The sequence below is a fragment of the Streptomyces odontomachi genome, from assembly GCF_024435355.1.
Lineage (GTDB): Bacteria > Actinomycetota > Actinomycetes > Streptomycetales > Streptomycetaceae > Streptomyces > Streptomyces odontomachi.
In genome coordinates, this window is the sequence record NZ_JAMJWG010000023.1 from 110719 (window position 1) to 163688 (window position 52970).

Sequence of the window (52970 nt, forward strand, 5' to 3'; positions counted from 1 at the left end):
GAGATGAAGCGGAGTTTGGCCGGATGGCGCCGGCAGAGCATTGGCCCAAGTGTGACGCCGGGCAATGGTCAGGGACATCTCGGACGGCGGCGCGCGGTAGTGTTCGGCGGCTGTTCGCCGTGCGAGTTCGTCCGCCATTCACATAAGCATGAGCACGGGTGCAGGGTGGATTTTCGGTAAGGAATGCGGGCTGGCCCGGTTGAATTGATCAACCCTGCCCGTGATCAATTCTCGATTCGCTTCGCAGATGACGTCGATGGCCGAACGAAGTAGCGGAAGTCACCGCCCAGGAACCCGACAAAACGGGATGTTCCGCCGCTTGGATCAACCCGTCGGTGTGATCGGCGTGCCCGTTTCTTACTCCCAGTACAGCGGCTCCGACCTGCGAATTCCCGGTTGCGTGACCGTAGCCCAGCACGTCACCGACGCTGTTGTCAACCCCTGAGATATGCCCTGACCTGCGAAAACGCCATTCAGAAGACGCCGTTCTCGTGTTACCCTGGATAGCCACGGAAGGGGTACCTGTCACATGACGTTCAAGGTTGGCGACACCGTGGTCTATCCCCATCACGGGGCCGCGCTGATCGAGGCCATCGAAACTCGCCAGATCAAAGGCGTGGACAAGACCTACTTGGTGCTGAAGGTCGCCCAGGGCGACCTGACGGTGCGTGTGCCAGCGGACAATGCGGAGTTCGTCGGCGTGCGTGATGTGGTCGGTCAGGACGGGCTGGACCGGGTCTTCGAAGTTCTGCGTGCGCCGTACGCGGAGGAACCCACGAACTGGTCCCGTCGATACAAGGCAAATCTCGAGAAGCTCGCCTCGGGCGATGTCATCAAGGTCGCGGAAGTCGTGCGTGACCTGTGGCGTCGTGAGCGTGAGCGTGGACTCTCCGCAGGTGAGAAGCGGATGCTGGCCAAGGCCCGGCAGATCCTGGTCAGCGAGCTGGCCCTCGCGGAGAACACGAACGAGGACAAGGCCGAGGCCCTGCTCGACGAGGTTCTCGCGTCCTGACGGTATGCAGGCGTCCTGACGTGTGCAGTGCCGCAGTGCCCGACGACATGCCTGGGGAATGTCTCCCAGACTCATGAGCACTGCCCCGGGCTCTTCGCAGCTCCGGGGGAGGTCGCCGGGCGCTGCGGCATGTTCGAGCATGTTCGTGAACCTGAACCCTCACCGGTTTCCGCCTGCGCCCATGAAGGCGCTCCTGGCCTGGCCTCCTGCGCTCCCTGCCGGTCGCGCTTCGCGCCGGTCGTTCCACGGGACGCGGCAGACCGCTTCCAGGTCGCCCTTCCGCCGGGCAGGCGGGCAGGCCGCGCCTCGCGGCCTCCGACACGGATCCCCATGCTGCGGCACACGATGTGTGGAATGCCCTGAGTACCCGTCGATCACGCCTGTCAGGTCTGTCACGTCCGTCACATGCGAGCACACACGCGCACCCGTCACCACGTGCCAAGGGACGACGACTGGCGCGACGGCCGGTCCACAGGCTGGGACGGCCGGCCCGTGGCACGGCTGGGCCCGGCCGGCAGCCACGTCATCGGGGCTGGCCGGGAACGCAAAGCCTCGTCCGAGCGGTGCGGGCCGTCGGACGCACAGGTGCGCCTGCTCAGGCGTGAGGGACCGAGCAGGCTGTGCATGGTGTCGGTCGTGCCAGGCGCTGACCCTCCGGCACCGCCCGAGCCCGAAAGCGCCGGGTGCGCCGTACGGAACGCGTACGCCCTACGGGAAGCGCCCTCCCGACAGTGCCGCGGAACGCGCCTCCCAGATGTGTGCCGGGCCCGGGCAGCCGATCGACCGGTGTCACGGAAGGGTCCGGTCAAGACGTCGCGCCCGGCACTTACCCAAGCTCGACTTTCACGACCTCGGGGGTTACCCCCAAGGCCATACCCACTCCGCCCGAGCGTACAAACCTGAACGGAACCGATGACTGACGATTCCCGCCCGGTGCCGGGCGACGGCCGATCCACGGCCGCCGATTCCGCCACGCCCACCGGCACTCCGGACCCGCTCACCAGCACCTCCCCCACCGAGGCGCCGCCCGCCGGAGCCGGGGGATCCCGGCCGCCGCGGACCGCCGCTGTGATCCCCGCCGCAGGACGCGGGGTCCGCCTCGGCCCCGGCGCCCCGAAAGCGCTGCGGGCGCTCAGCGGCATCCCGATGCTGGTGCACGCCGTACGCGCGCTGGCCGCCTCCCGCGCCGTCACGCTGATCGTCGTGGTGGCCCCGCCGGATGGCGCCGCCGAGGTCAAGAGCCTGCTGGACGCGCACGCCCTGCCGGAGCGCACCGACGTACTCGTGGTGCCCGGCGGCGACACCCGGCAGGAGTCCGTCCGGCTCGGCCTCGACGGGCTGCCCCCGGACGTCGGCATCGTCCTCGTGCATGACGCGGCGCGCCCGCTGGTCCCCGTGGAGACGGTCGACGCGGTCATCGACGCCGTACGCGACGGAGCCCCCGCCGTGGTGCCCGCGCTGCCGCTCTCCGACACCGTCAAGGAGGTCGAGCCGCACGCTGCCGGCGAGCCGGAGCCCGTCGTGGCGACCCCCGACCGCTCCCGGCTGCGTGCCGTGCAGACCCCGCAGGGCTTCGATCGCGCCACCCTCCTGCGCGCCCACGAGACCGTCGCCGTCGTCGGTGACGGCGCCACCGACGACGCCGGCATGGTGGAGCGGCTCGGCGAGCCGGTGGTGCTCGTGCCCGGGCACGAGGAGGCGTTCAAGGTGACCCGCCCGCTCGACCTGGTGTTGGCCGAGGCGGTACTCGCACGGAGGAGGGCCAAGGATGGCTTCTGAGGCGGATGCGACGACGACGCCGGCGCGCGGGGGCGATACGGCCGGGCAGCACGCCGGCACGCACACGCGCCTCGCCGGGCTGCCGCTCGTGGGGATCGGTACCGATGTGCACGCCTTCGAGCAGGGCCGTGAGCTGTGGTGCGCGGGACTGCTGTGGGACGCGCGGGACAGTGACGGCTACGGGCTCGCCGGCCACTCCGACGGGGACGTGGCCGCGCACGCCGCCTGTGACGCGCTGTTCTCCGCCGCCGGCGTCGGGGACCTCGGTGCCCACTTCGGCACCGGGCGGCCCGAGTGGTCCGGCGCGTCCGGCGTGACCCTGCTGGCCGAGGCGGCCCGCATCGTGCGCGCCGCAGGATTCGAGATCGGCAACATCGCGGTCCAGGTCGTCGGCGTACGGCCCAAGATCGGCAAGCGTCGCGACGAGGCCCGGAAAGCGCTCAGCGCCGCCGCGGGCGCCCCGGTCGCCGTCTCCGGCACCACCTCGGACGGCCTCGGCCTCACCGGTCGCGGCGAAGGCCTGGCCGCGATCGCCACGGCCTTGGTGATCCCGATGCCGTCGGAACGCTGACGGCTCCCGGATCCCGATCGGGCCGCACGTCAGCGTCCGGACGTCCTGTACGCGTCCGGACGCCCGTACGCCGGCGGTTCCGGATCCAGGACCGGCGGCGGCTCCGGATCAGCGCCGGCGGCGGATCCGCAGCCGCCGGGCCGGGCCAGGGTCGTACGGGTCGTACGCCCGCTCTTCGACGCGCCGGCCCGTCCGGCGACACGTATCGGTCGGGCGCCGTCGCGCCGTGCCGCCGGCGAACCGCCGCGGCAATAGCGTTATAAATCGGGCATATCTCTTCTTTTTGCAGGTCCGAGGGTGTCTGTTGCTGGGTGCCGGTGCGTGCCGCCGCCATATGCCGTCCGGCGCAATGCCGTCGTGCCGGCACCGTCCGGATAATGCTGTGGCACAAGGGACTCGGGGCATTGCCTTGGGCCGACTACCCTGGAGTGGTGACTATTCGCCTGTACGACACCAGCGCCCGGCAGATCCGTGACTTCTCCCCGCTCGTGCCGGGCTGTGTCTCGATCTACCTGTGTGGCGCGACCGTACAGGCCGCCCCGCACATCGGGCACATCCGCTCGGGCCTGAACTTCGACATCATGCGGCGCTGGTTCGGCTACCGCGGTTACGACGTCACCTTCATCAGGAACGTCACCGACATCGATGACAAGATCATCAGGAAGTCGGCGGAGCAGAACCGCCCTTGGTGGTCCATCGGTTACGAGAACGAGCGTGCGTTCAACGCCGGTTACGAGATGCTGGGCTGCCTGCCGCCCTCGTACGAGCCCCGCGCCACCGGCCACATCACCGAGATGGTCGAGATGATGCAGACCCTCATCGCGCGCGGCCACGCCTACGAGGCCGACGGGAACGTCTACTTCGACGTCCGCTCGTTCGACGACTACCTCAGCCTGTCCAACCAGGACCTGGACGATCTGCGCCAGCCCTCGGGCGAGGGCGAGACCGGCAAGCGCGACCCGCGGGACTTCGCCCTGTGGAAGGCGGTCAAGCCGGGCGAGCCCAGCTGGGAGACGCCATGGGGCCGCGGTCGGCCCGGCTGGCACCTGGAGTGCTCGGCCATGGCCCACAGGTACCTGGGCCGTGCCTTCGACATCCACGGCGGCGGCATCGACCTCATCTTCCCCCACCACGAGAACGAGATCGCCCAGGCCAAGGCCTACGGCGACGAGTTCGCCCAGTACTGGGTGCACAACTCGTGGGTCACCATGAGGGGCGAGAAGATGTCGAAGTCGCTGGGGAACTCGGTGCTGATCTCCGAGATGGTCAAGCACTGGCGCCCCATCGTGCTGCGCTACTACCTCGGCACCCCGCACTACCGCTCGACCATCGAGTACAGCGAGGAGGCGCTGCGCGAGGCCGAGTCCGGCTTCGCGCGGATCGAGGGCTTCGTGCAGCGGGTCACCGAGAAGACCGGCGAGGTGATTCCCCCCGCCGACGAGGTCCCGCCGTCCTTCGCCGAGGCCATGGACGAGGACTTCAGCGTCCCGCAGGCCCTCGCCGTCGTGCACACCGCCGTCCGGCAGGGCAACAGCGCCCTGGCGGCCGACGACAAGGAAGCGGCAGTGGCCCGGTTCGCCGAGGTCAGGGCGATGCTCGGCGTCCTCGGCCTGGACCCGCTGGACCCGCACTGGTCGGAGGAGAACGACCGCGGCGAGGACCTGCACGGCGTCGTCGACACCCTCGTCCGGCTCGTGCTCCAGCAGCGCGAGGCGGCCCGTGCCCGCAAGGACTGGCCCACCGCGGACGCCATCCGCGACCAGCTCAACCAGTCCGGACTGATCATCGAGGACAGCCCGCAGGGCCCGCGCTGGGCCCTCGGCCCCCGCTGACCGCGCACCCGGGCCCGTCGCCGATCACCGACCGGCGACGGGCTCCGGCGTGCCGTCCCCGGCCGCACGGACCTGAAATCACCCGTACGCTCGTACCTGTGGACACCCCCTTGGGGGCGTCCCCCACAGGAGCCGAGCACCCCGCTCGGATCGGCCCGAGCATCGGGCCGCTCGAAACAGCCCGGGCGTCCGGCTCCAACCGACCGCACGATTCAGACAGACAGACAGACAGACAGGCAGGTCTCCACACTCATGGCCGCACACAACCGCCGCATGTCCGGCAAGAAGGGCGCGCAGGTCGGCAGCGGCGGGCAGCGGCGCCGTGGCCTTGAGGGCAAGGGCCCCACGCCGCCCGCCGAAATGCGCAAGGGACACGTCAAGAACCGCATCGCGAAGGCCAAGACCAAGCAGACGACAACCCGCCCCCGGCAGGCGCGCGGTGCCAGGTCGAGCAGCGAATACGTGGTGGGTCGCAACCCCGTCGTCGAGGCGCTGCGCGAGGGAGTGCCGGCGTCGACGCTCTACGTCCAGCAGTTCATCGACAACGACGACCGGGTGCGCGAGGCGCTCAAGCTCGCCTCCGAGCGCACCGGGCTGCACCTCATGGAGGCCCCCCGGGCCGAGCTGGACCGGATGACCGGTGGCATCAACCACCAGGGCCTGGTCCTCCAGATCCCGCCGTACGACTACGCGCACCCCGAGGACCTCGCCGCCGCCGCGGTCGACGAGGGCGAGGACCCGCTCATCGTGGCCCTCGACGGTGTCACCGACCCGCGCAACCTGGGCGCCGTCATCCGTTCCGTCACCGCCTTCGGCGGCCACGGCGTCGTCGTGCCCGAGCGGCGTGCCGCCGGTATGACCGCGGGCGCGTGGAAGACCTCCGCGGGCACCGCCGCGCGTACGCCGGTGGCGCGCGCCACCAACCTCACGCGGGCGCTCACGGAGTACAAGAAGGCGGGCCTCATGGTGGTCGGCCTCGCGGCGGACGGCGACGTCGACGTCGACGAACTCGATGTGCTGGACGGCCCCGTCGTCATCGTCGTCGGCAGCGAGGGCAAGGGGCTCTCCCGTCTCGTCGGCGAGACCTGTGACGTGCTGGCCCGGGTCCCCATGCCGGGCGGCGCCGAGTCCCTGAACGCCGGGGTGGCCACCGGGATCGTGCTGTACGAGGCGGCTCGGCGCCGGAAGTGAGGCAGCGGGCGGCGCGTTCGGCGGCGCGCGCGCCACGGGTGCGCGGCTCGTGAGCGTGGTGCCGCCGGTAGCCGTGGTACGGCGGGGCGTGCCCCGGGGAGTGGCGCCGGGGGAGTGTCTTCTGGACACGTCACTCGGTTAGATGAGCGTGGACACCAGAACACCCCGCACGCCCACGGGGGACCGATCGTCCGGACCCGACGAAGCCACCGCGCTGAGCATGGTGAAGGTGCCGAGCGACCCGGCGCAGATCACCGCCAACCACGCCGTCTTCCGCGTGCAGTTCCGCACCCCACCACAGGCCAGGTCACCGCGGGTCGCGCGGTACGTCACCGCCGCACGGGCGTGGGACGCGCCCCCGACGGCCGGGGACGTGCGCCGGGTACGCGGCGCCGGTCCGGCCGCGGCCGTCGACGGTGCGGCCGTGCTGGCCGGCGGGGGTGGCGCGGGCAGGGCATCGGGTGCTCTTGTCGCACGCCGGCGCGCCCCCGTCGTCTGGAGCGGGAAGTCCGCACCCGGCGACCCGGGCGCCACCGGGCTCCTCCAGGCCGTACGGTCCACCGGCCTGACACCGGCCGACGCCCCGCACGGCCCGTCCCGGGGCCGCGATGGTGCGCGCTCCGGCGCCGCCCCCCAGGACGCGGGTGCCACCCAGCTCCTCCCGCCCACCGTCGACGACGCCGACGCGACCGTCGCGATCCCCGTGGTCGGCGCCCCACGCGGCCCCGTCGACCCGGGCACCCGCTCCTTCACGCGCCCCGGCCGCGGCGCACGACGCGGTACTGACCCGTACGACGGCACCGGTGACGAGGACGGATGGGACGGCGCCGGCAGGGCCGGCCGTGACCCGTATGACACGGACCCGACGGACCCGACGGACCCGACGGACCCGTACGACTACGCCGAGGGCCGGTACGACAAGGCCGGCCGTGACTCGTACGACGTGCAGGGCCGTGACCGGGACGGCGGCTCCGGACGGCGCGACGGAACCGGCACGCTCGACCCCTACGCAACCGAGGCCGCCACCGCCACCGATGTCGATGCCGCGGACTACGCCGACCACGGCGAGTACGCCGAGTACGACGACCAAGGCGAGTACGGCGAGTACGACGCCGCCGACGACGACATGGCGGCCCAGCGGCGCGGTACGGCCGTCGGGCGCCGGCGTGGTGCCGAGGCCGTCCGGCACGCGTACTACCCGGGCCGGCGGATGAACCTCGGCCTCGTCCTGCTCCCCCTGCGGCTCTTCCTCGGCCTGCTCTCCGCGTACGCCGGCATGAGCAAGCTCTGCGACCCCGCGTACTTCGACGGTGGCGCGCGCGGCTCGCTGGCCAGGTCGCTGCGGGGGATGCACCCGTGGGCGCTCGCCGAACCGTTGCGCGACGCGGCACTCCAGCACCCGGTCGGCGCCGGGCTCACCTTGGCGTTCCTCCAGGTCATCGTCGGTGTGCTCACCGTGTTCGGACTCTGGCAGCGGTTGGCGGCCTCGGTCGGAGCGCTGCTGGCCGCCGCGCTCGTCATCACCGTCAGCTGGCAGCGGGTCCCCGGTTACGACGCGCCCGACATCATCTACCTCGCCGCCTGGTCCCCGCTGGTCATCGCGGGTGCGCCGGTGTACTCCGTCGACGGCAGGTTGATCTCCGAGGCCTGGCGCACCCTCGGGCCGCGTGCCGAACTGTGGGAGCTGCGCCGCCGGGTGCTGCGCCGTGGTGCCCTGGTCGCCGCCCTCGTCACCGGGGTCACGTTCCTGCTCGGCGCGCTGCTCGGCGGTGCCGTACGGGACGCCGACCGGGTCCGCGTGCCCGGACCCGGCGACGTTCCGCGCAACGTCCTGCCCGGCTCCCCGCTCCCCGGCTCGCCGAGCGCTGACGAGTCGCGCAGCCAGGACCCGGCCGCGTCCGGTGAGCGGGGCCGTGACGCGTCCACCGACCCGTCCGAGTCGGCGACGGCCGGAGCGGATCCGGCACGGGACACCGCGGGTTCGCAGGGCCCGAGCCAGACGCAGGGCATGGGGATGGGTGGTACCCGTACCCAGCCGCAGCGTCCGCAGACCCCGGCGACCAGCGCGGGACCGTCGTCGTCCGGGGGCGCGGGTTCGGCGTCCACGTCAGGCACCACCTCAGGCACGACGAACCGCTCCGGCGGCGGTTCGGGGAGCCTGGTGGGCGGGTTGCTGGGGTGACGGTGCCGGCCGGGGCGGGCGGGGTGCGCGAGCGCTCGGTCCGCCCCGGGTGGCGGCCCTGGCGTACGCCGGGCGCCCGGGCGTCACCGTCGTGATGCGGCCAGTTCCTCCGCCGCCTGGGTCAGGTCCTTGGCGGTGTCGATCGCCCGCCAGTACGCGCCCTGCGGGATCGGGAAGCCGGCCAGCCGCTTGGCGCGGGCGAGCCCGGGGAACGTGGTGCGCTCGTGGTCACCGCGATCCGGCAGCGCAGCGGCGAACTCGGCCGCGAAGACGTACACCCCCGCGTTGATCAGGTACGGCGACGGGGGCGCCTCGATGAAGTCCGTGATGTGACCGAACGCGTCGGTCTCCACGGCACCCCACGGAATGCGCGGCCTGGCCAGCGCAAGCGTCGCCGTGGCGGCACGTTCGGTGTGGAAGGCGGCCATCTCGCGCAGCGAGAAACGGGTCCAGATGTCGCCGTTGGTGGCGTACCAGGGCCGGTCCGGGTGGGGCAGGTGGGCCGCCGCGTACTTCAGCCCACCGCCGCGGCCGAGCGGTTCGCGCTCGACCACCGTGGTGACCCGCAGCGGCAGTTCGGCCTTGGCCAGCCAGTCCTGGAGCACCTCGGCGAGATGACCGCAGGAGACCACCGCGTCCGTGACGCCCTCGTCGGCGAGCCAGGACAGCTGATGGCCGATGATCGGCATCCCGGTGCCCGGGATCTCGACCATCGGCTTGGGGCGGTCATCGGTATAGGGGCGCAGCCGCGATCCCTGACCGCCTGCCAGGACGACGGCCTGGGTGGGCGGTGGGGTGGCACTCGGATCGGTCATGACCGAACTGTACGGAAGGCTGCGGGGCGCACGGTCGGGAGACGACCGTGAGCCGGTGTGGCGCGGACGCCCGGCGGGCGCCCGGCGCACGGCTCCGGAGGTCGGCTCCGGAGGACGGTCAGCCGCGCTGCGTGGCCACTCCGGTCGCGAAGGACGTGTCGCAGACCGGGCGGGCGTACGACTGGGCGCGGGCACGGCCGTACACCTGCACGGCGGCCTGGCCGAGGGCACGGGCGAGGGCCGCGCAGTGCCGGGCGAGCGACGGCTTGCGGTCCACCTCGCGCTGGAGGTGGGTGAGGGCCACGCCCGGGTTCTTCCGCCGGACGTCGAGCAGGAGTTGGTCGCGCAGGGCGTCCTGCGGGGTGCGCGCCGCGGTGCGTGCGGAGACGCTCTCGGAAGAGGCGGTCAGCACCGAGTCGGATGCGGTGCCGGACCAGCTGACGCGGGTGACCGCGAGGGTCCCGGACAGCACCAGGACAACGGGCAGGACGAGGGCGAGGGTGCGGCCGATCCGGTGCGCGGGGCCGCGCCGCGGCAGCGGCTTGTCGAAGTGCGTCACGCGAGCGAGCGTAGCGGTCAGTGATGATTTGGCGACATTTCGTCACCCTCCAGAGGGATCGGCGGCCACGAAATATTCGGAGGCTGTTGACGTGCATGGGATGAATTGACCGTTACGTCACTTATTCAACGCATCTGGTGCGGGGTGAGCCTCTGCGGTCACCGGGGTCACTGGGGTCACCGAGGTCACCGGGGTCACCGAGGTCCACGATCAGCTTGGCCAACCGGCCGTCACGGACCCGGACGACCGGGGCGCGGTCGACCGGTCGACACAGACGAGGGAGCCCCCCGCTTGCAGCGAGAGGCTCCCTGACGTGCGTGTCGTCTGGCGCGTGCAGACGCGTGCTGCCGTGCTCAGCCGGGCTGACGCGTGCTGCCGTGCTCAGTCGCTGAGGCGCTCGCCCGTCGACGTCGAGAAGACGTGGGTCTCACCCGGGCGCGGCACGACGTGCAGCTTGCTGCCCTTCTCCGGAACCTGGCGGCCGTTGACGCGGACGACCAGGTCCTTGGTCTCGCCGCCGACCTTCGCGGCACCGTAGACGTAGCCGTCGGCGCCGAGCTCCTCGACCACGTTCACGCTGACTTCGAGACCCGCCGGGGCGGACTCGGTGTCCTTGGAGAGGGTCTTCGCGGCCTCGCCGTCGAGCTCGACGACGTCGAAGTGCTCGGGCCGGACGCCGACCGTGACGGTGGTGTCGCCCTTGTCCGCGGCGGCCTTGAGGGCGTCACGGTTGACCGGCACCACGGAGTTGCCGAACTTCACGCCGCCGTCGGTGATCGGGACCTCGACCAGGTTCATGGCCGGGGAGCCGATGAAGCCGGCGACGAAGAGGTTGGCGGGCTTGTCGTACATGGCGCGCGGCGAGTCGACCTGCTGGAGCAGACCGTCCTTGAGGACGGCCACCCGGTCGCCCATCGTCATGGCCTCGACCTGGTCGTGGGTGACGTAGACGGTGGTGATGCCGAGGCGGCGCTGGAGGGAGGCGATCTGCGTACGCGTCGAGACACGGAGCTTGGCGTCCAGGTTGGACAGCGGCTCGTCCATGAGGAACACCTGCGGTTCACGCACGATGGCCCGGCCCATCGCGACACGCTGCCGCTGACCACCGGAGAGCGCCTTCGGCTTGCGGCCCAGGTACTCGGTGAGGTCCAGGATCTTCGCGGCGTCCTCGACCTTCTTGCGGATCTCCGCCTTCGGCACGCCGGCGATCTTGAGGGCGAAGCCCATGTTGTCGGCGACGGTCATGTGCGGGTACAGCGCGTAGTTCTGGAACACCATGGCGATGTCCCGGTCCTTCGGCGGCAGGTGCGTGACGTCGCGGTCACCGATGCGGATGACACCGGAGTTCACGTCTTCCAGACCCGCGAGCATGCGCAGGGAGGTGGACTTTCCACAGCCGGACGGGCCGACCAGAACGAGGAACTCGCCGTCCTCGATCTCGATGTCGAGACCGTCGACGGCGGGCTTGTCGCCACCCGGGTAGATCCGGGTCGCTTTGTCGAACGAGACAGTTGCCATGGCTGATGTACCCCTTCACCGGCAGGAACGTGCCGGACGATCCGAGTAAAGGAAGCGCGGGCCGAACGCGGAGGCACTCCGTCGTGGCCACGCAGATGACACAGTCTCTGCGGTCACCAGGGGGGCGACCACAGGGTCCGTCCGTGCGCAGTGGTGTAGTCCACCAGTGCGAACGTGAACCGGACGTTACCTCCTGGTCATGCCTTCTGTCAGCACTTTGCACCCCGTGAACTTCGCCGAAATTTTCGACCGGCGCACCCCGTGACCTGGGTACACTGCACGCGTCGCCTCCTTAGCTCAGCTGGCCAGAGCAACGCACTTGTAATGCGTAGGTCGTCGGTTCGACTCCGACAGGAGGCTCTGGAAAAGGCCAGGTCGGATGTCTTCTGACCTGGCCTTTCGGGTGCGTGTCTCAGTTCGGGGTGGGTTCTTCGGCCGCTGCGGCGTCGGTGACTTCGACGGTCGTGGTGATCCGTGCGACGGCGGGCTTCCGGGGCGTCGAGCCGAACCCGAAACGCACGGCGGGCGCGACGGGTGCCATGGTGCCCAGGTCGGCGCCGTCGAAGGAGGCCGAGACCGCGACGATCGGACGCAGATCCCGTGCGCCGTACCACTGGCGGCGACGGATTTCGCCCGGGCGTGCGCCCCGGTTCTGGTGGGTCTGTGCGCCGACCGTGCCGCGGGTCCGTACGCCGGTCAGCAGGAGGCGGGCGGGTAGGGCCGTCAGCGTGGCCCAGGCGGGGCGGGCGGCGAGCGTGCCGGGTACGGCATGCAGGAGGTGTCCCAGGGGTCCTCGGCGTCCGGTGGTGAGGCGGAGGCGTAGCGGGCCGGCGGTGACGGTCCAGGTGTTCTTCTCGATGTGCGCGTCGACGGGCACGACGCGCACCGTGTCGAAGGCGTAGGCGGAGCCGACGAAGTCGGCCGTCTGGGGGGTGGGCGCCAGCAGTAGCCGTTGCCCGTCCGCGCGCTCCAGCATGACGTCGGTGAACGTCCCGAACGGTGAACGGTCCCAGCGGCCCAGCACGATGCGGGTACCGGAGGAGGTTCCGGTGCCGGCGATCCACCCGTCGAAGCGCAGGCGCACATGGTCTGGTGCTGCCACGGGGGACGGGTCTCCGTGCACGGGAGGCGGAAACATCCCTGCCGGCTGCCGGCTGTGGCGCCCGGTCGGGGGTGGGGAGCAGGGACGCGGGAAAGCAGGAAACCCCGGCTGGACGGGGGAGAACCAGCCGGGGTCGTTGAGCGTGACCTACGGAAGGGCGGTCGCCTCTCGGCGAAAGGCTCCATGGGGCTTCAGCCGAACGATCTTCCCCATGGGCTATAGGTGAGGCCCGGGGACACTGTCCCCTTCCGCGGTCACACTGGGGTCAACGGAGTACCGCCTTGCGTTGTTCCGGGTGATTCTCAATCTTTTCTGTGATCTGCGGCATATCGGCTCGGGGTCACCGGCGGCGGCCGAGCGGCCGTCGCGGTGCCGGTCGTGGCGGTGCCGGTCGTGGCGGTGCCGGTCGTCGCGTCAGCGGCCCGACCGGGCGTACCAGCGGCCGTCGTGACGGGCGATCTGGATCGGGCGTCCGAAGCAGGACGTCATGTTGTCGGGCGTGAGCACGCGGTCGGCCGGTCCGGAGGCCAGTTCCCTGCCTTCCTTGAGCAGGAAGGTGTGCGTGGTGCTGGGCGGCAGTTCCTCCACGTGGTGGGTGACCGTGAGGGTGACGAGGTCGGGCCGGTCGGCCGCCAGGCGGTGCAGTGCGTCCACGAGGTCTTCGCGGGACGGCAGGTCGAGGGCGTTGAACGGCTCGTCGAGCAGGAGCAGCGCCGGGTCGGCCATCAGGGCGCGGCTGATGAGGATCCGGGCGCGCTGACCGCCCGAGCAGTCGCCGAACCGGCGGTCGGCGAGCTCCTTGCACCCCAGTTCGGCGAGGAGGGCGTGGGCGTGCTCGCGGGTCGCGTCGTCGTACTTCCGCCACAACGGCTGCACGGTGCCGGTCGCTCCGGTGAGGACGACGGTGTGGACGGCGGCGTCCAGCGGGACCTTCTGGGCGGCGGACACCAGGCCGATCCGTGCCCGCAGTTCGCGCATGTCGACGCGGCCGAGTCGGTTGCCGAGGACCTCGACGGTGCCGGAGGTGGGGTACATGGTGGCGCCGATGAGGCGGAGCAGGGTGGTCTTGCCCGCTCCGTTGGTGCCGAGCAACGCCCAGTGCTCGCCGGCCCGGACGGTCCAGTCGATGCCGTCGAGGATGATCTCCTGCCCGCTGGTGCGACGGTGCACCGCCACGCCCTTCAGGGCGACGACGGCGTGCGGTTCACGGGCTTCGGCGGCCTGGGCTGGGATCATTTCGCCAGCGTAGTGCCGGGTCGGTCGACGTCTCCGGGGGGTTTCGTTCGTCTTGTCCTGGGGGCGTGCGTCTTCTCCTGGGGGCGTGCGTTTCCTCCCGGAGGGCGTGCGTCTCACCGGGCGCGGGTGAGGCGCACCGCGATGCTCTCCGGGTAGCGCAGCTCCAGTTCGTTCTGCGACTTCCGGGTGATGGTCTCGGGCACGCCGTTCGGGCAGCCGATGCCACGCGGTGTCGTGGCGTCGAGTTCCAGGGGGCTCATGGTGATGGTGTCCTTGTTGACCGACACCAGCTCCGCGCTGCCGTTGCAGCGCCAGTCGATCGACCACCCGGTGTACGTGCCGACCTTCGTCCCCACGGCACCCTGCTTGATGGTCAGGGTGCCCTGGATCTCGGACTTCCAGGTACCGAGGAACGCGGCGGGGACGGGTTCGCTGCTGTCGGCCGTCACGGGCCTCAGATCGGCCGTCGTCTCGCCCATCGACCAACTGACCCTGTCGTCCGACGACGTGAGGGTGCTCGACCGTGTCAGGTCGCACGCACCTTTGGCCGCCGACTCGGGAACGGCCTTGACCACCTTGAAGGAGGCGAACTTCATCGTGTGCCGACTCTTCGACCCCAGCGTCGACTCCACCTTGCAGTAGGTGTCCTTGCCGAGGTACAGGAAGTCGGCCGCCTTCTCGCCGGGCCTGGCGTTCCCGTCGACGTCGATCCGCAGGTACTCGTGCTCGTCCGAGATCGAGCTGTCCGTGCGCTGGACGAGCCCTTCCCAGGCGCCGCCGAAGCTGTCCGCCGGCTGGCCCCCGGAGCCGCCGCCGTCCCTGTCGCCGGGGCGTGTGCTTGCGCCCGCCTGCTGATCGTCGCCCGACTTCCGCTCGGAGAGCTGGTTGACCACGACGACGGTGGCTGCCGTGACGACGATGACCGCCGCCGCTGCGAGCCATGCGGCGCGGGAACGGGGACGGGACTGCTGGGTCAGGCCCTGGCCCGCCACCGCCCGCCCCGGTCCGCGACCGGACCCCCGGCCCGCCCCGTTGCCTGATCTGCGGCCGCCCGGTCCCTGGGCCGGTCCCTCGCCGGGTTCGGGTCCGTGCGGCGCGTTCTGGTTCTGCGGCGGTGCGATCTGGACGGTCAGGGGGTGCGGGGGCGTGTGCGCGGGGGCGTCCGCGTCGAGGAGTCGGGCCGCGTGCCGGCCGAGTTGGGCGAGCAGCGGGCCGGGCAGCCAGGGGTGCCCGTTCTCGATGTCCGCGTCGGAGGTCCACGCCAGCAGGTGCTCCGGCGTGGGCCGTTGGGCCGGGTCCTTCGTCAGGCAGACCCGCACCAGGTCGACGACCCCCGTCGGGACGCCGTCGAGGTCCGGCTCCGCCTCGGCGATCCGGAACATGAGGGCGTGCACGCCGCTGTCCGCCGTGCCGAACGGCATCTGCCCGGTTGCCGCGTACGCCAGGACGGAACCGAGGCAGAACACGTCGGATGCCGGTGTGAGCCGGTGCCCGCGCACCTGCTCGGGCGACATGAATCCCGGTGAGCCGATGACGGCCCCGGTGTGGGTCCTGACCCCGTCGGCCACGCTGTCCAGGGCCCGTGCGATGCCGAAGTCGATGACGCGCGGCCCGTCGATGGTGAGCAGGACGTTCGACGGCTTCAGGTCGCGGTGGACGAGAGCGGCGCCGTGAATCGCCTGCAAGGCGTGGGCGAGACCGTTCGCCAGGGCACGCACCGAGTACGCGGGCAGCGGACCGTGCTCCTTGGTGACCACGCTGTGCAGGTCCGGGCCGGCCACATAGCCGGTGGCGACCCACGGGGTGGCCGCGTCGGTGTCGGCGTCCAGGAAAGGCGCCGTCCATCTGTCGCCGACCCGCCGCGCGGCAGCCACCTCACTCGCGAACCGGGCGCGGAACTCGGGATCTTGGGCAAGCTCGGCCTGCACCACCTTCACGGCGACCGTACGCCCGCCCTCAGAGCGCGCGAGATACACGCGGCCCATGCCACCCGTACCGAGGTGCGCAAGCAGTCGATAGGGGCCTATGCGGGGCGGATCTTCACTTGCCAACGCGTCCACCGTGTCAACACTAGACCAGGCGACGGAACGGGGCCGTGGGCACGGGGGCGGGCGCAGCAGGGCCGACCCCCCGCCGGTTCGAGGACAACCCCCCGGCCGAATCGGGGGATTTCCCCATGGCTGCGTCGCCGGCGGAGCACGTAGCGTCGCACCTCGTAGGGGCCATGAAGAACCTGGTCGGAGACTCTCCGACGCTCCACGGGTCCTGGTCAGAGACCCGCCCGAGAGACCCGCCCAAGAGACCCATTCAAGACACCCATTCAAGAGACCCACCTATGGGGGACATCGGATGTACACACGCATGCGCGTACTGGGGGCCGCGCTGGCCCTGGCCATCGGTATCGCTTCGTACGGCGCTCTGGTCGAGCCGCGCGCCTCAGCCGCGGCCACGGGCGAGGCCGTGGTCCAGCCGGTGCTGGACCGGTTGACCAGCGACGACGGCGCGCCCGGCGCTCTCGCCGAGGTGCGGAACGGAACCGGTGCCACCGTGCTGACCAGCGGCGTCGCCGACCTGGGCACGGATGCGCCGATGCGCGGCGACAGCAGCTTCCGCATCGGCAGCATGACCAAGCCGTTCACGGCGACGGTCGTGCTGCAACTCGTCGGCGAGCACCGCATCGCGCTCGACGCACCGGTCGAGCGCTACCTGCCCGGCGTCGTGCGCGGGAGCGGCAACGACGGCCGGCACATCACCGTACGCGACCTTCTCCAGCACACCAGCCGGCTGCCCGACTACCTGACGTACTACACGCCGCAGGACGCCCTGGCCGACCGGTACGCCCATCACGACCCCGTCGACCTGCTCCGGATCGCGCTGGCGCACCCGCCGGTGACACCGACGACGGACAGCGGCTGGAGCTACTCCAACACCAACTACCTGCTGGCCGCGATGCTGATCGAGAAGGTCACCGGCCATTCCTACGGCACGGAGGTCCGGCAGCGCATCCTGACGCCGCTCGGCCTGCACGAGACGTCTGCGCCCGGTGACGCGACCGGCATACCGGGGCCGCACCCGCGTGGCTATGTGCGGCCGGCCGCCGACGCCGACCCGATCGACGTGACCGAGTTCAACCCGTCGGTCGCCTTCGGCGGCGGCAACATGATCTCCAGCGCCTCTGACATGTCGCGGTTCTTCGACGCGCTCCTGCACGGTCGGCTGCTGCGTCCGGCGGAGCTGGCCGAGATGCAGCACGTGGTGTCGACCGGGCACGAGGACGGCAGCGCGTACGGTCTGGGCCTCCAGCGGTGGTCCCTGCCCTGCGGTGGCGTCTTCTGGGGGCACATGGGCGACATCTTCGGCTTCCAGACGATGAGCGGCAGCACGACGGACGGCCGCCAGGCCACGGTCATGGCGAACCTCGACCCGGGCGGCACGGACGCCCAGGACGCCGACGTGAAGGCGGCGGTGACGACGGCCCTGTGCGCCTAGCCGCCCCCGACCGGTCAGGAGCCGGCCGGGTCTGGTCGGGCGTCGGCGGACGGCGACTCCTCGGCGAAGACCTCCAGGGCGATCTGGTACGTCTCGAAGGCCCGGGCCGCTCCCGCGTAGACCGACAGGTGGATGAAGAGGTCGACCACTTCGTCCTTGGTCACGCCGCTGTTGAGCGCGATGCGCAGCTGCCCGCGCAGCGGCTCGAAGGCCCCGAGCGTCGCGGCGATGGCGACCGAGACCAGCGCACGGTCGTGCTGCGAGAGGGCGGTGCGCGTCCACGAGTCACCGAAGGTGTGGGCGACGGCGATCTTGCGGAAGTCGGCTCCTGAGGGCGGCTCACCCGGGCGCTGGGGGAGTTCCAGCCGCTGTCCGAGGAGTTTCTCGGTGGCCTTCAGACCACGCTCGTAGGCGTCGTCGATACCCATGTCCTCACCTGTCCTCGCCTGTCCTCCCCCGTGTCCGAGCCCCACGATGGGGTGGGTACCACCCTTCGGTCGGCCGGCAGGCCTTCCCCGGACCTCATGGGGCCGTCCGGGGGATCGGCTGCGCCCGATCGCCGCCTGCGGCACGTCACGTGCGGAGGAAATCCCCGGAGGCCGACCTGGTGTACTCCGGCCTCCATGCCTCGCAGTATCCGGTGTCGTCGGCGAACGGCAGCGCCATGGCCCGTACCGCCCGGCACGGCCATTCTTCGGCGGAGTGGAGCGAGTGGGGCGGGATCCGGGAGCAGCTGGTGCAGCCGGTGAACCGCAACGCGCGTTGCTCCGCGCGGCCGCCGGCCGTCTCGATGTAAGGAGCCGGCATCGTCCTGGGCTCATGGGCGACGAGGCGCTCGAAGCCGGCCTCGTCAAGCCGCATCAGGAGGAAGCCGAGCAATTCTTCGATCCACGGTGCGTGACGGGCCATCGGTCGATGATCCGATCTTCTCCGCCCTGCGACAACGGCCAGGCCGTGTTCGGCCGGACCGCGCCGAAAATCACCGCGCGGGTCGGCCCCGCCTTGCTACGGTCACCGGCATGAAGCGCGCTGCTGAGACGACGACGCCGGAGAGTGTCCCGGCGCGCTGACCGATGTCTTCAGTCCAAGCCCCGGGGCGGGTGCCCCGGGGCTTCGCCTTGCGGTCACTTCCCCCGGACCCTGACGTCCGCAAGGAGACCGCGATGAACGAGATGAACGAGATGAACGCGAGGAGTGCCCAGAGCGCTGGGGGTGCCCAGAGCTCTGAGAGTGCCCACCGCGCCCACAGCGCCGAGAACCACCGCAAACTCGGCCGTGAGCTGGGCCTGTTCGACACCGACCCGCTGATCGGTGCGGGACTGCCGTACTGGCTGCCCGACGGTGCGGCCCTACGGCACACCCTGGAGGAGTACATCCGGGGCGAGGAGCGGCGGGCCGGCTACCGGCACGTGTACTCGCCGGTGCTCGGCAAGCGTGAGCTGTACGAGATCTCCGGGCACTGGTCGCACTACAGCGACGACATGTTCCCCCCGATGGACCTCGGCGGTGAGCAGGTCGTCCTGCGGCCCAGCCTGTGTCCCCACCACGCGGTGATCTACCGTTCCCGTTCCCACAGCTACCGCGAGCTGCCGCTGCGCATGGCCGAGCTGGGCGGCATGTACCGCTCCGAGCTGTCGGGCGTGCTCGGCGGCCTCACCCGGGTGCGGGCGATCCAGCTCAACGACGCGCACATCTTCTGCACCCTGGACCAGGTCGCCGAGGAGGCCGGGGGAGCCCTGGACATGATCCGTGCGGCCTACCGGGCGCTCGACATCACCCCGGCGCGCTACCGGCTGTCGCTGCCGGGCCCCGGCGGGAAGTACGTCGCCGCGCCCGAGCTGTGGCAGCGGTCGACCGCGCTGCTGACCGAGGTCCTCGACCGCTCCGGGCTGGCCTACGAGCCCGCCGAGGGGGAGGCCGCCTTCTACGGCCCCAAGATCGACGTCCAGGTCGCCGACCACGCCGGCCGGGAGTCCACCCTCTCCACCGTCCAGGTCGACTTCCACCAACCCGAGCGGTTCGACCTGCACTACATCGGCGCCGACGGGGCCAAGCACCGTCCGGTCATGGTGCACCGCAGCATCATCGGCAGCGTCGAGCGGGCCGTCGCCCATCTCGTCGAGCGACACGGCGGCGCCTTCCCCGCCTGGCTGGCACCCACCCAACTGGTCGTCCTCCCGGTCTCCGACGCCGAGCTGCCCTATGCGGCCGCCATCGCCCGCCGCTGCACCCGACTCGGTCTGCGCACCGAGGTGACCGCCGCGGAACACGGCAGCCTCGGCGCCCGCATCCGCCAGTCCCGGCTCGTCCCGTACCAGGCCGTCGTCGGTGCCGAGGAGGCGGCCGGCGAACTGCTCGCCCTACGCCTGCGGGACGGCCGACGGCTCCCCGCACAGCCTGTCGCCGACGTCGTCCACCGCATCGGCACCCTCGTCGCCGCGCACAGCCCTGACCTGTGGGACGGGGAAGCGGCATGACGGGGCAACCGGGCCGGTCCTGACGCGAAGTCGGCTTCCGGCTCGCACCGCGCTGCCGGCGCCGGGTCAGGTGAGGCTGGCGGCCTGCTCCGTGGTGTTCCGGGGGGCGGTCTCGTGGCGGGGCAGCAGCAGCGGGGTGGCGAGGAGGAGGACCCCGGCGGCCGCGATCGCGATGCGGGGGCTGGTGGCGGCGGCCAGCACGCCCCACGCGGCGGTCAGGGCCGCGATGCTGGCGTTGCTGCTGATCGACCATGCGGACAGGGTGCGGGCGACCCGGTCGGGGGCGGTGTGGTCGAGTTGGTAGGTGGCCAGTACGGGGCTGTACACGCCCATGCAGGTCACCAGGCCGAGTTGGACGGCGATGATGAGGACGAGACCCGGGACTCCGGGTTGGACGAACGCAAGTCCGAGCGGCCAGCACGCCCGCAGTCCCCCTGAGACGAGCATCACCCTGTGCTGCCCGTACCGTGCCACGAGCCGGCGTGCGAGACGGGAGCCGACGAGTCCGCCGACGCAGGGGGCCGCGAACGCGAGGCCGTACTGCCAGGGTGCGAACCCGAGCCGGCCCAGCAGGAGTACGGCGAGCAGCGGCTCGCTCGCCATGATCAGGCCGTTGACGGAGATCGTGTTGAGGAACAGGGAACGCAGCGCGGGGTGGCCGAGGATGTGGCGCCAGCCTTCGAGCAGATCGCCCGGGCGCAGCCGCGCCGCCCCGTTCCGTGCGGGGTGGGGTTCCGTGCCGCCGATGGCGCGGATGCCCAGCGCCGACAGCAGGTAGCTGACCGCATCGGCGATCACCGTCGTCACCGGCCCGAACATGCCGATCGCGGCCCCGCCGAGCGGCGGCCCGACCACCGTCGCGGTCCACGTCGTCGACTCGAACCGGCTGTTCGCGACGAGCAGGTCGGCCGGCGGCACGAGCGTCTTCAGGAACGCGCCGCTGGCCGCCCTGAAGGCGATGTTGGCCGCGGCGACGACGACGGAGACCACCAGCAGTTGCACGAAGGTGAGCCAGCCGAGCGCGAAAGCGGCGGGGATGCTCAGCATCGCCGCGCACCGGGCCAGGTCCATCGCGACCATGACCGGCCGCTTGCGGCGGAACTCCACCCACGGCCCGAGCGGCACCGCCAGCACGGCACCCACGGCCCGTCCCGCGGCGGCCAGCGCCGCCACCTGGGTCGGCCCGGAGTGCAACACGAGGATCGCGATCAGGGGAAAGGCGCCGAACCCGAACATGGTGCCGTACGAGCTGACGGCATAAGCCGCCCACAACCACCCGAACCGCCGCCCCAGCGCCACCCGCCTGCCCGCCATACCCCATGCACCTCTCGTCCACCCGAAACCACCCGCACAACCACACGCTGACCACCGGCATCCAAGCGAGGAGTAGACGGCGAGATCAAACAACCGACCTCTGAGGGAAGCACAACCGTCGGTTGTGCCGACCTGCCGGTCGATCAGGATCACGGTCGATGTGGATCGCCTTCGGACCCTCGGAGGTGGGATCCACCGGCGGCCCGCCCTAAGACGGCTGCCGTTGCCGCCCGCCCGGGGTGTAGCCCAACGTGCGGTGGAAGACGTCGATGAACGTGCTCGGGCCGGCCCAGCCGCAGCGGTGGGCGACGGTGCCGACCGGGGTGCCGTCGGCCAGCAGTTGCAGGGCGTGGTGGAGGCGCAGTTGGGTGCGCCATTGCGGGAAGGTCATGCCCAGTTCGGTACGGCAGAGCCGGGACAGGGTGCGCGGGCTGCTGCCGATGCGGGCGGCGAGCCGGTCGAGGGTGTCGGTGGTGGCGGGCTGCCCGACGAGGAGGGCGTGGAGCCTCGTCAGCCGGGGGTCCACGGGGGTGGGCACGTGCAGCGGGCGCTCCGGGGCGGCCCGCAGCCGGTCGAGGAGCACGGCACGCAGCCGGGCGAGCGCGGCACCGGTGCCGTCCGCGTGCCCTCCGCCGTCGTGCCCCGCGTCGTCTCCGGACCAGGACCCGGACCCCGCGTCGTTTCCGGACCCCGCGTGGTCTCCGGACCCCGCGTGGTCTCCGGACCCCGCGTGGTCTCCGGACCCCGCGTCGTCTCCGGAACCGGCCGCCTCTGAGCCCTCGGCGTACGCGATCAGCAGTTCGCGCAGCAGGGGGCCGACGGCGACGACGGTCGGTGTCCGGGCCCGCAGGGGGTTGACCGTCACGGGCAGGCCGATGGTGTGCAGCACGGTGCGGCCGTAGGCGCGGTGCTCGTGCCGGGTGCCGGCGGGCACCCAGATCGCGCGGGTGGCGGGCGCGACCCACACCCCCGCTTCGGTGGTCACCGACAGCACACCACGGCTGGCGTAGACGATCTGGTGGTCGTCGTGACGGTGCGCGTCGATGCCTGCGCCGCTGTCCAGGTGGATGGTGCCGGTGGAGGCGACGGGGCTGTAGCGGGTCGCTCGGTCCGTGCGGGTCGCCCGGTCCGCGCGGGCGGTTCGGGCCGTCTGATCCGTGCGGGCCGGACCGGGTGCCGAGGTGCGACGGGGTGCCGGTGCGTGACCTGGTGCCGGGGCGTGGCGGGTTTCCGACATACATCGGCAGTTTAACGGAACCAAACCCCTCCGGGCTTTCCCAGGATGGCGGTATGACTCCTGCCTGGAACGTCAGCCGGCGCCGGCCGATCGCGGCGATGAGCCTCACGCACGCCGTGGACGACCTGTACCAGGGCGTGGTGCCGGCCCTGATCCCGTTCCTGGTCGCCGAGCGGCACTACACGTACGCCGCCGCTTCGGGGATCACGCTGGCGGCGACGGTGCTGTCGTCCATCACCCAGCCGCTGTTCGGCGTGCTCATCGACCGGCGCCGGATGACGTGGTTGGTGCCGGTGGGTGTCACGCTCGCCGGGACCGGCATCGGTCTGGCGGGCCTGAGCGGCAGCTATGTGTGGACGTGGCTGGCGATCGCGCTGTCCGGGCTCGGCGTGGCCGCCTACCACCCGGAGGCCAGCCGGGCCGCCCGCGTCGCGGCCGGCGGGTCGGCGCAGGGCATGAGCTGGTTCGCGCTGGGCGGCAACGTGGGCTTTGCACTGGGGCCGTTGTTCGCCACCCCGGTGCTGGCGCACGCCGGCGTGTCGGGGACCCCGTTGCTGGCGATACCCGCGCTGCTCACCGGTGCCGCGCTGGTGGTGCGCCGGAGGGCCGGCGCGGCTGCCCGCACCCCGGCGAAGTCGACCACCACCACGCCGGCGCCGGACGACGACTGGCGCGCGTTCGCCTACCTCACCGGCGTGGTCACCTGCCGGTCGATCTGCTTCTTCGGCGTCAGCTCGTTCCTCGCGCTCTACTTCACCCGAAACCTCGGCGCCACCGCCTCGGCGGGCAACACGGCGCTCACCGTCCTCTTCGTCGCCGGTGCCGCCGGCACCCTGCTCGGCGGCCGGCTGGCCGACCGGTGGGGGCGGGTGCCGGTCGTCCGGCTCGGGCACGCACTCGTCGTGCCCGGCCTCGCCGGGCTGCTGCTCGCCCCGAACGCCGGTGCGGGGTACGTGGCGGCCGCCGTGCTGGGCCTGGCCGTCTACGTTCCGTTCAGCGTCCAGGTCACGCTCGGTCAGGAGTACCTGCCGAACCGCGTCGGCACCGCCAGCGGCGTCACCCTCGGGCTGGCCGTCAGCGTCGGCGGCACCGTCGCCCCCGCTCTCGGGGTGCTCGCCGACCACCTCGGCCTGCGTGCCGTCCTCGTGGTGCTCTTCGTCTGCCCCGCGGTCGCCCTGCTGCTCTCGGCCCGCCTGCCGGGCCGCGGCGCCCGCGGCCCACTGCGGTCACCGGCCGTGGCGGGGGCCGCCCCGCCGGCGGAGGGCCGGAGCGATCGCCCCGGGCGCCGGTGAGTTGACTCACCACTGGTACGCCGTGTGCATCTCGTGCGTCGCGGCTTGCAGCGCCGCGGCCACCCGGCGGGTGTCGGTCTCGGTGGTCTGCCAGTTGCTGAAGGCGGCTCGCAGCGCGGGCACGCCGTCGAGGACGGTAGGCGTCAGGAAGGCCACGGGTTCCAGCTGCTCGGCGAGTGCGGCGAGTCGTTCGGCGGTGGGGTCGTCGGCGAGGGTGAAGCAGACGACGTTCAGGCGGACGGGCGCGAGGAGTCGCAGGCCGGGGGTGTCGTCGACGGCTTCGCCCAGGGCACGTGCGCAGCCGATGCACCTCTCCACGATCTCGCGATGGCCGTCCCGCCCGTAGGCCCGCAGGGTGAACCAGGCGGCGAGGGCGCGCAGGCGGCGGGAGTTCTCCGGGGTGAGGTGGACCGTGTCGGGGGTGTCCCCGAGCGGGCCGAGGTAGGCCGCCGCGTTCTGGAAGACGCGTGTTTGCAGGTCGGGGCGGCGGGTGAACTGCACGGCGCTGTCGTACGGGACGTTCAGCCATTTGTGCAGGTCGACGCAGACGGAGTCGGCCAGTTCGAGGCCGTCGACCAGGTGCGCGTGAGCGGGGGACAGGGCGGCGAAGGCGCCGAAGGCGGCGTCCACGTGCAGCCAGAAGGAGTAGCGCTCGCGCAGGGCGGCGATCGCGCGCAGGTCGTCGAAGTCGACGGTGTTGACGGTGCCCGCGTTGGCGACCACGACGCACGGGCCGTCGGCCTCACCCCGGGCAAGGGCCTGCTCCAGCGCCGTCAGGTCGACGGCTTCCCGCCCGGGGCGGGTGGCCACCCGGACCAGGGCCTGGCGTCCCACGCCCAGCATGGCCAGCGCTTTGGGCACGCTGGAATGCGCGGCACCCGAGAGCACCCGTACCGGGCCGAGTGCGCCCACTCCGTGCTCGGCCGGTGAGACGCCCTGCTGCTCTCCGAGCCATTCGCGGGCGATGGCAAGGCCGACGGTGTTGGACATGGTGGCGCCGCTGACGAAGGTTCCGTGCTGCCGGTCGGACAGGCCGAACAGGGTCCGCAGCCAGCCGATCGTCTCGCGTTCCAGGTGCTGTCCCGCGCCGTCCAGGGACGAGAAGGAGTTCTGGTCCCAGGCCGCGGTCATCCAGTCGCCGGCCAGCGCGGCCGGCGTCACCCCGCCGGTGACGAATCCGAGATAGCGCGGTCCGGCGCTCGCCGACAGCGCCGGCTCCCAGCGAGCGGCGAACTCCTCCAGCGCTGCCCGCAGCCCGTCCCCGTGCCCGGGCAACGGGTCCGGTTCCGGCAAGCGCGCCGCGGGAACGACCTCCCGTTCGCAGAGCCCGGCGAGCACCCCGGCAGCGTGCTGCTGCACGGTCTCCAGCAGGTGCGGCAGTCCATCGCGGTCCGCGGCAAGACGAGGGTGCATGGCACGTCTCCGTTCGTGTCGTGTGGTGTCGAGCGTTCGTGTCGTGTGGTCACGACCGTTGATGTGGTGTGGTCTCGACCGTTGATGTGGTCTGGTCTGGTCTCGGTCGTCTGCGTCGTGTGGTCTCGGTCGTTCCTGTCGTGTGGTCTTGGTCGTTCCTGCCGTGTGGTCTCGGTCGTCTGCGTCGTGTGGTCACGACCGTTCGTGTCGTGTGGTCACGACCGTACGGAGCCTGCCGGTCCGATTCCTGGTCCAATCATGGGAAACTGGACCAGTGCGGATAGGGGTAGATCAGCTGGTGCAGGCCCTGGGGCCATGGCGGGACACCGGGGCGCCGCTCGGCTCGGCGCTGGCTCGTGCGGTGCGGGAAGCGCTGCTTGACGGGCGTGTCCGGGCCGGGAGCGAGCTGCCTGCCGAGCGTCGCCTGGCCGCGGCTCTGGGCGTGAGCCGCGGCACGGTGACGGCCGCTCTGGACCGGCTGCGTGACGCCGGATGGGTCCGTACCCGGCACGGCAGCGCCAGCACGGTGCAGCTCCCGCCGGCCGCTGCGGAACGGATCGCGCCGCTCTCCGCGACCGGGGAGGCCGGCTCCCTGGTCGACCTGCGCCGTGCCGTGCCCGCCGCACCGCAGGAGCTCTACCTTGCGGCGGCGAAGCGAGCCGTCGAGCGGTCCGGGTTCCTGCTGGCCGAGCACGGCGAACCAGGACCGGGCATCGCCGAGCTGCGCACGGCGATCGCGGCCAGGTACAGCCGCGAGGGAACCGCGACACGGCCCGAGCAGATCCTTGTCACCAGCGGGGCCCGGGCCGCGCTGACCCTGCTCGCAGCACACTTCCGGCCCCGCGTGGCGGCGGTGGAGATCCCCACGTTCTTCGACGCGCTCCAGGTGCTGCGCGCTCCCGGAACGCGGCTGGTGGGCTGCCACGTCCACACCGACGGCTGGGACCCGGACCACCTTCGGGACTCCTTCACCGCCGCGCGCGGCCACCTCGCGTACCTGGTGCCCGACTTCCACAACCCGACGGGCGCGCTGATGCCCCCGGACACCCGCCGAGCGGTGGCCCAGCTCGCCGCCGAGCACCGGGTGACCCTCGTCGTGGACGAGACCATGCGCGATCTCGACCTACGCGACCAGCCGGACCCGGCCCCGCGCATACGCGGCGCGCTGCTGATCGGCTCGACCAGCAAGTCCATCTGGGGCGGTCTGCGCATCGGCTGGATCCGGGCCCCTGCCTCGCTCATCCACGAACTCCGGCAGCATCCCCTGGCCGGGCCCTTGTCGGCGTCCCCGATGCAGCAGCTCATCGCCGCCGAACTGCTCGCCGACCTGGAACCGGTGCTCAGCCGACGCCGGCACGAACTGCGGCAGCAGCGCGACCACCTCAGCACACTGCTGGCCGACGACGGCCGCTGGCACTTCACCCGCCCGCCCGGCGGACTCGCCCTGTGGCTGCGGCTGACCACCGCACTCGCCGAGACCGTCGTGGAACGAGCCGGCCGGAACCGCGTCGCGCTCGCGGCAGGCCCACGCTTCGCCGCCGACGCCACCCTCATCCATCATCTGCGCGTGCCCTACACGCCACCCCGCCACGTACTCGACCGGATCGCCGCCGTCATCGACGGCGCCTGCTGAGCGGGAGCGCCGGTGGCCCGAGGACGTCCCCGGACCACGTACCCGTGGTGCGGATACGCTCGAGCGCGTGACAGAGACCCCGGACGCCGTCGTGCAGGTTCCAGGAGAGCTGGTCGACACGCAGGTCAGGTACCACGGCGACCGTGGACGGGAGTTCGTCGCCGCGCTGCCGGGGCGTGCCGCGGCGTTCCTCGACCGGTGGGGGCTCCGGCTCGACGGGCCCTCGATGTTCGGGGTGTGCGCGCTGGTGTTGCCGGTGGTGCGGCAGGACGGCACCCCGGCGGTGCTGAAGCTCCAGCAGGTCGACGACGAGACGGTCGGCGAGCCGGCCGCGCTGCGCGCCTGGGACGGTCACGGCGCCGTACGCCTGCTGGAGCACGATGCCGCCACCGGCACGATGTTGCTGGAGCGCCTGACCGCGGCCCGGCAGCTCACCTCGGTCGACGCACGCACCGGCGTGCTGGTGATCGCGGAACTGCTGGCCAGGCTGACCGCCGTACCGGCACCGTCGGGCATGCGGCGGCTCGCGGACATGGCCCGTGACGCCGACGCGCGCTCGCCACGGCTGCGGCAGGTCGCGGATCCCGAGGCCCGCCGGGTGCTCACGGACTGCGCGGCGGCACAGCGCGAGGTGCTGACCGACCTGACCGACCCGACGGACGGCGCCGCCACCGCCACAGACACCGTCACCGCTGCGGGCACCGCCACCGCCATCGCCCCAGGCACCGGCGCCCGCGGCGACCGGCTGCTCCACTGGGACCTGCACTTCGAGAACGTCCTGGCCGCCGACCGTGAGCCATGGCTGGCCATCGACCCGAAGCCGCTCGCCGGCGACCCGGGCTTCGAGCTGTTCCCGGCCCTGCACAACCGTTTCGAGGCGGACGAGGTGGTGTGGCGGTTCGACGCCATGACGGACGTGATGGGTCTCGACCGCGACCGGGCCCGCGGCTGGACGCTGGCGCGGGTGCTCCAGACCTGCCTCTGGGACGTCGAACGCGAGCTGCCGCCGACCCCACGCCATGTGGAGATCGCCCGCCGCCTGCTCGCCGGATGAGCGGACGCGCTGATGGCGGGTGCACGGATGGCGGGTGCGCGGGCGCGCAGGTGAGCGGATGCACGACCCGGCAAACGGAATGTAAGGGATACAGGGGATGTAAGGGGTTTACGGGACCCGGCGTGGCGGACGGCCACGACCGCCGAGTTAGCCTGCCCGCATGATTAGAACCGCCACGCCGGCCGACGTACCCGTCATCCACACCATGATCCGTGAGCTCGCCGAATACGAGAAGGCGCTGCACGAGGCGGAGGCCACCGAGGAGCAGCTGACCGAAGCGCTGTTCGGGGAGCGTCCGGCGGCGTACGCGCACATCGCGGAGGACGGTGAGACCGGCGAGGCGGTCGGCTTCGCGCTGTGGTTCCTGAACTTCTCCACCTGGCGCGGTGTGCAGGGCATCTACCTGGAGGACCTGTACGTACGTCCGGAGCGGCGCGGGGGTGGGCACGGAAAGGCCCTGCTCACCGAGCTCGCCCGGCTCTGCGTGGCGCGCGGCTACCCGCGCCTCGAATGGTCCGTACTGAACTGGAACGAGCCGTCCATCCAGTTCTACCGCTCGCTCGGTGCGCGCCCGCAGGACGAGTGGACGGTCTACCGCCTGACGGACGAGGCGCTGACCAGGCTGGGATCGAGCGAATAGCCCATGCCCGAGTTCACGGAGAACGAGCGCCGGCACATCACCTCGCTGAGAGAGATCGAAAGCTGTCGCGAACTGGATTCCCGGACGAGTGAACTCGAACGTGGCGTACCCCCGAAATGCATCCTTCCCGAGGAGTACGACGAGAGCTGGGAAGGCATCGAGTTCAGCGACGAAATGAAGTCGTCCGCGCTGGGATTCGACGAGGTCGGAGCCTTCTGGAAAACCCGTGAGGATCCGCCGGAGATATGTGGTGAATTCAGTCTGATAAATCTGGACTACGCTCTGACCTCGGAAGATCCTGGTGAGGCGGGGGCCGGCACGGATTTTCAGCGACAGTTCCTCAGGCAGTTGTGTCCGATCGACAGGTCACCGCGTTCGGGTGCGGGGATGCAGACGTACATGCGCATGCAGGCGGGCGTGCCCGAGCTGGAGATCTGGCACAGCGGCCTCTTCAGCGTCGAGGAACCCCCGTACCCGTCCGGATTCGTCAGGCTTGACATCGATTACTGCGAGTATCTCGATGCGCTGCTGCTGACGAAGGGCACCTACGGCTGGCAGTTCCTGTTCGCGGACGTGACCTTGAGCGGCAGGGAACTCTCGGACCAGGCGAAGTACATCCGGAGAATGCTTCAGGTGTTTCCTGCGCTGTTCCCCCAGTACGACTACGCGTCACTCGCCCGACGCTTCGAAGCCCGTCTGTGACCTGCGCCGTCAGCGCACCGGCTCCGCAACCGGCCGTTCCTCGCCGCCCGGCCGTGGCAGGCCCCTGCCGCTGACCATGAGCCCCGCGATCACGGCGCCGATCAGCATGACGGCCACCGCCCACCAGATCGCCGTGGCGAAGCCGTGCACGGTGCCGGCCCGGACGACGGCGGGCCGCTGCGCGGGGGTCCGCAGGTGCTCCGCGATGTACGTGGCGGCCGTGCTGGTCGCGATGGTGTTCAGCAGCGAGGTGCCGATGGAGCCGCCGACCTGCTGCGCGGTGTTGACCGTCGCGGACGTCACCCCGGAGTCCTGCGGTGCGACCCCGCCGGTCGCGGTCGCCATCACCGGCATGAAGGTGAGACCCATGCCGAGGCCGAGCAGCAGCATCGCGGGCAGCAGATGGGTGAGGTACTCGGCGTGCACGGTGAGCTGGGTGAGGATGCCCAGGCCGGCCGCGGCCAGGGTCATGCCGGGCACCATCAGGGCGCGCGGCGAGGTGTGCGGCAGCAGTCGCGCGGAGATCTGGGTGGCACCGACGATGATCGCGCCGGTGGTGGGCAGGAAGGCCAGACCGGTCTTCAGTGGCGAGTACCGCAGGATCTGCTGGAGGTAGAAGGTCAGGAACAGGAACAGGCCGAACATGCCGATGGTGGCCAGGCACATGGTCAGCAGGCAGCCCGCGCGGTTGTGCTCGCGGATGATGTGCAGTGGCAGCAGCGGATGGCGCGCCCGGGTCTGCCACCCGCCGAAGGCGATCAGCAGGAGCACCGCCAAGGTCAGCAGCGTCAGCACGAAGGGGCTGGTCCAGCCATGTGGCTGGGCCTCGCTGAAGCCGTAGACGAGCAGGCCCAGGCCGCCGCAGCCGAGCAGCACCCCGGGGACGTCGAGCCGGGCCTCCGCGTGCCCGGGCCTCTCGTGCAGCAGGGAGAACGCCCCGAGCACCGCTGCGGCGGCGATGGGGATGTTGACGTACAGGCACCAACGCCAGCTCAGGAAGTCGGTCAGCAGACCGCCCGCCATCAGGCCGATCGCGGCCCCGCTGCCCGCCAGGGCGCCGTAGACGCCGAACGCCTTGGCGCGTTCCGTCGGGTCGGTGAAGGTGGTGCTGAGCAGTGACAGTGCGGACGGCGCCAGCAGCGCGGCGAAGGCGCCCTGCAAGGCCCGGGCGCCGAACAGCATGGCGGACGACTCCGCGGCGCCGCCGAGACCCGAGGCGACGGCGAAGCCGATCAGGCCGATGACGAAGGTGCGCTTGCGGCCCACGTAGTCCGCGATCCGTCCGCCGAGCAGCAGCAGGCCGCCGAAAGCCAGGGTGTAGGCGGTGATGACTCACTGCCGGTTGCCGGCGGAGATGTGCAGGGCACGCTGTGCGGACGGCAGTGCGATGGTCACGACCGTCGCGTCGAGGACGACCATGAGCTGTGCCAGCGCGATGACGACCAGCGCCCACCAGCGATGCGGATCCGGTTCCTGAGCGGACTCGTCCCCCTCACCTGATCGGGTGAAAGTCACCTCACCAGGACAACACGGACTCGGGGACGGTCGCAATCGCGACACGCACGAAGCGCCCGACGTTCCTTTGCAGGTGCGCACATTCCGGGTGCGTTCCGCTGGGCCCGCGTGACGTGACTGGGTCAGGTCGTCAGTGGCCGGGGCGTCAGTGGCCGGGTTGCCGGTGGCCGGGTTGTCAGTGGCGAGGGGCAGCATGGGGCGGGACAGCATGCGGCGTGGGGAGGAGCCGGGGGCCTGGGGCAGGGGCCAGGGGGCGGGCCCGGGATGCGGTGACGAGCGAAAGGCGTGAGGGATGGCGAAGACGGCTGGTGAGGCAAGGACGTCCGGTGCGGCAAGGGCGTCCGGCGGGGCGAAGGCGGCCGGTGCGGCGAAGGTGAAGGCGGCGCGGCGGCCGGAGCTGCGGTTGCCGCCGCTGGTTCCGTGGACTGGACGGGGCCTGGAGCCGGACGGTGACTACGACGGCGTGACGTTCGACGGCTTGGACCTCGCCGAGCAGGACGCGGGCGGCGCGCGGTTTCTGGACTGCGCCCTGGCGGACTGCGCTCTGGACGGGCTCCGGCTCACCCACGCCCGGCTGCTCGACTCCCGGCTGACCGCGCCCCGGGGCGTCGGCACGGATCTGGCGGAGGCCACGCTGCGGGACGTCGAGCTGCTGGAGGCCCGGCTGGGCGGGGTGCAGCTGCACGGCGCGATGCTGGAACGTGTGGTGGTACGCGGCGGCAAGATCGACTACCCGAATCTGCGGGCCGCGCGGTTGCGGGACGTGGTCTTCGAGGGCTGCGTCCTGGTGGAGCCGGACTTCGGCGGGGCCCGTCTCGAGCGAGTCGAGTTCCGGGACTGCACCCTGAAGGGCGCCGACTTCACCGCCGCCACGATGGCCGACGTGGACCTGCGGGGCGCCGCCCTCCTCGACATCGCCCGGGGCATCGACCGGCTCGCCGGAGCCGTGATCAGTCCCACCCAACTGCTCGACCTCGCCCCGGCGCTGGCGGCGCAGATCGGGGTGCGGGTGGTGGAGGGGTAGGCGGCGGCAGGCCGTGCCGCGGGGGCGCGGGCAAGGGGTGTCCCGGGCGCCTCACACCCGGGGGAAGCGGGCCTGGAGTTGCCAGACGGCGGGGTTCTCGCCGAGGTCCTCGTGCAGGTCTACGAGGTCGGCGAGCAGATCGTGCAGGAAGTCCCGGGATTCTCGGCGCAGTTCGGTGTGAGAGAAAGTGAGCGGGGGCTCCCCGGCCGGTGACCAGTCGGCCCGGATGTCGACGAATCCGAAGCGCCGCTCGAAGCGCATCAGCTCCGTGGATTCGGTGAAGTCCAGCTCGGCACGGTAGGGGCCGGCGGCCCGGCTGCCGCGCGGATCACGGTCCAATCGCTCGACGATGTCGCACAGCGCCCACGCGAAGTCCAGCACCGGCACCCATCCCCAGGCTGTGGACAACTCCCGGTCGGCCACGGTGTCGGCGAGGTAGACATCCCCGCAGAACAGGTCGTAGCGCAGTGCGCGGTTGTCCGCGCGCCGGTAGTCGGCGGCCGGAGGGTCCGGGAAACGGGTGGAGAGCGCGTAGCCGATGTCGAGCACGCGCCGATGGTGTCACGGGCGGTGGCCGCACCTACGGGCCGCACCTACGCTTCGGTGCATGCGCGGCGGTGCATGCGCGCGCGAGCGTGGTTCGGCCGGTCACCGGGTGCCCGCCGGTACGAGACCGGAGGGCACCCGGAGCCGGGAAGAACGCCGGCCGACCGCGTGGCCGGCGGTTGGCGGCCGTCAGACGTTGACGCCGAAGTCCTGGGCGATGCCGACCAGGCCGGAGGCGTAACCCTGGCCCACGGCGCGGAACTTCCACTCCGCGCCGTTGCGGTACAGCTCGCCGAAGACCATGGCGGTCTCGGTGGCGGCGTCCTCGCTCAGGTCGTAGCGGGCGATCTCGGAACCGCCGGCCTGGTTGACGATGCGGATGTAGGCGTTGCGGACCTGGCCGAAGTTCTGGCCGCGGTTCTCGGCGTCGTAGATGGAGACGGGGAAGACGACCTTGTCCACGTCGGCGGGCAGGCCGGCGAGGTTGACGTTGATCGCCTCGTCGTCGCCCGCGCCCTCGCCGGTGCGGTTGTCACCGGTGTGGACGATGGTCTGGTCGGGGGTCTGCTTGTTGTTGAAGAAGACGAAGTGGCCGTCCGAGTAGACCTTGCCCTGCGTGTTCACCGCGATCGCGGAGGCGTCGAGGTCGAAGTCGGTTCCGGTGGTGGTGCGGACGTCCCAGCCGAGGCCCACCGTGACGGCGGTCAGGCCCGGTGCCTCCTTGGTGAGCGAGACGTTGCCGCCTTTGGACAGGCTTACAGCCATTTCGGGAAGTCCCTTCTGCGTCGGATGCATGGAGTCGGATGGATGGGTGGTGGGTGGCGATCCGGTGGGTGCGTGACGTCGGTACGCCACGCGTGAGCGCGTCACACGCGCCGTCAGATGCGCCCGTGTCGCGCCGCGTCGCCTGCCTGCCACTTGGCCGCTGACCGTCCCCGTGGTGAGGACGACGCTACGTCATCCCTGTCATCCCTAGGAACGCCGTTCGCAGCCCGCAGGGTTCCCAGCGCTTTTACTTTCTTTGCCAAACCTTTCTGCTTCCGTACATGTCTTCGAGAAGTGATGGGAGGGGCCACGGGGACGGATGGTCATCGGCGCACGGAAGGCGGCGGGAGGACGACGGGAGGATCCGTGGCGGAAGCGGCGGGGGAAGCGCTGGGGAAGCAGTGGGGGAAATCCGGATGACGCGGGGCGCCGTGCGAGGGAGCATGGCTGTCATGTCCGGTCCGTATGTCATCCGCGGCTCCGTCTCGTTGCCCGAGGCCGAGCTCATGTGGCGTTTCTCCAGGTCGTCGGGGCCGGGCGGGCAGCACGTGAACACCAGCGACTCCCAGGTGGAGCTCCGCTTCGACCTGGCGGGCACGCAGGCGTTGCCGCCGGTCTGGAAGGACCGCGCGTTGCAGCGGCTCGCCGGCCGCCTGGTCGACGGCGTGATCGCGGTACGGGCCTCCGAGCACCGCTCCCAGTGGCGCAACCGCGAGACGGCGGCCGTCCGCCTCGCCGCCCTGCTGGCCGAGGCGACGGCGCCGCCGCCGCGGCCCCGCAAGGCGACCCGCATGCCCCGCTCGATCAACGAGCGGCGGCTGCGCGAGAAGAAGCAGCGCGCGGAGACCAAGCGCGGTCGCTCCGGCCGCTGGGACTGACCCCACCCGGTCAGGGTCTTAGGTCAATCCCCGGTACCGGCCACGGAAATACGCCAACGGCGCCGGATCCGCTGCCGGTAGCGCCGTGGTGAGGACCTGGGCGATGAGCAGCACATGGTCGCCGGCCGTGACGCGCTGCTCCGTGCGGCACTCCAGCGTGGCCAGCGTCCCGTCCAGGAGGGGCGCGCCGGAGATCTCGCCGCGTGCGCACGCCAGGTCCCGGAAGAGCAGCCGATCGCTGACACGGCCCTTCATGGCGAACCGGTCCGCGATGTGCCGCTGGTTCTCGGCGAGCACGGAGACCGCCCACAGGGGCTGCTCGGTCAGCACGTCGTCCATGCGGGAGCCGGCGCGCACGCTGAGCAGGACCAGGGGCGGGTCGAGCGAGAGGGACATGAAGGCCGTCGCCGTCATGCCGGCGTCCTCGCCGCCGGGCCCCTCCGGATCGAGGGGCGGCTCCTGCGCGGTGACCAGCACCACACCGGCGGCGAGCCGCGACATGGCGGCACGGAACTCGTCGTTGCTCACTCCCTCAGCATGCCCGCCCGGGCGGGCCGGGTGCGGCGGGGGTGACGCGGATTCCTGACTCGCTGGCACGTTCGGCACCTCGTCACGCTAACCGCGCCCCCGGCGCCCCCGCATCGGACCACCGCCCGAACCGAGTCCTAAGTCCCCTGCCCGACGCCACCCGTCCTCGTTCCCGCGCCCGACGCCCCCCGTCCTCGTCCCCATACCGGACCGCCACCACCCGCTCCCGTCACGGCCGCTCCCACCAGCTCCCAGGAGCCCCACCGTCCCCAGCTGCCACCCACGTCCCGAGCCGCCGCCCGCACCCGGAGTCGCCCCCTCGCGTCCCGAACCGCCCCCCACACCCCAACATCCGAACACCCTCGGCGCTCACCCCAGCCCCCGAACTCACCCGCGCAGCCCCCCGCGCCCGCCCCCGCATGCCCGCTCCACAGCCGCGCCCCGCTGCATACGCCACCCCGACCCGCGCTCCGATTTGCGTTCAGGAAACACACGGTGCAATCGCGAGAAACGCCGGCAACCCTTCACATTCTGCTGTGACTTGAGTCACACGGGCCCTTTTTTGTTGACCCTGTGTACCGAGTGAGCAGCTCGCTGTGATTCAGTGACGGGGATGCTGCGATACGTAGGCTGGGGGCTTCGCAGACCGTGTGTTGTCGGGCAGGGCCCGGAGAGCGCGGGCACTCGCGCCGCCCGCCGCACGTACGCCGATGACACAGGCTGACCTATCCGGAGTAGCTGTCGAGAGTCGGGGAGGGCGACATGGATACGGAATCCGAGCCGTACGTCCGCCTGACGACCCTGCGGCAGTTGCACCAGGTCATGGCTGACATGAACACCGCCCGCAGCCTCGCCGACACCCTCCAGACCGTCGCCGACGGCGTGGTGACCGGTCTCGGCTACGACCTGGCCTGGATCAACCTCGTCCGACCCGACGGTGACCTGGTCGTCGCCGCGCTCGCCGGAGACTCCGCCGCCGAGGCCCTGATGACCGGCCGGGTCGGCTCCCGGCTCGGCTGGGAGCGCCGGCTGTCCATGGGCGAGGCCTGGGGCGCCCTGCGGTTCATCCCGCACACCGAGAGCTGGATCCTCGAGAACGACGACGTGCCCCAGTGGTACACGGACGGCCCCGAGCCCCGCTTCGAGGACGAGTGGCACCCCGCCGACCGCCTCTTCGCGCCCCTCTTCGCGCCGGGCGCCCCCGGCTCGGCCCCCGGCACCTCCGGCGGCGAGCTGCTGGGCGTGATCTCCGTCGACCGCCCGCGCAACGGCCGCCGCCCGGGCCCCTGGGGGCGTGAAGCGCTCCAGATGTACGCCTTCCAGGCCGCCATCGCGATCAGCAACGCCCGGCTGCGCGCCAACATGCAGCGCGCCCTGGTCCGCCTGGAGCGCGAGCAGCAGGCCCTGCGCGCCAGCGAGGAGTCCTTCCGGCAGGCCTTCGAGTACGCCCCCTCCGGCATGGCGATCGCCGAGATGGGCGGCGACCAGCACGGCCGCATCCTGCGGGCCAACGACGCGCTGTGCCGCCTGCTGGCCCGCCCGGCGTCCATGATGCGCCGCTACTCGTTCTCCGACCTCGTCCACCCCGAGGACATCGGCACCCTGCTGCGTACCTCGGCCGAAGGCGGCCGCGCCGAGCTCCGCCTGGCCCGCCGCGACGGCAGCTTCATGTGGGTCTCGTTGCGCAACTCCGTCGTCGCCGACGCCACCGACGGACCCCGCTTCCTGCTCACCCACGTCGAGGACATCGAGGAACGCAAGCGCCGCGAGCTCCAGCTGGCGCACCGCGCCTCCCACGACTCCCTCACCGGCCTGCCCAACTCGGCGGAGCTGCGCTCCCGGCTCGCCGCCCGGCTCTGCTCGCGGCCCCAGAGCCGCCCGCTGACCGACATAGACGCCGTCGACGCCGCCTACGGCGGCACGCTCGCCGGACTGCCCTACGACGCCGACGAGCCGGTGTCCGTCGTCGACCCGGGCGGCAGCGCCTACGACCACCATGTGCACACCATCGCCCCGACCGAGGGCGACGAGGAGGCCGACGACGGCACCAAGGGCCTCGCCGTCCTCTTCTGCGACCTGGACGGCTTCAAGTCGATCAACGACCGCTTCGGCCACCACACCGGTGACGCCGTCCTCATCGAGGTCGCCCGCCGCCTGACCAGCGGCGTACGCGACGGCGACACCGTCGCCCGACTCGGCGGCGACGAGTTCGTGGTACTCGCCGACGGCCTCGGCCGCGCCGACGCCCAGGACCTCGCCGTCCGCCTGCGCAACGCGATCATCCCCCCGATCCGGGTGGACGGCAGAGCGGTGCGGGTCGGCGCCAGCTTCGGCATCGGATGGGCACACTGCGGCATGTCAGCGGACGAAGTGTTGAAATCAGCTGACCAACGGATGTACATCGAAAAGCGTTCGCGTGCGAAACAGCACAGACGGGCTGGATAACCGCAGGTCAGGATGGAAGCAAGGACTTTCGGGCCAGATCCGGCGGCCTTGATGGGCGGCGGATGCGGGTAGGCTCGGCAGTTCCGAGGACGAAGCACAGAGCGACTGTGCAGACGAAGCACAGAGCCGCTGTGCGGACCGCAGACCCCGTGCCAAGGAGTGACCAAGGGAATGACGCCCGGCAACGACGGCGCGAGCACGCCCGAGGACGACGACCCGTTCGGCTATCTCTATGCCGACGGCCAGGCATCCGGGGCCACCCCGCCCAGCGGAGGCGGCGGCTACGGTTACCCGGGCCCCCGCTCCGGCCCGCGGACCTCGTACAACCAGGTCAGGACGGTCGGCGAGCGCCAGTACGGGCAGCAGGGCGGCGGGCGCGGCGGCTACGGATATCCGCCGGCGCAGGGCCGCCCGGGCGCCCCGGGCCAACAGCCCGGCGGCCAGGGCCAGACCGCCGCCTTCCAGCAGGTCCCGTCCCAGGGCTACGACCAGCCCAGCGCCCACTACCAGGCCCCGGAGACCCTCCCCGGCGGCCAGGGCCACCGGCCGGGTCCACCGCCGGGATACGGCGAGGGCGGCGGCCGGGGTCGCGGCCCCAACACCAAAGGGCTGCTGATCGGGGCCATCGCGGTGGTCGCTGCGGTCGTCGTCGGCATCGGAGTGGCCGTGCTGAACGGCCCCGACGACGGCAAGGACGGTTCCGACGCCGGCGCCACCTCCCAGGCCACCGCCACCGACAAACCCAGCCGGACCCCCTCGAACCAGGGCAAGGGCCCCGCCGAGCTCCCCAAGTCCGACGCCAACGCCCTGAAGCTGGAAGGCGGCAGCTACACCGCGTCCGACGTCAAGGGCGCACAGGCCGAAGGCGGCCTCTACGTGGCCGGCCTCAACCAACCCGGCGCCTCCGCGACCTGGACCGTGGACGACATCCCCAAGTCCGGCAAGTACACCCTCGACCTCGGCTACGGCGTCCCCGGCAAGGACGCCACCATGACCCTCGCGGTCAACGGCACACCCCAGACCACCCCACTCAGCCTCAAGAACTGGGCGGACGCCAAGGAAGGCGACTGGGAGAAGGGCTGGACCGAGTCCTACGCGTACGTCGAGCTGGTGAAGGGCAGCAACACCCTCCGCATCTCCTGCGAACAGGGCAACCAGTGCGACGTCAACCTCGACCGGGTGTGGCTGGAGAAGGGCTGGAAGAAGTCCTAGCGCCCGGGAACCAGGCGGTGTCCGTGCCGCCCCCGTGCCGCCCCGCGGACTCATGAAGGTCGTCGCGGACTCACACAGTCGTCTCGACGACCTCGATACGTCCCAGCAGCTCCCGGTACGCCCTGCGGTCGAACTCGCCCGCTGTGGCCGCCAGGACCGTCGACGTAGCCAGAGCAGCGGCTCTGACCAGGCGTTTCGGCCACGGTAGGCCCTCGACGAGACCGGACAGCAGACCGGCTACGGCCGAGTCGCCGGCACCCGTGGTGTTGCCGCGCACCCGCTCGCCCCGCACCCCCGCCGGCGGTGCGACCCGCCAGCGGCCCTCCGGGGTCACCGCGAGCATGCCGCGCGCGCCCAGCGAGGCCACGACCGCGTGCGCACCGCGGCGGCGGGCGTCACGCGAGGCCTGCACCGGCTCGTGGGAACCGGTCAGCTCGGCCAGCTCGTCCGCGTTCGGCTTGATGATGTCCGGGCGGGCGGCCAGGCCGCGGCGCAGCGGCTCACCACTGGTGTCCAGCAGTACCGGCACGGACGCGGCGTGCGCGGCCCGCACCAGCCGGGCGTACGCGCCGACCGGCACGCCCGGCGGCAGGCTCCCGCACAGCGCGACCGCCGACGAGGCGCCCAGCAACTCCTCGTACCGGGCGGTGAAGGCATGCCACTCCTCGGGGGAGATGGCCGGCCCCGGCTCGTTCAACTGCGTCGTCTCACCGCTGCCGGTGTCCACCAGGGCCACCGTGCGCCGGGTGGTCCCGGCGACCGGCACGAGGGCGTCATGCACCCGGACGGGCCCGCTGCCGGGTGTCGCCGCACCGGCGGCGTGCGACCCGTCGGACCCGCCCGGCCCGCGCGGCGCACCGGAGCCGTCGGGCGCGTCGGCCGCGGTGCCGGTCATGGTGGCCAGCCGGTCGCGCACCGTGCTTCCGGTGGTGCCGCCGGCGAAGCCGGTGACCGTCACGTCGTGACCCAGCGCCGCCAGCACCCGGGCGACGTTCAGACCCTTGCCGCCGGGCCGTTCGGACACCTCGCTGATCCGGTGCGTCGCGCCCGGGCGGAGCGCCCGGATCTGGTACGTGACGTCGAGAGCGGCGTTGAGCGTGACCGTGAGGATCACCGGACCTCCCCCGAGGAATTCGCCTGCCGTGCAGTAGATCGTTCGACCGCTGTGCGATCCTGATCATGCCAAAGAGCGCGCGGTAGGCACAGGGTGCGTGGCCGACGGGTCTGACCCCGTGTCAGCGTGCCGGCGAGGGGGGCGGCACCAGCCACTCGCCCTTGCGCAGCACACCGGCGAGGCCGAATGCGGGGTCGAGGACCACGACGTCCGCGTCCTTTCCGGCCTCCAGCGAACCCACCCGGTCGTACTGGCCGAGGAGCCTGGCGGGGGTCTCGGACAGGGCGCGCACGACGTCCGGCACGGGCAGCCGGTCGAGCGTCACGGCGCGCTGGAAGGCCCGGTCCAGCGTGAGCGTGGAGCCCGCGATCGAGCCGCCCTCGACGAGCCGTGCCACCCCGTCCCGCACCTCCACCTCCATCGGCCCCAGCTGGTACGTGCCGTCGCCGAACCCCGCCGCGTCCATCGCGTCGGTGATGAACGCGACCCGGGCGGCCCCCGCGTGCTGGAACGCCAGGCGCAGGGCGGCCGGGTGCAGATGGGTACCGTCGTTGATCAGCTCGACCGTGACCCGCTCGTCCTGGAGCAGGGCCGCGATCGGGCCGGGTGCGCGGTGCCCCAGCGTCGGCATCGCGTTGTACAGGTGCGTGGCCACCGTGGCGCCCGCGTCGATCGCCGCCACCGTCTGCTCGTACGTCGAGTCGGTGTGTCCCACGGCCGCGATGACGCCGTGCTCCACGAGCAGCCGCACGGAGGCGAGGCCGCCGGGCAGCTCGGGTGCGAGGGTGAGCATGCGGGCCTGGCCGCGCGCGGCGTCCAGCAGCTTGCGCACCTCGGACGGGTCGGGGTCGCGCAGCAGCGCCTCCGCGTGGGCGCCCTTGCGGCACGGCGAGATGAACGGGCCCTCGAAGTGGATGCCCGCGATCTCGCCCTGCTCGGCCAGCTCGGACAGCAGCCCGGCACGCTCCACCAGCGTGTCCGTGCCGGCGGTGACGGTGGAGGCGACCAGGGTGGTGGTGCCGTGCAGCCGGTGGGTGCGGATGCCGGTGAGCACGTCGGCCACCGGGCCGTTGCTGAAGGAGGCACCGCCGCCACCGTGGTTGTGGATGTCCACGAAGCCGGGGACCAGCCAGTGCCCGGACAGGTCCAGGGCGTCCGGGGCGCCGCCGGCATCCGCCCCGGCGCCGTGGCCGTCGTGGCCCTGGCCGGCCGGGGCGGCGCCCGCGTAGGTGATCCGGGTGTCCTCGACGACCACCTGGCCGTCGTCGACGACTCCCTCGGGCAGCACCACCTTGGCGCGGGTGAGCACCTGCCTACTTCGTGCGGCCATCGGCGGTTACCTCCGTGGGGTCATGGGGGGCGGGAGCGGCGGAGCCGCGGGGGACGGCGGGCGCGTCGGGCGCCGCCCGGTCGTGGGGAGCGACGCCCGGCGCACGGATCGTGTCCGCCGTCGGGTCGGGACGCGCAGCGCCCTGCCGGCGCGCCGCCAGCAGATCCCAGGCGAGCAGGCCGGCGCCCTGGCATCCGGCGGTGTCGCCGAGGGCCGCGGGCACGATCTCCGGCACGCTCTGGAAGGTGACACGGCGTTCGACGGCCGCCCGTAGCGGCGCGAACAGCAGGTCCCCGGCCTCGGCGAGCCCGCCGCCGATGATCAGGGTGCCCGGGTCGAGCAGGGTGAGCGCGCCCACCAGGCCGTCGGCGAGTGCGTCCACCGCCTGCTGCCAGACCTCGCTCGCGCGCGGGTCACCCGCGGCGACGGCCTTGGCGCAGCCGGCGGCGTCCGCGTCCGGCTCGCCGCAGGCCGCCGCCCAGGCCCTGCTCACCGCGGCCGCGGACGCCAGCCGCTCCAGGCAGCCGCGCTGACCGCAGTCGCAGGCCGGCCCGTCGGGGCGCACCACGACATGGCCGATCTCGCCCGCCGAACCATGGGCGCCTGGCTCGATGGTGCCGTCGATGCCGATGGCGCCGGCGATCCCGGTGCCCAGCGCCACGAAGAGGAACCGGTCGGCGCCCCGCCCCGCGCCGATCCGCCCTTCGGCGAGCCCGCCGGTGCGTACGTCGTGGCCGAGCGCGACCGGTGTGCCGCCCAGCCGCTCGCTCAGCAGGTCGCGCAGGGGGACGTGTGCCCAGTTCAGGTTGGCCGAGTAGACGGCGATGCCGCGCTCTGCGTCGACGATGCCGGGCACCGCGGCACCGAGCGCAGCGGCGGGTGCGCCGAACCGTGCCTCGCCCTGGGCGCGCAGCTCCACGGCGAGGTCCAGCACGGCGGCGACGACGGCGTCGGCGCCGCGCTCGCGGCCGGTCGCCCGTCGGGTCTCGTACAGCAGCGCGCCGTCCGGCCCGACCAGGGCGGCCTTCATTCCGGTGCCGCCCACGTCCAGGGCGATGACATGTTCCACGGGAACAGTTTCGCGCGCTTACCTATGAGAGGTCTAGTCCACTCGCCCACTGGGTGGCGCCACTTCCCGCTCGGCTACGCCGCCACGGACAGCATCCCATATTTGGTATGGACCTTTACAGGTATAGACCTTACCTTGGTCGGGCGCGGGAGCCTGCGGACGCGAGGAGAGCGGAAGCGACGGAAGTGGCCGGCGGACGTGGCGGAAGGCCGCGGTGCGGGGAGGGGTGCGAGATGGCGAAGGTGCTGGTGGGGGCGCGTCCACGGGGTCCGCGGGTGATGCTGACCGCCATGCTGGCCGCGCTGGCGACGATCCTGGGAATGACCCTGTCGCTGGCCGGTTGCACTGACGGCGACGGGGTCGTCATCCTCCGTCTGGTGGCCGCCGACTACGGCGACTCCGCGGCGAACAGCTCCAGGAAGTACTGGGCGGCCCTCGTCGGCAGGTTCGAGGCGGCCCACCCCGGCATCCGGGTCCAGGTCAGCGTCTACTCCTGGAACGAGGTGGACCGGAAGGTCAGGGACCTGGTCCACCGCGGCGACGCCCCCGACATCGCGCAGATCGGCACCTACGCCGACTACGCCGCCCAGGACCTGCTCTACCCCGCCGACGACGTGCTCTCCATCTCCGTCGAGGCGAGCCTCCTCGCGACCCTGCGCCAGGCCGGCGATGTGCGGCACCGGCAGTACGGCCTGCCCTTCGTCGCCTCCGCGCGGCTGCTGTTCTACAACCGGACCCTGTTCGCCAAGGCGGGCATCGCGCGGGCGCCGCGGAGCTGGCAGGAACTGCGCAACGATGCGGAGCTCCTCCGGGCGGCCGGCGTGAAGACCCCGTTCGCACTGCCGCTCGGGCCCGAGGAGGCGCAGGCGGAGGCCATGATGTGGCTGCTCGGCGGCGGCGACAACTACGTCAACGACGCCGGCTCGTTCACCATCGACTCCAAGCCGAACGTGGCCACGTTCACCTGGTTGAAGAACGAGCTGGTCGGGCCGGGCCTGACGGGGCCCACGCCGCCCGCCCGGCTCGACCGCGCCCAGGCCTTCGCCGCCTTCGCCCGCGGGGAGGTCGGCATGCTCAACGGCCACCCCACCCTGATGAAGATCGCCGCCGACAAGGGCGTGAAGTTCGGCATGGCACCGCTGCCCGCCCTCGGCGGCGGGCTCAGGCCCACGCTGGGCGTCGCCGACTGGATGATGGCGTTCAGGCAGGGCGGGCACCGCGAGGAAGTGCGCACCTTCCTGGACTACGTCTACCAGGACGCCAACGTGCTCTCCTTCTGCCACGAGTACGACCTGCTGCCGGTCACCACGTCCGCTTCCCAGAAGATGTCCGCCGAGCGGTCCTCCCGCCGCCTCGCCCCGTTCCTCGACGAGCTGCCCGAAGCGGAGCTGTACCCGGTGGGCAAGACCTCGTGGGCGCGGGTCAGCGCCGACATCAAGCAACGCATCGGCCAGGCGGTGGCGCCGGGCGGCAGCCCGGCAGCGGTGCTCGGCGCGTTGCAGCGCGCCGCGAGGGAGGCGGACGGGGCGTGACTGTGGCGCCGAAGGCGCCAATAAGGGGCGCGGGGCCGCACATTCGGCACAGCCCAGCCCCCTTTTTTCGGTGCGCACCGGGATGTCGTACGGCGGGGGTACGGTCGGTGTATGGACGTGGACGACGGCGGCGACGCGGGTGGCCTGACGGCGACGCACCGTGCCGTGCTCGCGCTGGAACGACGCAGCTGGTCCGGGCCCGGCGCGAAGGAACGCGCCATCCGGGAACGGCTCGGCCTCGCCCCCGTCCGCTACTACCAGCTCCTCAACGCCCTGCTCGACGACCCACGCGCCCTCGCCCACGACCCGGTCACGGTCAACCGCCTGCGCCGGGTCCGCGAGGCACGCCGCGCCGAACGCTGACGGGAGGGCCGCCGACGGGCCGGTGGCGGCGTCCGGCGGCGGGGGCGCACCCTCGGCTTTGGCCGGCCGGCGCACTCACCGGTCCCGGCCGGCCTCCTGGCACACCTGCTGGTTCTCCGGGGCCGCGCAGGGCACGTGGCCGTGGCGCTCCATGACGTTCTGGCCGGTGTCGCTCGCCAGGTAGTCGAGGAAGTCGGACGTGAGGGAGTTGTCCGGGGGAGCGCCGAAGGTGTAGGCGTACTCCGGTTCCCAGAACGGGTAGGCGCGCTCCCTGACCGACGGTACGGAGGCGGTCTCACCGTCCAGGCCGAGCAGTTTCAGATGACCCAGCCGGGCGTACTGCCTGGCGTTGTTCAGCTCCGCGTAGCCGATGGCGCCGGGGGTGGCGGCCACGGTCCTGAGCAGCTTGTCGGTGCTGCTCTGCTCGCAGCGGGTGATGTCGGTGTGGTTGAACCGCTTGGTGCGCCTGGCGCAGTCGTCGGCGCTGGAGGTGGGGGAGGGCTCGGTGTTGCCGCCCAGGAGGCGGTTCTCGAAGACGTTGCGGGTGCCGGAGGCGTAGTCCCGGCCCACCAGCGTGACCTGGAGATCGGGCCCCGCTCGGCCGGACGGGGCCGGGTGCAGCCGGCTCCAGTCGGTGACCTCGCCCGTGTAGAGCCGCTGGAGGTCCCTGAGCGGGAGGCTGGAGACCGGCACGTCGGTGTTGACGACGAGCGTGAAGACGGAGACCGCGACCAGGTGCTCCTTCAACCCGGCACCGCCGGTCTGCGCGGGACCGTCCGACAGCGCGAGGTACGGGGCGAACCTGCCCTTCGACGCCGCCCCCTCGTCCAGCAGCCGGCTGATGCCCGCCCCGCTGCCCGTGGCCTCGACGCTGATGTGCGGGGCCTGCCGGCACTTCGTCCGGTACGCGTTGTCCAGGTCGCGCATCACCGGCTGGAACGCCGTCGAGCCGACGACGGTGAGGTCGCCGCGCGCGCAGCCCCCGGGCAGCGGCTGGTCCCGGAGGATCTGGAACGCGAAGGGCTGGGCCACCACGAGCAGGCAGAGGCCGGCGATGAGGCCGAGCATGCGGTTGTTCGGCCGGCGGAACCTCTCGTTGTTGCGGATCCTGCCCTCCCTGACCCGGCCGACGACCTGCGGTTCCCTGCCGCCGCCGGGGCCGGTCAGCAGGACCAGCAGCTTGAAGTGGTCGCCGCGGTTCAGCGGGACCCGCGGTAGCGAGATCTCCGGACCCGACCAGTGCAGGCCCGGACGCTCCAGGGTGCCGACGCGCGGCAGATAGCGCAGCAGGGTCGGGTGGCTGGGCTCGGTGACCGCCACGTCGCGGACCGTGCGACCGGGGAAGGTGACGGTGAGGCCGTGGCTGTGCTCCGGGGCGGTGATGTAGTCGTCGGCGTCGATGCTGCGGAAGCCGTCGTTCTCGATCCTGAGCAGCACGAGCGAGGCGCCGGCGAGGTCCGGGGCGTCCTCCAGCAGGGACAGCCGCTGGTACAGCGGCCCGTCGTCCTGGTCGCCGTGCTGGTCGTGATGGTCACCGTCGTCTATCACCGTGTCCATCTGGACGCGGAAGCCGATGCGCTTGCGGCCCGGGATGAGCCGCTCGTACGACAGCACGCCGACCGTGACGACGACACCGAGCAGCGCCAGAAAGTTCTCCGGCGCAAGCAGGCTCTCCAGCCACCCCATTGCATCCCCCCGCGGACCGTGAACCGGCCAACATCACCCCCGCGCGGGGCGGGCCGGGCGAGCCCCGACGGAAGTAAGGGACAAATGTACGAGTCCCCGGGGCCGTTCGGGGTCATGGTGGCCAAGGCCTCACGGAGTGTTCGCCGGGAGTTCAACGAGACCGGTGACAGGACGATGACAGGCTGGTGGGAGGCGGTGGGAGGCCGGTGAGGGGCACCGCCTCCCCGGTGACGGGGGGACGGTCGCCGCACGCTGCGCGCTTCCGGTGCGTCCCGGCTCGGCGCGCGACACCAGGGCCACTTCGCCGGCCGCGCGGGAGCCGCCGGCGCACGCGCCGGTCCGAGGGTGGCTGCTTTCGGCGCTTCGCCACGGTGACGTGGCCGACCGCTGACTACAGTCGGGCCCATGGGCAGCAGCCACCCCCGCCAGGGCCAGGGCCGGCACGGAGTGACCGGCGATCAGTACCCCGCCGGCACCACGGACTCGACGGACTCGACGGACTCAGCAGACCCGGCAGACCCGGCAGCCTCTGCGGGCTCCGCGCCCGCCGTGCCGGAGCCCGCCACCGAGGCCGGCCGGAGCGGGCTCGCCGCCCTGCTGGCCGACCCGGCACGCGCCGTGATCGCATTCGACTTCGACGGCACCCTCGCCCCGATCGTGGCCGACCCCGGGCAGGCTCGCGCCCACCCCGGCGCCGTGCCGGCGCTCGCCGCGCTGGCGCCCCGGGTGCGCTCCGTCGCGATCATCACCGGCCGCCCGGCGCTGACCGCCGTGGAGCACGGCTCCTTCGCCGGTGTCGCCGGCCTCGAACACCTCGTCGTCCTCGGGCACTACGGCGCCGAACGCTGGGACGCCGCCACCAACACCCTCACCGCCCCCGACCCGCACCCCGGCGTCACCGCGGTCCGCGCCGAGCTGCCGGACCTGCTGGAGCGTCATGCGGCAGGCGGCGCCTGGATCGAGGACAAGGGCTTCGCGGTCGCCGTGCACACCCGGCGCGCCGCCGATCCGCAGGCCGCGTTCGAGGCCCTGCGCGAGCCGCTCGGCGGCCTCGCCGCCCGGCACCGGCTGGCCGTCGAGCCCGGCCGCTTCGTGCTCGAACTGCGCCCGCCCGGGATGGACAAGGGCGTGGCCCTGACCAGGTACGTACGGGAGGTCGGCGGCACGTCGGTGCTGTACGGCGGCGACGACCTGGGCGACCTGCCCGCCTTCGCCGCGGTCGACAAGCTGCGCTCCGACGGGATCCCCGGACTCCTGGTGTGCAGCGGCAGCACCGAAACCACCGACATCGCCGAACGATCCGACCTGGTGGTGGACGGCCCCGGCGGCATGGTGCAACTGGTGGCGGCGCTGGCGGAGGCGATGACGGGGTAGGGCGGGCTTGGGGGGTTGGGGCTGGAAGGGACGACGGCTGACGTCACCCGTCCCACCCAGGGGCGCGGGGAACTGCGCGACAAGCAACAACGAAACCGTCAGACCGCCACCGTCCTAGCGAGGCACCCCCAACCGCCACCGCCCCGAAGGGGCTGGCCTGGAACGACACCAGCGCAAAGCCGCGAACCGCAAAGCCGCGAACCGCAAGGTCACGAAGCGCGACGCGCAAAGGGGAAAGGGGCACCGCCCCTTCCAGCCCCGGTCACCCCCGGAGCGCCGACAACTGCTCCAGGAACCACTGCGCAGGCGGCAAGGCCGTAGCCGCAGCCGCCAACCGCTTCGTACCCTCGGCCCGCTCACCCCCGGGCACCGCCAGCGCAGCGTGCAACGCGGCGGCCGTGCCGACCACGTCGTAGGGATTGACGGTGATCGCCTCGTCGGCCAGCTCCTCGTGCGCCCCGGCCTCCCGGGACAGCACCAGGACGCAACCCGCCTCCGAGACCACCGGCACCTCCTTGGCGACCAGGTTCATCCCGTCGCGCACCGGGTTGACCAGTGCCACGTCGGCGATGCGGTAGGCCGCGAGCGAGCGGGCGAAGTCGTCCTTCACATGCAGCACCACGGGGGTCCAACCGGGCTTCCCGTAGGCCGTGTTGATCTCCTCGGCGAGGCGGCTGACCTCGGCCGTGTAGTCGCGGTAGACGGCGAGGTCCTGCCGGGAGGGGTAGGCGAAGGCGACGTGCACGACGCGCTCGTGCCATTCGGGGTGGTCGGCGAGCAGCTGCCGGTAGGCCAGCAGGCCCCGCACGATGTTCTTGGACAGCTCGGTGCGGTCGACTCGGACGATGGTGCGCCGCGGTCGGCCGTCCGGGTCGGTGCCGATCTGCTCGCGCAGGGCGGCCAGCCGTTCGTCCACGTCCGGGCGGCCGGCGCGCTCCCGCAGGAAGTCGGCGTCCGCGCCCAGGCCGTGCACGCCGATCTCCGTGCCGCCGGTGCCACCGGGCAGCACCGCCTCGCAGCACGCGGTGAACGCCGCGGCCCAGCGGCGGGTCAGGAAGCCGAGCCGGTCGGCACCGAGCATGCCGTTCAGCAGCTGCTCGGCGATGTCGTCCGGAAGCATCCGGAAGTACTCGGGCGGCGCCCACGGGGTGTGCGAGAAATGGCCGATTCGCAGATCCGGTCGGAGCGCACGGAGCAGCCCGGGCACCAACGTCAGGTGGTAGTCCTGCACCAGCACGGCGGCGCCTTCGGCGGCCTCTTCCGCCAGCGCGTCGGCGAATGCGGTGTTGTACTCCTCGTACGCGGCCCACTGGCGGCGGAACTCGGCGTCGAAGACCGGTTCCAGCGGGGTCTGGTACAGCATGTGGTGGACGAACCACAGCACCGAGTTCGCAATGCCGTTGTAGGCGGCGGCGTGCACGTCAGGGGCGATGCCGAGCATCCTGACCCGCTGGCCACCGGTGTCGTCGGGGTCGAGGCGGCCCCCGGTGCGGCGCACCGCCTCCCGGTCGCCGTCGCCGAGCGCGGCGCAGACCCACACCGCGTCCGCGTCGGGACCGATCGCGGAGAGCCCGGAGACCAGGCCGCCACCGCCGCGCTTGGCGCGCAGCGTGCCGTCTTCGCCCACCTGGTACGCGACCGGACCGCGGTTGGACGCCACGAGAACGCGAGCGGCTCCGGTGGCCGGAGTGCCCTGCGGAGGAGTAGCGGAAGCCATGAGGCGACCTTAGCCACGCCGGGAAACGCTCAAACGTACGGTGCGTGCCGGGTCGGCGGGTTGTATACGGCATGGTCGGTTTTCGGCTGCGTGCGCGGGCGGGGGCGACGGCGCGGCGATGACGGATCCCCGGCGTGCGCCCGAACGGGTGACTCACCCGCGGTCCGGCAACCGCTCCGGCGAGCCCCGCATGATCAAGACGGCAGACGGCAGACGGCAGACGGCAGACGGCGGACGGCAGACGAGAGGCGGTTGACGAGAGGCGGCAGGGCCTACGCCACCCGACGCCGTGCGTACTCCGGTATCTCCGCCATCGGCGGCCGTTCCTCGGTGTCCACGGGGTACGACCGCGGCTCGAACCCTTGTTCGCCACGCTCGTACTGGGTGAGCACGGGGCGCACCAGCGCCGGCCGCACCAGATGGCCCCGGGCCAGGCGCACCTGCGCCGTGCGGTAGATCGTCGCCGCCATCCGCCCCAGCGCATGACCGTCCTGGTGCCGGTGCTTGCGCACCCCCACGTCGACCTGGGCCAGCGCGTCGAGCCCCACCGTGTGCAGCGCGTCGACGAGCAGCCCCAGCTCCACGCCGTAGCCGACCGGGAACGGCAGCTGCTCCAGCAGCGTCCTGCGGGCCGCGTACTCGCCGCCGAGCGGCTGGACGAAGCCCGCCAGCTGGGGCCAGTGCATGTTCAGCAGGGGGCGGGCCATCAGCTCGGTGACCCGGCCGCCCTGGCCGGGCTGGGCCCCCAGCGGACGGTCGTACATGGCCTTCACCAGGTGCACGGACGGCTCGGTGAGCAGCGGGCCGATGATGCCCGTGACGAAGTCCGCCGAGAACTCCCGCAGGTCGGCATCGACGAAGCAGACGATGTCGCCGCTGGTGGCGAGGAGTGACCGCCAGAGCACCTCGCCCTTGCCGGGCAGCGCGGGTATGCGCGGCAGGATGGCGTCGCGGTGCACCACCCGCGCCCCCGCCGCGGCCGCCACCTCGGCCGTACGGTCGGTGGAGCCTGAGTCGATCACCACCAGCTCGTCCACCAGCGGCTCCACGGCGCCCGCGGTCCCCGCCTGCGCCGTGGCACCCGCCAGACCGGCGCAGGCCAGAGTGGCCTCGGACCCGCCGATGCCGGCGTCGGCCGGCGCCCGGTCCAGTGGCGTCCCGTCCGCCGTGGGACGTCCGGCGGCCACCGGGCCCCGGGCCTGCTCCCGGGCCGGCGCGTGCGACGCCTGCGTCGGCGCCATCAGCTCCCGGCGGATCACGGTCACGATGTCGCCGACGGTCTCCTCCTCGTCGAGTGCGGGCAGGACGACGCTCACGGTGGCGCCCGTGGCGCGCTTCGCGGCGGCCAGGTGCGTCCTGGGGCGGTCAGCCACGGACCAGGACCGCCCGGCCAGCCACTGCTCGACCTCTTCCAGCACGGTTCAAGTCCCCTCAGTCGACATCGCGGTCATTGTGATGGTGGGCGTCGGCGGACCGCGACCGGCCCGGCCGCCGTCGCACCGGCCGTCCACCGCTTTCGAATACCAGTCCTGCTCACGCCGGGTGTGCCGCACACGGACCGGCCCTGTGACCCATCTCGCGCATCGGACGCCGTTCTCAACTATCCGGCCCCTCGGTTACAGTCTTGAACAACGCAGGTTGCCTTCGCATGCCGAGGGAGTGCCTGCCGACAGACGCTCCGGTGCCACCCCTAAAGGCTCCGGAGTCATATTGCTCATCCAGAGGGGCAGAGGGATACGGCCCGTTGAAGCCCCGGCAACCCTCCAGCTGGTCCGACTCATCGTTGAGGCTCCCAGCTCGGGAAGGTGCCAATTCCGTCTCACGGCGAGGTGCGTCGTGGGGAAGATGAGGAGAAAGGGCCTCCCTATCATGGCTTCGCAGCCTCTTGCCGCCGACCAACCCGCCTCTGTCGACCTCGGGCCTGCCGTGGCCCTGTCCTGTCGCGAGTGCGGCGAGCGCTTCCCGCTGGGCCCCATCTTCGCCTGTGAGAGCTGTTTCGGCCCCCTCGAGGCCACCTACGACCTTCCCCTGGGCGACCCGGAGGGCCTGCGCAAGAAGATCGAGGCGGGCCCGACCAACCTGTGGCGCTACGCCCCGTTGCTGCCCGTCCCCGCCGACGTCGCCAGCAAGCCGAACCTGAACCCGGGCTGGACCAAGCTCGTCAAGGCGGACCGGCTCGCCGCCGAGCTCGGCATCACCGGTGGCCTGTACATCAAGGACGACTCCGGCAACCCGACGCACTCCTTCAAGGACCGCGTCGTCGCGCAGGCCGTGGAGGCCGCACGCGCCTTCGGCTTCACCACCCTCTCGTGCTCCTCCACGGGCAACCTGGCCGGCGCGATCGGCGCCGCCGCCGCCCGTGCCGGCTTCCGCTCCTGCGTCTTCATCCCGCACGACCTGGAGCAGGGCAAGGTCGTCATGGCCGCGGTCTACGGTGGCGAGGTCGTCGCCATCAAGGGCACCTACGACGACGTGAACCGCTTCTGCTCCGAGCTGATCGGCGACCCGCTCGGAGAGGGCTGGGGCTTCGTCAACGTGAACCTCCGGCCGTACTACGCCGAGGGCTCCAAGACCCTGGCCTACGAGATCTGCGAGCAGCTCGGCTGGCAGCTGCCCGACCAGCTGGTCATCCCGATCGCGTCGGGCTCCCAGCTCACGAAGATCGACAAGGGGCTCCAGGAGCTGATCAAGCTGGGCCTGGTCGAGGACAAGCCGTACAAGATCTTCGGAGCCCAGGCGGAGGGCTGCTCGCCGGTGTCCACCGCCTTCAAGGCCGGCCACGACGTCGTACGCCCCCAGAAGCCGGACACCATCGCCAAGTCCCTGGCGATAGGCAACCCCGCCGACGGTCCCTACGTCCTGGACATCGCACGCCGCACCGGCGGTGCGGTGGAGGACGTGAACGACCCTCAGATCGTCGCGGCGATCAAGCTGCTGGCTCGCACCGAGGGCATCTTCGCGGAGACCGCGGGCGGTGTCACGGTCGGTGTGACCCGGAAGCTCGTCGAGAACGGGCTGCTCGACCCGGCCCTGACCACCGTGGTGCTGAACACCGGCGACGGGCTGAAGACCCTGGACGCCGTGGCCCCCACCACCGGCCCGTCCGTCACCATCGCGCCCAGCCTCGAGGCGTTCCGCGAGGCGGGTCTGGCCGGCTGAGGCCGACCGCAGCCTGAGGCCCGCCACCGGCGCGGTGCCGCCGTGTGCCGCCGGGCAGCCGGGCAGTTCCCCCACCCCGTCCACTCCGCATCCGCCGTCCAGGACCAGGAAAGGCCTGAACATGAGCGTCAATGTCCGAATCCCGACGATCCTTCGCACGTACACCGGCGGCCAGGCCGAGGTGCAGGCGGAGGGCAGCACCCTCGGCGAGGTCATCGCCGACCTGGAGAACCGACACACCGGCATCGCCGCCCGTGTCCTCGATGACCAGGGCAAGCTCCGCCGCTTCGTGAACGTGTACGTGAACGACGACGACGTCCGCTTCGAGCAGGGCCTGGAGACGGCCACGCCGGACGGCGCCGGCGTGTCGATCATCCCGGCGGTCGCCGGCGGCTGAGCCGCGGTCACATCGCGACGGGGATCGGCCGCAGACACGACGGCTTGATCCATCGGCGTGCCGGGTCGAGCCGCTCCGTCCGCGTCGGATACATTGCCCCGCCTTATTGCCCCCTCCACGGATGAAGTGGAGGGGGCAATTCGCTGTGGTTGAAGGCGCTACAGTTGGGGTAACGCCCCGCTCGCCCTCGGCAGACCGCCGAGTAAGTTGTGCTGAGCGGCGACAAGAAATAGCCAAAGTACCCGGCCCTTTTTAGCCAATCCTGGCTCTTTTCTAGCCCGACTTGCCCTGAATTCCGGCAAATTCTCGGTATATAACCGATCTGTTCGGCGCAGAATTCTCGTCCGATTGACCTGTTGCAGACGGCAGTTGGACAGATACATTCAGCCGCGGTCGGCGCGTTCCGGCGCACACCCCCCAACCGGTTTGGGGCGTGAGGTCTGACCCGGGTCCGCGAAGTGCGGTCCTGTGCAAGGGCCAGTAATAGGGGAGTTAGGCATGGCTCAGGGCACCGTCAAGTGGTTCAACGCGGAGAAGGGCTACGGCTTCATCGCGGTCGACGGTGGTGCGGATGTTTTCGTCCACTACAGTGCGATCCAGATGGACGGCTACCGCACCCTGGAAGAAGGCCAGCGGGTCGAATTCGAGATCTCGCAGGGTCAGAAGGGGCCGCAGGCGGACATGGTCCGAGTGGCCAGCTAAGGCGCCGACAAACAGCAACGACATAGTAGGGCCCGCATCCTCAGACCGGGGTGCGGGCCCTACGCATTCCCTCGCCCTGTGCACGCCTCAGGCCCGGGTGCGCCCAGGCCCGGGCGTGCGCCGGGTCGGGGCGGGCCTCCGCCCGCGCCCGCCTGTCTCTCGGCCCGCCGCCCTCCTGCGGCCCGCCACCCCCCGTGCTCGCCTCGCCACGTACCGGCGTCGGGCGACCCCGCGCTGTAAGGGTCTACCTTGCACTCGAAGGGGGAGAGTGCTAATCATTGGCATTAGCACTCTGAAGGTGAGAGTGACAGAAGAAGGACCGGGTCGGTGAGGTTCACCGGTCGCGTGGGGCATGGATCCACAGCGGCGGGGGACCGTCCGTCGCGGGCGCCAGCGCGGTCCGGAGCAATCCGCCCCACGCCCTCGTCAGGGCCAGGGGAGACCTCTGTTGTCCGGGAGGACCACTTCACATGGCCAAGATCATCGCGTTCAACGAGGAGGCACGGCGCGGCCTTGAGCGCGGCATGAATCAGCTTGCCGACGCCGTCAAGGTGACCCTGGGCCCT

43 protein-coding genes, 1 tRNA gene, 1 pseudogene and 1 riboswitch are annotated in these 52970 nt (G+C 71.7%); of the genes and pseudogenes, 24 read left to right on the forward strand and 21 right to left on the reverse strand.

Annotation, left to right across the window (positions count from 1 at the left end):
* Positions 1 to 529: 529 nt before the first annotated feature.
* The 6 genes from NQO67_RS35190 to NQO67_RS35215 all read left to right on the forward strand — a co-directional run bounded on the left by NQO67_RS35190 (position 530) and on the right by NQO67_RS35215 (position 8567).
* Positions 530 to 1012: a CarD family transcriptional regulator gene (locus NQO67_RS35190; RefSeq protein WP_003953493.1), complete on the forward strand. Its 483-nt coding sequence runs from the start codon at positions 530 to 532 to the stop codon at positions 1010 to 1012.
* A gap of 912 nt (positions 1013 to 1924) precedes the next feature.
* Positions 1925 to 2791: a 2-C-methyl-D-erythritol 4-phosphate cytidylyltransferase gene (gene ispD, locus NQO67_RS35195; protein ID WP_255954495.1), complete on the forward strand. Its 867-nt coding sequence runs from the start codon at positions 1925 to 1927 to the stop codon at positions 2789 to 2791.
* The gene (ispF, locus tag NQO67_RS35200) at positions 2781 to 3362 is read left to right on the forward strand and encodes a 2-C-methyl-D-erythritol 2,4-cyclodiphosphate synthase (RefSeq protein WP_305126645.1); all 582 of its coding nucleotides are present in this window, start codon (positions 2781 to 2783) and stop codon (positions 3360 to 3362) included. The genes ispD and ispF overlap by 11 nt, the downstream gene beginning before the upstream one ends.
* 431 nt (positions 3363 to 3793) lie before the next feature.
* Positions 3794 to 5194 (forward strand): cysteine--tRNA ligase, encoded by a 1401-nt coding sequence (gene cysS, locus NQO67_RS35205; protein WP_255954496.1) that lies wholly within the window; start codon positions 3794 to 3796, stop codon positions 5192 to 5194.
* Positions 5195 to 5446: 252 nt separating this feature from the next.
* The gene (rlmB, locus tag NQO67_RS35210; RefSeq protein WP_255954497.1) at positions 5447 to 6385 is read left to right on the forward strand and encodes a 23S rRNA (guanosine(2251)-2'-O)-methyltransferase RlmB; all 939 of its coding nucleotides are present in this window, start codon (positions 5447 to 5449) and stop codon (positions 6383 to 6385) included.
* 142 nt (positions 6386 to 6527) lie between these two features.
* Complete coding sequence (locus tag NQO67_RS35215) at positions 6528 to 8567, forward strand: DoxX family protein (protein ID WP_255954498.1); 2040 nt, start codon at positions 6528 to 6530, stop codon at positions 8565 to 8567.
* A gap of 83 nt (positions 8568 to 8650) precedes the next feature.
* On the opposite strand, the gene NQO67_RS35220 is transcribed toward NQO67_RS35215, so the two are convergent.
* The 3 genes from NQO67_RS35220 to NQO67_RS35230 form a co-directional block, all read right to left on the reverse strand.
* The gene (locus tag NQO67_RS35220; protein ID WP_255954499.1) at positions 8651 to 9382 is read right to left on the reverse strand and encodes a nucleotidyltransferase family protein; all 732 of its coding nucleotides are present in this window, start codon (positions 9380 to 9382) and stop codon (positions 8651 to 8653) included.
* Between the two features lie 118 nt (positions 9383 to 9500).
* A complete protein-coding gene (locus tag NQO67_RS35225; protein ID WP_255954500.1) occupies positions 9501 to 9941 on the reverse strand; it encodes a hypothetical protein in 441 nt (146 codons plus the stop codon).
* 381 nt (positions 9942 to 10322) lie between these two features.
* A complete protein-coding gene (locus NQO67_RS35230; protein ID WP_255954501.1) occupies positions 10323 to 11459 on the reverse strand; it encodes an ABC transporter ATP-binding protein in 1137 nt (378 codons plus the stop codon).
* Between the two features lie 286 nt (positions 11460 to 11745).
* Between NQO67_RS35230 and NQO67_RS35235 the strand changes: the two genes are divergently transcribed.
* Positions 11746 to 11819: transfer RNA gene (locus NQO67_RS35235), tRNA-Thr, on the forward strand.
* Positions 11820 to 11871: 52 nt separating this feature from the next.
* On the opposite strand, the gene NQO67_RS35240 is transcribed toward NQO67_RS35235, so the two are convergent.
* The 3 genes from NQO67_RS35240 to NQO67_RS35250 all read right to left on the reverse strand — a co-directional run bounded on the left by NQO67_RS35240 (position 11872) and on the right by NQO67_RS35250 (position 15857).
* Positions 11872 to 12597, reverse strand: coding sequence for a hypothetical protein (locus NQO67_RS35240; protein WP_255954502.1), 726 nt, complete (start codon positions 12595 to 12597; stop codon positions 11872 to 11874).
* Positions 12598 to 12975: 378 nt separating this feature from the next.
* The gene (locus NQO67_RS35245) at positions 12976 to 13797 is read right to left on the reverse strand and encodes an ABC transporter ATP-binding protein (protein WP_255954503.1); all 822 of its coding nucleotides are present in this window, start codon (positions 13795 to 13797) and stop codon (positions 12976 to 12978) included.
* 113 nt (positions 13798 to 13910) lie between these two features.
* Entirely contained in the window at positions 13911 to 15857 is a 1947-nt protein-coding gene (locus tag NQO67_RS35250) for a serine/threonine-protein kinase (RefSeq protein WP_255954504.1), read from the reverse strand.
* A gap of 301 nt (positions 15858 to 16158) precedes the next feature.
* Between NQO67_RS35250 and NQO67_RS35255 the strand changes: the two genes are divergently transcribed.
* Entirely contained in the window at positions 16159 to 17286 is a 1128-nt protein-coding gene (locus NQO67_RS35255) for a serine hydrolase domain-containing protein (protein ID WP_255954505.1), read from the forward strand.
* A 14-nt stretch (positions 17287 to 17300) separates the two neighbouring features.
* Here NQO67_RS35255 and NQO67_RS35260 read toward each other — a convergent pair whose 3' ends face one another.
* Positions 17301 to 17714, reverse strand: coding sequence for a carboxymuconolactone decarboxylase family protein (locus NQO67_RS35260; protein WP_255954506.1), 414 nt, complete (start codon positions 17712 to 17714; stop codon positions 17301 to 17303).
* 145 nt (positions 17715 to 17859) lie between these two features.
* Complete coding sequence (locus NQO67_RS35265; RefSeq protein ID WP_255954507.1) at positions 17860 to 18195, reverse strand: hypothetical protein; 336 nt, start codon at positions 18193 to 18195, stop codon at positions 17860 to 17862.
* Positions 18196 to 18449: 254 nt separating this feature from the next.
* Between NQO67_RS35265 and thrS the strand changes: the two genes are divergently transcribed.
* Positions 18450 to 19763 (forward strand): threonine--tRNA ligase, encoded by a 1314-nt coding sequence (gene thrS / locus NQO67_RS35270; RefSeq protein ID WP_255954508.1) that lies wholly within the window; start codon positions 18450 to 18452, stop codon positions 19761 to 19763.
* Between the two features lie 66 nt (positions 19764 to 19829).
* Here thrS and NQO67_RS35275 read toward each other — a convergent pair whose 3' ends face one another.
* Both NQO67_RS35275 and NQO67_RS35280 read right to left on the reverse strand, forming a co-directional pair.
* On the reverse strand, positions 19830 to 21077 hold the full coding sequence (locus tag NQO67_RS35275; RefSeq protein WP_255954509.1) for an MFS transporter: 1248 nt from the start codon (positions 21075 to 21077) through the stop codon (positions 19830 to 19832).
* Between the two features lie 208 nt (positions 21078 to 21285).
* Positions 21286 to 22314: an AraC family transcriptional regulator gene (locus NQO67_RS35280; protein ID WP_255954510.1), complete on the reverse strand. Its 1029-nt coding sequence runs from the start codon at positions 22312 to 22314 to the stop codon at positions 21286 to 21288.
* A 53-nt stretch (positions 22315 to 22367) separates the two neighbouring features.
* Here NQO67_RS35280 and NQO67_RS35285 point away from each other — a divergent pair, with 53 nt between their 5' ends.
* Complete coding sequence (locus NQO67_RS35285; RefSeq protein ID WP_255954511.1) at positions 22368 to 23606, forward strand: MFS transporter; 1239 nt, start codon at positions 22368 to 22370, stop codon at positions 23604 to 23606.
* Between the two features lie 6 nt (positions 23607 to 23612).
* Here the strand turns inward: NQO67_RS35285 and NQO67_RS35290 are convergent, their stop codons facing one another.
* Positions 23613 to 25019: a pyridoxal phosphate-dependent decarboxylase family protein gene (locus NQO67_RS35290; RefSeq protein ID WP_255954512.1), complete on the reverse strand. Its 1407-nt coding sequence runs from the start codon at positions 25017 to 25019 to the stop codon at positions 23613 to 23615.
* Positions 25020 to 25293: 274 nt separating this feature from the next.
* On the opposite strand from NQO67_RS35290, the gene NQO67_RS35295 reads away from it, so the two are divergent.
* The 4 genes from NQO67_RS35295 to NQO67_RS35310 all read left to right on the forward strand — a co-directional run bounded on the left by NQO67_RS35295 (position 25294) and on the right by NQO67_RS35310 (position 29048).
* Positions 25294 to 26652: an aminotransferase-like domain-containing protein gene (locus NQO67_RS35295; RefSeq protein ID WP_255954513.1), complete on the forward strand. Its 1359-nt coding sequence runs from the start codon at positions 25294 to 25296 to the stop codon at positions 26650 to 26652.
* A 67-nt stretch (positions 26653 to 26719) separates the two neighbouring features.
* Positions 26720 to 27706 (forward strand): aminoglycoside phosphotransferase family protein, encoded by a 987-nt coding sequence (locus tag NQO67_RS35300; RefSeq protein WP_255954514.1) that lies wholly within the window; start codon positions 26720 to 26722, stop codon positions 27704 to 27706.
* Positions 27707 to 27866: 160 nt separating this feature from the next.
* On the forward strand, positions 27867 to 28346 hold the full coding sequence (locus tag NQO67_RS35305) for a GNAT family N-acetyltransferase (protein WP_255954515.1): 480 nt from the start codon (positions 27867 to 27869) through the stop codon (positions 28344 to 28346).
* A 3-nt stretch (positions 28347 to 28349) separates the two neighbouring features.
* Positions 28350 to 29048, forward strand: a complete 699-nt coding sequence (locus NQO67_RS35310; RefSeq protein WP_255954516.1) for a hypothetical protein — start codon at positions 28350 to 28352, stop codon at positions 29046 to 29048.
* A 9-nt stretch (positions 29049 to 29057) separates the two neighbouring features.
* On the opposite strand, the pseudogene NQO67_RS35315 reads toward NQO67_RS35310, so the two are convergent.
* Positions 29058 to 30563 (reverse strand): annotated as a pseudogene (locus tag NQO67_RS35315) (MFS transporter).
* Positions 30564 to 30855: 292 nt separating this feature from the next.
* On the opposite strand from NQO67_RS35315, the gene NQO67_RS35320 reads away from it, so the two are divergent.
* Positions 30856 to 31587 (forward strand): pentapeptide repeat-containing protein, encoded by a 732-nt coding sequence (locus NQO67_RS35320; RefSeq protein ID WP_255954517.1) that lies wholly within the window; start codon positions 30856 to 30858, stop codon positions 31585 to 31587.
* Positions 31588 to 31638: 51 nt separating this feature from the next.
* Here NQO67_RS35320 and NQO67_RS35325 read toward each other — a convergent pair whose 3' ends face one another.
* Positions 31639 to 32136, reverse strand: coding sequence for a hypothetical protein (locus tag NQO67_RS35325; protein ID WP_255954518.1), 498 nt, complete (start codon positions 32134 to 32136; stop codon positions 31639 to 31641).
* Positions 32137 to 32322: 186 nt separating this feature from the next.
* Positions 32323 to 32898, reverse strand: a complete 576-nt coding sequence (locus tag NQO67_RS35330; protein WP_255954519.1) for a TerD family protein — start codon at positions 32896 to 32898, stop codon at positions 32323 to 32325.
* Positions 32899 to 33341: 443 nt separating this feature from the next.
* Here NQO67_RS35330 and arfB point away from each other — a divergent pair, with 443 nt between their 5' ends.
* Complete coding sequence (gene arfB / locus NQO67_RS35335; protein WP_255954520.1) at positions 33342 to 33776, forward strand: alternative ribosome rescue aminoacyl-tRNA hydrolase ArfB; 435 nt, start codon at positions 33342 to 33344, stop codon at positions 33774 to 33776.
* Between the two features lie 18 nt (positions 33777 to 33794).
* On the opposite strand, the gene NQO67_RS35340 is transcribed toward arfB, so the two are convergent.
* Complete coding sequence (locus NQO67_RS35340; RefSeq protein WP_308295726.1) at positions 33795 to 34382, reverse strand: flavin reductase family protein; 588 nt, start codon at positions 34380 to 34382, stop codon at positions 33795 to 33797.
* Between the two features lie 684 nt (positions 34383 to 35066).
* Between NQO67_RS35340 and cdgB the strand changes: the two genes are divergently transcribed.
* Both cdgB and NQO67_RS35350 read left to right on the forward strand, forming a co-directional pair.
* On the forward strand, positions 35067 to 36749 hold the full coding sequence (cdgB, locus tag NQO67_RS35345) for a diguanylate cyclase CdgB (RefSeq protein WP_255954522.1): 1683 nt from the start codon (positions 35067 to 35069) through the stop codon (positions 36747 to 36749).
* Between the two features lie 171 nt (positions 36750 to 36920).
* Positions 36921 to 37961 carry a carbohydrate-binding protein gene (locus NQO67_RS35350; RefSeq protein ID WP_255954523.1) on the forward strand — a complete coding sequence of 347 codons (1041 nt, stop codon included), beginning with the start codon at positions 36921 to 36923 and terminating at the stop codon, positions 37959 to 37961.
* Positions 37962 to 38031: 70 nt separating this feature from the next.
* Here NQO67_RS35350 and NQO67_RS35355 read toward each other — a convergent pair whose 3' ends face one another.
* The 3 genes from NQO67_RS35355 to NQO67_RS35365 form a co-directional block, all read right to left on the reverse strand.
* Positions 38032 to 39075: a 1-phosphofructokinase family hexose kinase gene (locus tag NQO67_RS35355; RefSeq protein WP_255954524.1), complete on the reverse strand. Its 1044-nt coding sequence runs from the start codon at positions 39073 to 39075 to the stop codon at positions 38032 to 38034.
* Positions 39076 to 39196: 121 nt separating this feature from the next.
* Positions 39197 to 40405 (reverse strand): N-acetylglucosamine-6-phosphate deacetylase, encoded by a 1209-nt coding sequence (nagA, locus tag NQO67_RS35360; RefSeq protein WP_255954525.1) that lies wholly within the window; start codon positions 40403 to 40405, stop codon positions 39197 to 39199.
* Positions 40389 to 41474: an ROK family protein gene (locus tag NQO67_RS35365; RefSeq protein WP_255954526.1), complete on the reverse strand. Its 1086-nt coding sequence runs from the start codon at positions 41472 to 41474 to the stop codon at positions 40389 to 40391. Before NQO67_RS35365 ends, nagA begins: the two co-directional genes overlap by 17 nt.
* A 278-nt stretch (positions 41475 to 41752) precedes the next feature.
* Here NQO67_RS35365 and NQO67_RS35370 point away from each other — a divergent pair, with 278 nt between their 5' ends.
* Together NQO67_RS35370 and NQO67_RS35375 are read left to right on the forward strand one after the other, a co-directional pair.
* The gene (locus tag NQO67_RS35370) at positions 41753 to 43006 is read left to right on the forward strand and encodes an extracellular solute-binding protein (protein WP_445195114.1); all 1254 of its coding nucleotides are present in this window, start codon (positions 41753 to 41755) and stop codon (positions 43004 to 43006) included.
* A 111-nt stretch (positions 43007 to 43117) separates the two neighbouring features.
* Positions 43118 to 43369 carry a DUF3263 domain-containing protein gene (locus NQO67_RS35375; RefSeq protein WP_255954527.1) on the forward strand — a complete coding sequence of 84 codons (252 nt, stop codon included), beginning with the start codon at positions 43118 to 43120 and terminating at the stop codon, positions 43367 to 43369.
* Positions 43370 to 43444: 75 nt separating this feature from the next.
* Here the strand turns inward: NQO67_RS35375 and NQO67_RS35380 are convergent, their stop codons facing one another.
* The gene (locus NQO67_RS35380; RefSeq protein ID WP_255954528.1) at positions 43445 to 45055 is read right to left on the reverse strand and encodes a PstS family phosphate ABC transporter substrate-binding protein; all 1611 of its coding nucleotides are present in this window, start codon (positions 45053 to 45055) and stop codon (positions 43445 to 43447) included.
* Positions 45056 to 45460: 405 nt separating this feature from the next.
* Here NQO67_RS35380 and otsB point away from each other — a divergent pair, with 405 nt between their 5' ends.
* The gene (gene otsB, locus NQO67_RS35385) at positions 45461 to 46429 is read left to right on the forward strand and encodes a trehalose-phosphatase (protein ID WP_255954529.1); all 969 of its coding nucleotides are present in this window, start codon (positions 45461 to 45463) and stop codon (positions 46427 to 46429) included.
* Positions 46430 to 46691: 262 nt separating this feature from the next.
* Here otsB and NQO67_RS35390 read toward each other — a convergent pair whose 3' ends face one another.
* Together NQO67_RS35390 and NQO67_RS35395 are read right to left on the reverse strand one after the other, a co-directional pair.
* Positions 46692 to 48146, reverse strand: coding sequence for an alpha,alpha-trehalose-phosphate synthase (UDP-forming) (locus tag NQO67_RS35390; RefSeq protein WP_255954530.1), 1455 nt, complete (start codon positions 48144 to 48146; stop codon positions 46692 to 46694).
* Positions 48147 to 48418: 272 nt separating this feature from the next.
* On the reverse strand, positions 48419 to 49564 hold the full coding sequence (locus NQO67_RS35395; RefSeq protein ID WP_255954531.1) for a glucosyl-3-phosphoglycerate synthase: 1146 nt from the start codon (positions 49562 to 49564) through the stop codon (positions 48419 to 48421).
* Positions 49565 to 49857: 293 nt separating this feature from the next.
* Positions 49858 to 49998, forward strand: a riboswitch (SAM riboswitch).
* Between NQO67_RS35395 and thrC the strand changes: the two genes are divergently transcribed.
* From thrC to NQO67_RS35410, 3 genes are all read left to right on the forward strand, one after another.
* On the forward strand, positions 49992 to 51305 hold the full coding sequence (thrC, locus tag NQO67_RS35400) for a threonine synthase (protein ID WP_374119237.1): 1314 nt from the start codon (positions 49992 to 49994) through the stop codon (positions 51303 to 51305). It overlaps the preceding riboswitch by 7 nt.
* Positions 51306 to 51426: 121 nt before the next feature.
* The gene (locus tag NQO67_RS35405) at positions 51427 to 51702 is read left to right on the forward strand and encodes a MoaD/ThiS family protein (protein WP_255954533.1); all 276 of its coding nucleotides are present in this window, start codon (positions 51427 to 51429) and stop codon (positions 51700 to 51702) included.
* A gap of 498 nt (positions 51703 to 52200) precedes the next feature.
* Positions 52201 to 52404 (forward strand): cold-shock protein, encoded by a 204-nt coding sequence (locus NQO67_RS35410; protein WP_121517500.1) that lies wholly within the window; start codon positions 52201 to 52203, stop codon positions 52402 to 52404.
* Positions 52405 to 52970 lie beyond the last annotated feature (566 nt).

Excerpts from the sequence above, each read along its gene's own strand:
- NQO67_RS35190 (WP_003953493.1), top strand. The coding sequence starts at position 530 with ATGACGTTCAAGGTTGGCGACACCGTGGTCTATCCCCATCACGGGGCC.
- ispD (WP_255954495.1), top strand. The coding sequence starts at position 1,925 with ATGACTGACGATTCCCGCCCGGTGCCGGGCGACGGCCGATCCACGGCC.
- ispF (WP_305126645.1), top strand. The coding sequence starts at position 2,781 with ATGGCTTCTGAGGCGGATGCGACGACGACGCCGGCGCGCGGGGGCGAT.
- rlmB (WP_255954497.1), top strand. The coding sequence starts at position 5,447 with ATGGCCGCACACAACCGCCGCATGTCCGGCAAGAAGGGCGCGCAGGTC.
- NQO67_RS35215 (WP_255954498.1), top strand. The coding sequence starts at position 6,528 with ATGAGCGTGGACACCAGAACACCCCGCACGCCCACGGGGGACCGATCG.
- NQO67_RS35220 (WP_255954499.1), bottom strand. The coding sequence starts at position 9,382 with ATGACCGATCCGAGTGCCACCCCACCGCCCACCCAGGCCGTCGTCCTG.
- NQO67_RS35230 (WP_255954501.1), bottom strand. The coding sequence starts at position 11,459 with ATGGCAACTGTCTCGTTCGACAAAGCGACCCGGATCTACCCGGGTGGC.
- NQO67_RS35240 (WP_255954502.1), bottom strand. The coding sequence starts at position 12,597 with ATGTTTCCGCCTCCCGTGCACGGAGACCCGTCCCCCGTGGCAGCACCA.
- NQO67_RS35245 (WP_255954503.1), bottom strand. The coding sequence starts at position 13,797 with ATGATCCCAGCCCAGGCCGCCGAAGCCCGTGAACCGCACGCCGTCGTC.
- NQO67_RS35255 (WP_255954505.1), top strand. The coding sequence starts at position 16,159 with ATGCGCGTACTGGGGGCCGCGCTGGCCCTGGCCATCGGTATCGCTTCG.
- NQO67_RS35260 (WP_255954506.1), bottom strand. The coding sequence starts at position 17,714 with ATGGGTATCGACGACGCCTACGAGCGTGGTCTGAAGGCCACCGAGAAA.
- NQO67_RS35265 (WP_255954507.1), bottom strand. The coding sequence starts at position 18,195 with ATGGCCCGTCACGCACCGTGGATCGAAGAATTGCTCGGCTTCCTCCTG.
- thrS (WP_255954508.1), top strand. The coding sequence starts at position 18,450 with ATGAACGAGATGAACGAGATGAACGCGAGGAGTGCCCAGAGCGCTGGG.
- NQO67_RS35275 (WP_255954509.1), bottom strand. The coding sequence starts at position 21,077 with ATGGCGGGCAGGCGGGTGGCGCTGGGGCGGCGGTTCGGGTGGTTGTGG.
- NQO67_RS35280 (WP_255954510.1), bottom strand. The coding sequence starts at position 22,314 with ATGTCGGAAACCCGCCACGCCCCGGCACCAGGTCACGCACCGGCACCC.
- NQO67_RS35285 (WP_255954511.1), top strand. The coding sequence starts at position 22,368 with ATGACTCCTGCCTGGAACGTCAGCCGGCGCCGGCCGATCGCGGCGATG.
- NQO67_RS35290 (WP_255954512.1), bottom strand. The coding sequence starts at position 25,019 with ATGCACCCTCGTCTTGCCGCGGACCGCGATGGACTGCCGCACCTGCTG.
- NQO67_RS35305 (WP_255954515.1), top strand. The coding sequence starts at position 27,867 with ATGATTAGAACCGCCACGCCGGCCGACGTACCCGTCATCCACACCATG.
- NQO67_RS35310 (WP_255954516.1), top strand. The coding sequence starts at position 28,350 with ATGCCCGAGTTCACGGAGAACGAGCGCCGGCACATCACCTCGCTGAGA.
- NQO67_RS35320 (WP_255954517.1), top strand. The coding sequence starts at position 30,856 with ATGGCGAAGACGGCTGGTGAGGCAAGGACGTCCGGTGCGGCAAGGGCG.
- NQO67_RS35330 (WP_255954519.1), bottom strand. The coding sequence starts at position 32,898 with ATGGCTGTAAGCCTGTCCAAAGGCGGCAACGTCTCGCTCACCAAGGAG.
- arfB (WP_255954520.1), top strand. The coding sequence starts at position 33,342 with ATGGCTGTCATGTCCGGTCCGTATGTCATCCGCGGCTCCGTCTCGTTG.
- cdgB (WP_255954522.1), top strand. The coding sequence starts at position 35,067 with ATGGATACGGAATCCGAGCCGTACGTCCGCCTGACGACCCTGCGGCAG.
- NQO67_RS35350 (WP_255954523.1), top strand. The coding sequence starts at position 36,921 with ATGACGCCCGGCAACGACGGCGCGAGCACGCCCGAGGACGACGACCCG.
- nagA (WP_255954525.1), bottom strand. The coding sequence starts at position 40,405 with ATGGCCGCACGAAGTAGGCAGGTGCTCACCCGCGCCAAGGTGGTGCTG.
- NQO67_RS35370 (WP_445195114.1), top strand. The coding sequence starts at position 41,753 with ATGCTGACCGCCATGCTGGCCGCGCTGGCGACGATCCTGGGAATGACC.
- NQO67_RS35375 (WP_255954527.1), top strand. The coding sequence starts at position 43,118 with ATGGACGTGGACGACGGCGGCGACGCGGGTGGCCTGACGGCGACGCAC.
- NQO67_RS35380 (WP_255954528.1), bottom strand. The coding sequence starts at position 45,055 with ATGGGGTGGCTGGAGAGCCTGCTTGCGCCGGAGAACTTTCTGGCGCTG.
- otsB (WP_255954529.1), top strand. The coding sequence starts at position 45,461 with ATGGGCAGCAGCCACCCCCGCCAGGGCCAGGGCCGGCACGGAGTGACC.
- NQO67_RS35390 (WP_255954530.1), bottom strand. The coding sequence starts at position 48,146 with ATGGCTTCCGCTACTCCTCCGCAGGGCACTCCGGCCACCGGAGCCGCT.
- thrC (WP_374119237.1), top strand. The coding sequence starts at position 49,992 with ATGAGGAGAAAGGGCCTCCCTATCATGGCTTCGCAGCCTCTTGCCGCC.
- NQO67_RS35405 (WP_255954533.1), top strand. The coding sequence starts at position 51,427 with ATGAGCGTCAATGTCCGAATCCCGACGATCCTTCGCACGTACACCGGC.
- NQO67_RS35410 (WP_121517500.1), top strand. The coding sequence starts at position 52,201 with ATGGCTCAGGGCACCGTCAAGTGGTTCAACGCGGAGAAGGGCTACGGC.